The organism is Paenibacillus sp. OAE614 (genome assembly GCF_040546645.1).
GTDB lineage: Bacteria > Bacillota > Bacilli > Paenibacillales > Paenibacillaceae > Paenibacillus_AQ > Paenibacillus_AQ favisporus.
In genome coordinates this window covers 6,268,065-6,324,312 of sequence record NZ_JBEPOD010000001.1, presented here as the reverse complement: position 1 = coordinate 6,324,312, position 56,248 = coordinate 6,268,065, and the positions used below count along the sequence as shown (strand labels likewise).

The 56,248-nt window shown below is 56.1% G+C and carries 58 protein-coding genes and 1 pseudogene (2 of these 59 only partly in view); 42 read left to right on the top strand and 17 right to left on the bottom strand.

The window, feature by feature from the left end:
• Window positions 1–649, top strand: the 3' portion of a protein-coding gene (locus ABIE48_RS29080) for a GntR family transcriptional regulator (RefSeq protein ID WP_145026926.1). It extends 17 nt beyond the left edge of the window; the window shows 649 of its 666 coding nt (coding positions 18–666); its start codon lies beyond the left edge, outside the window; its stop codon occupies window positions 647–649.
• Window positions 650–791: 142 nt separating this feature from the next.
• Here the strand turns inward: ABIE48_RS29080 and ABIE48_RS29075 are convergent, their stop codons facing one another.
• Window positions 792–998: a hypothetical protein gene (locus tag ABIE48_RS29075; protein WP_222125804.1), complete on the bottom strand. Its 207-nt coding sequence runs from the start codon at window positions 996–998 to the stop codon at window positions 792–794.
• 278 nt (window positions 999–1,276) lie between these two features.
• Between ABIE48_RS29075 and ABIE48_RS29070 the strand changes: the two genes are divergently transcribed.
• From ABIE48_RS29070 to ABIE48_RS29035, 8 genes and pseudogenes are all read left to right on the top strand, one after another.
• Window positions 1,277–2,134 (top strand): MurR/RpiR family transcriptional regulator, encoded by an 858-nt coding sequence (locus ABIE48_RS29070; RefSeq protein ID WP_116232856.1) that lies wholly within the window; start codon window positions 1,277–1,279, stop codon window positions 2,132–2,134.
• 471 nt (window positions 2,135–2,605) lie between these two features.
• Window positions 2,606–2,821 (top strand): hypothetical protein, encoded by a 216-nt coding sequence (locus tag ABIE48_RS29065; protein WP_105445736.1) that lies wholly within the window; start codon window positions 2,606–2,608, stop codon window positions 2,819–2,821.
• 29 nt (window positions 2,822–2,850) lie between these two features.
• Complete coding sequence (locus tag ABIE48_RS29060; RefSeq protein ID WP_105445735.1) at window positions 2,851–3,546, top strand: hypothetical protein; 696 nt, start codon at window positions 2,851–2,853, stop codon at window positions 3,544–3,546.
• A complete protein-coding gene (locus tag ABIE48_RS29055; protein WP_145138573.1) occupies window positions 3,543–4,736 on the top strand; it encodes a glutathionylspermidine synthase family protein in 1,194 nt (397 codons plus the stop codon). Before ABIE48_RS29060 ends, ABIE48_RS29055 begins: the two co-directional genes overlap by 4 nt.
• Window positions 4,737–5,366, top strand: coding sequence for a hypothetical protein (locus ABIE48_RS29050; RefSeq protein WP_192716003.1), 630 nt, complete (start codon window positions 4,737–4,739; stop codon window positions 5,364–5,366). It begins immediately after the preceding gene.
• Window positions 5,366–5,755: a DUF350 domain-containing protein gene (locus ABIE48_RS29045; protein ID WP_076172775.1), complete on the top strand. Its 390-nt coding sequence runs from the start codon at window positions 5,366–5,368 to the stop codon at window positions 5,753–5,755. Before ABIE48_RS29050 ends, ABIE48_RS29045 begins: the two co-directional genes overlap by 1 nt.
• Window positions 5,756–5,836: 81 nt before the next feature.
• Window positions 5,837–6,814, top strand: a complete 978-nt coding sequence (locus tag ABIE48_RS29040; protein ID WP_354520169.1) for a potassium channel family protein — start codon at window positions 5,837–5,839, stop codon at window positions 6,812–6,814.
• Between the two features lie 87 nt (window positions 6,815–6,901).
• Window positions 6,902–7,147 (top strand): annotated as a pseudogene (locus ABIE48_RS29035) (GNAT family N-acetyltransferase); the annotation flags it as partial.
• On the opposite strand, the gene ABIE48_RS29030 reads toward ABIE48_RS29035, so the two are convergent.
• Window positions 7,144–7,638: a hypothetical protein gene (locus ABIE48_RS29030; RefSeq protein ID WP_192716002.1), complete on the bottom strand. Its 495-nt coding sequence runs from the start codon at window positions 7,636–7,638 to the stop codon at window positions 7,144–7,146. The pseudogene ABIE48_RS29035 and the gene ABIE48_RS29030 sit on opposite strands and share 4 nt — an antisense overlap.
• A 144-nt stretch (window positions 7,639–7,782) precedes the next feature.
• Here ABIE48_RS29030 and ABIE48_RS29025 point away from each other — a divergent pair, with 144 nt between their 5' ends.
• Window positions 7,783–8,304 carry an NUDIX domain-containing protein gene (locus tag ABIE48_RS29025; protein WP_260869454.1) on the top strand — a complete coding sequence of 174 codons (522 nt, stop codon included), beginning with the start codon at window positions 7,783–7,785 and terminating at the stop codon, window positions 8,302–8,304.
• Window positions 8,305–8,380: 76 nt separating this feature from the next.
• On the opposite strand, the gene ABIE48_RS29020 is transcribed toward ABIE48_RS29025, so the two are convergent.
• Window positions 8,381–8,797 carry a GNAT family N-acetyltransferase gene (locus tag ABIE48_RS29020; RefSeq protein ID WP_145026916.1) on the bottom strand — a complete coding sequence of 139 codons (417 nt, stop codon included), beginning with the start codon at window positions 8,795–8,797 and terminating at the stop codon, window positions 8,381–8,383.
• Between the two features lie 65 nt (window positions 8,798–8,862).
• Between ABIE48_RS29020 and ABIE48_RS29015 the strand changes: the two genes are divergently transcribed.
• On the top strand, window positions 8,863–9,282 hold the full coding sequence (locus ABIE48_RS29015) for a VOC family protein (protein ID WP_192716001.1): 420 nt from the start codon (window positions 8,863–8,865) through the stop codon (window positions 9,280–9,282).
• A 97-nt stretch (window positions 9,283–9,379) separates the two neighbouring features.
• Complete coding sequence (locus ABIE48_RS29010; protein WP_192716000.1) at window positions 9,380–10,867, top strand: amidase family protein; 1,488 nt, start codon at window positions 9,380–9,382, stop codon at window positions 10,865–10,867.
• A gap of 20 nt (window positions 10,868–10,887) precedes the next feature.
• On the opposite strand, the gene ABIE48_RS29005 is transcribed toward ABIE48_RS29010, so the two are convergent.
• A complete protein-coding gene (locus ABIE48_RS29005; RefSeq protein WP_192715999.1) occupies window positions 10,888–11,163 on the bottom strand; it encodes a hypothetical protein in 276 nt (91 codons plus the stop codon).
• A gap of 93 nt (window positions 11,164–11,256) precedes the next feature.
• On the opposite strand from ABIE48_RS29005, the gene ABIE48_RS29000 reads away from it, so the two are divergent.
• The gene (locus ABIE48_RS29000) at window positions 11,257–11,706 is read left to right on the top strand and encodes a hypothetical protein (protein ID WP_192715998.1); all 450 of its coding nucleotides are present in this window, start codon (window positions 11,257–11,259) and stop codon (window positions 11,704–11,706) included.
• 4 nt (window positions 11,707–11,710) lie between these two features.
• Here the strand turns inward: ABIE48_RS29000 and ABIE48_RS28995 are convergent, their stop codons facing one another.
• Both ABIE48_RS28995 and ABIE48_RS28990 read right to left on the bottom strand, forming a co-directional pair.
• A complete protein-coding gene (locus tag ABIE48_RS28995; RefSeq protein WP_192715997.1) occupies window positions 11,711–12,664 on the bottom strand; it encodes an L-lactate dehydrogenase in 954 nt (317 codons plus the stop codon).
• 39 nt (window positions 12,665–12,703) lie between these two features.
• Complete coding sequence (locus tag ABIE48_RS28990) at window positions 12,704–12,982, bottom strand: hypothetical protein (protein ID WP_192715996.1); 279 nt, start codon at window positions 12,980–12,982, stop codon at window positions 12,704–12,706.
• Between the two features lie 375 nt (window positions 12,983–13,357).
• Here ABIE48_RS28990 and ABIE48_RS28985 point away from each other — a divergent pair, with 375 nt between their 5' ends.
• Window positions 13,358–15,232 carry an FUSC family protein gene (locus ABIE48_RS28985; protein WP_192715995.1) on the top strand — a complete coding sequence of 625 codons (1,875 nt, stop codon included), beginning with the start codon at window positions 13,358–13,360 and terminating at the stop codon, window positions 15,230–15,232.
• Between the two features lie 96 nt (window positions 15,233–15,328).
• Here the strand turns inward: ABIE48_RS28985 and ABIE48_RS28980 are convergent, their stop codons facing one another.
• The 5 genes from ABIE48_RS28980 to ABIE48_RS28960 all read right to left on the bottom strand — a co-directional run bounded on the left by ABIE48_RS28980 (window position 15,329) and on the right by ABIE48_RS28960 (window position 19,363).
• A complete protein-coding gene (locus tag ABIE48_RS28980; protein WP_076172787.1) occupies window positions 15,329–16,507 on the bottom strand; it encodes an NAD(P)/FAD-dependent oxidoreductase in 1,179 nt (392 codons plus the stop codon).
• A 39-nt stretch (window positions 16,508–16,546) separates the two neighbouring features.
• Window positions 16,547–16,978: a helical membrane plugin domain-containing protein gene (locus tag ABIE48_RS28975; RefSeq protein WP_076172788.1), complete on the bottom strand. Its 432-nt coding sequence runs from the start codon at window positions 16,976–16,978 to the stop codon at window positions 16,547–16,549.
• A 449-nt stretch (window positions 16,979–17,427) separates the two neighbouring features.
• Window positions 17,428–17,946, bottom strand: a complete 519-nt coding sequence (locus ABIE48_RS28970; RefSeq protein ID WP_076172789.1) for a CcdC family protein — start codon at window positions 17,944–17,946, stop codon at window positions 17,428–17,430.
• Window positions 17,947–18,071: 125 nt separating this feature from the next.
• Entirely contained in the window at window positions 18,072–18,638 is a 567-nt protein-coding gene (locus tag ABIE48_RS28965; protein ID WP_145026902.1) for a TetR/AcrR family transcriptional regulator, read from the bottom strand.
• Window positions 18,638–19,363: an MBL fold metallo-hydrolase gene (locus tag ABIE48_RS28960; protein WP_145026900.1), complete on the bottom strand. Its 726-nt coding sequence runs from the start codon at window positions 19,361–19,363 to the stop codon at window positions 18,638–18,640. The genes ABIE48_RS28965 and ABIE48_RS28960 overlap by 1 nt, the downstream gene beginning before the upstream one ends.
• Window positions 19,364–19,940: 577 nt before the next feature.
• On the opposite strand from ABIE48_RS28960, the gene ABIE48_RS28955 reads away from it, so the two are divergent.
• Window positions 19,941–20,537 carry an RNA polymerase sigma factor gene (locus ABIE48_RS28955; protein ID WP_145026898.1) on the top strand — a complete coding sequence of 199 codons (597 nt, stop codon included), beginning with the start codon at window positions 19,941–19,943 and terminating at the stop codon, window positions 20,535–20,537.
• Window positions 20,494–22,125 (top strand): DUF4179 domain-containing protein, encoded by a 1,632-nt coding sequence (locus tag ABIE48_RS28950; protein ID WP_145026896.1) that lies wholly within the window; start codon window positions 20,494–20,496, stop codon window positions 22,123–22,125. The genes ABIE48_RS28955 and ABIE48_RS28950 overlap by 44 nt, the downstream gene beginning before the upstream one ends.
• A 100-nt stretch (window positions 22,126–22,225) precedes the next feature.
• On the opposite strand, the gene ABIE48_RS28945 is transcribed toward ABIE48_RS28950, so the two are convergent.
• Window positions 22,226–23,194 carry a putative RNA methyltransferase gene (locus tag ABIE48_RS28945; RefSeq protein ID WP_354520162.1) on the bottom strand — a complete coding sequence of 323 codons (969 nt, stop codon included), beginning with the start codon at window positions 23,192–23,194 and terminating at the stop codon, window positions 22,226–22,228.
• A gap of 446 nt (window positions 23,195–23,640) precedes the next feature.
• Here ABIE48_RS28945 and ABIE48_RS28940 point away from each other — a divergent pair, with 446 nt between their 5' ends.
• The 3 genes from ABIE48_RS28940 to ABIE48_RS28930 all read left to right on the top strand — a co-directional run bounded on the left by ABIE48_RS28940 (window position 23,641) and on the right by ABIE48_RS28930 (window position 25,436).
• Window positions 23,641–24,078 (top strand): RrF2 family transcriptional regulator, encoded by a 438-nt coding sequence (locus ABIE48_RS28940; protein WP_076172795.1) that lies wholly within the window; start codon window positions 23,641–23,643, stop codon window positions 24,076–24,078.
• A gap of 165 nt (window positions 24,079–24,243) precedes the next feature.
• Window positions 24,244–25,041 carry an N-acyl homoserine lactonase family protein gene (locus ABIE48_RS28935; RefSeq protein ID WP_192715992.1) on the top strand — a complete coding sequence of 266 codons (798 nt, stop codon included), beginning with the start codon at window positions 24,244–24,246 and terminating at the stop codon, window positions 25,039–25,041.
• A 116-nt stretch (window positions 25,042–25,157) separates the two neighbouring features.
• The gene (locus tag ABIE48_RS28930; protein ID WP_076172796.1) at window positions 25,158–25,436 is read left to right on the top strand and encodes a DUF2277 domain-containing protein; all 279 of its coding nucleotides are present in this window, start codon (window positions 25,158–25,160) and stop codon (window positions 25,434–25,436) included.
• Between the two features lie 272 nt (window positions 25,437–25,708).
• Here ABIE48_RS28930 and ABIE48_RS28925 read toward each other — a convergent pair whose 3' ends face one another.
• Both ABIE48_RS28925 and ABIE48_RS28920 read right to left on the bottom strand, forming a co-directional pair.
• The gene (locus ABIE48_RS28925) at window positions 25,709–26,743 is read right to left on the bottom strand and encodes an anthranilate phosphoribosyltransferase (RefSeq protein ID WP_192715991.1); all 1,035 of its coding nucleotides are present in this window, start codon (window positions 26,741–26,743) and stop codon (window positions 25,709–25,711) included.
• A complete protein-coding gene (locus ABIE48_RS28920; RefSeq protein WP_192715990.1) occupies window positions 26,740–27,363 on the bottom strand; it encodes an ANTAR domain-containing response regulator in 624 nt (207 codons plus the stop codon). The genes ABIE48_RS28925 and ABIE48_RS28920 overlap by 4 nt, the downstream gene beginning before the upstream one ends.
• A gap of 342 nt (window positions 27,364–27,705) precedes the next feature.
• On the opposite strand from ABIE48_RS28920, the gene nirB reads away from it, so the two are divergent.
• The 13 genes from nirB to ABIE48_RS28855 all read left to right on the top strand — a co-directional run bounded on the left by nirB (window position 27,706) and on the right by ABIE48_RS28855 (window position 40,175).
• A complete protein-coding gene (nirB, locus tag ABIE48_RS28915) occupies window positions 27,706–30,141 on the top strand; it encodes a nitrite reductase large subunit NirB (RefSeq protein WP_192715989.1) in 2,436 nt (811 codons plus the stop codon).
• Window positions 30,142–30,153: 12 nt separating this feature from the next.
• On the top strand, window positions 30,154–30,471 hold the full coding sequence (gene nirD / locus ABIE48_RS28910) for a nitrite reductase small subunit NirD (RefSeq protein WP_192715988.1): 318 nt from the start codon (window positions 30,154–30,156) through the stop codon (window positions 30,469–30,471).
• A gap of 23 nt (window positions 30,472–30,494) precedes the next feature.
• Window positions 30,495–31,364: a formate/nitrite transporter family protein gene (locus ABIE48_RS28905; protein ID WP_076172801.1), complete on the top strand. Its 870-nt coding sequence runs from the start codon at window positions 30,495–30,497 to the stop codon at window positions 31,362–31,364.
• Window positions 31,361–32,128, top strand: a complete 768-nt coding sequence (gene cobA / locus ABIE48_RS28900) for a uroporphyrinogen-III C-methyltransferase (RefSeq protein ID WP_192715987.1) — start codon at window positions 31,361–31,363, stop codon at window positions 32,126–32,128. The genes ABIE48_RS28905 and cobA overlap by 4 nt, the downstream gene beginning before the upstream one ends.
• Window positions 32,129–32,520: 392 nt before the next feature.
• Entirely contained in the window at window positions 32,521–33,045 is a 525-nt protein-coding gene (locus tag ABIE48_RS28895; RefSeq protein WP_145026879.1) for a sigma-70 family RNA polymerase sigma factor, read from the top strand.
• Window positions 33,038–34,426, top strand: coding sequence for a DUF4179 domain-containing protein (locus ABIE48_RS28890; protein WP_145026877.1), 1,389 nt, complete (start codon window positions 33,038–33,040; stop codon window positions 34,424–34,426). The genes ABIE48_RS28895 and ABIE48_RS28890 overlap by 8 nt, the downstream gene beginning before the upstream one ends.
• Window positions 34,427–34,611: 185 nt before the next feature.
• Entirely contained in the window at window positions 34,612–35,022 is a 411-nt protein-coding gene (locus ABIE48_RS28885; protein ID WP_145026875.1) for a DUF4395 domain-containing protein, read from the top strand.
• Between the two features lie 219 nt (window positions 35,023–35,241).
• Complete coding sequence (locus tag ABIE48_RS28880; RefSeq protein WP_354520156.1) at window positions 35,242–36,300, top strand: lactonase family protein; 1,059 nt, start codon at window positions 35,242–35,244, stop codon at window positions 36,298–36,300.
• A gap of 129 nt (window positions 36,301–36,429) precedes the next feature.
• Window positions 36,430–36,618, top strand: a complete 189-nt coding sequence (locus tag ABIE48_RS28875) for a hypothetical protein (RefSeq protein ID WP_145026871.1) — start codon at window positions 36,430–36,432, stop codon at window positions 36,616–36,618.
• Window positions 36,619–36,896: 278 nt separating this feature from the next.
• Window positions 36,897–38,021, top strand: a complete 1,125-nt coding sequence (locus tag ABIE48_RS28870; RefSeq protein WP_105445706.1) for a sulfate ABC transporter substrate-binding protein — start codon at window positions 36,897–36,899, stop codon at window positions 38,019–38,021.
• A gap of 41 nt (window positions 38,022–38,062) precedes the next feature.
• The gene (cysT, locus tag ABIE48_RS28865; RefSeq protein ID WP_192715986.1) at window positions 38,063–38,896 is read left to right on the top strand and encodes a sulfate ABC transporter permease subunit CysT; all 834 of its coding nucleotides are present in this window, start codon (window positions 38,063–38,065) and stop codon (window positions 38,894–38,896) included.
• 74 nt (window positions 38,897–38,970) lie between these two features.
• The gene (cysW, locus tag ABIE48_RS28860) at window positions 38,971–39,831 is read left to right on the top strand and encodes a sulfate ABC transporter permease subunit CysW (protein ID WP_192715985.1); all 861 of its coding nucleotides are present in this window, start codon (window positions 38,971–38,973) and stop codon (window positions 39,829–39,831) included.
• 125 nt (window positions 39,832–39,956) lie between these two features.
• A complete protein-coding gene (locus ABIE48_RS28855) occupies window positions 39,957–40,175 on the top strand; it encodes a YezD family protein (protein WP_076172809.1) in 219 nt (72 codons plus the stop codon).
• 632 nt (window positions 40,176–40,807) lie between these two features.
• Here the strand turns inward: ABIE48_RS28855 and ABIE48_RS28850 are convergent.
• Window positions 40,808–41,671: a hypothetical protein gene (locus tag ABIE48_RS28850; RefSeq protein ID WP_192715984.1), complete on the bottom strand. Its 864-nt coding sequence runs from the start codon at window positions 41,669–41,671 to the stop codon at window positions 40,808–40,810.
• Between the two features lie 302 nt (window positions 41,672–41,973).
• On the bottom strand, window positions 41,974–42,624 hold the full coding sequence (locus ABIE48_RS28845) for an MgtC/SapB family protein (RefSeq protein WP_145026867.1): 651 nt from the start codon (window positions 42,622–42,624) through the stop codon (window positions 41,974–41,976).
• Window positions 42,625–42,798: 174 nt separating this feature from the next.
• Here ABIE48_RS28845 and ABIE48_RS28840 point away from each other — a divergent pair, with 174 nt between their 5' ends.
• The 3 genes from ABIE48_RS28840 to ABIE48_RS28830 all read left to right on the top strand — a co-directional run bounded on the left by ABIE48_RS28840 (window position 42,799) and on the right by ABIE48_RS28830 (window position 46,021).
• Window positions 42,799–43,521 carry a DUF421 domain-containing protein gene (locus tag ABIE48_RS28840; protein WP_192715983.1) on the top strand — a complete coding sequence of 241 codons (723 nt, stop codon included), beginning with the start codon at window positions 42,799–42,801 and terminating at the stop codon, window positions 43,519–43,521.
• A 79-nt stretch (window positions 43,522–43,600) separates the two neighbouring features.
• Window positions 43,601–44,233, top strand: a complete 633-nt coding sequence (locus tag ABIE48_RS28835; protein ID WP_145027431.1) for an NAD(P)-dependent oxidoreductase — start codon at window positions 43,601–43,603, stop codon at window positions 44,231–44,233.
• A gap of 159 nt (window positions 44,234–44,392) precedes the next feature.
• Window positions 44,393–46,021, top strand: a complete 1,629-nt coding sequence (locus ABIE48_RS28830) for an NAD(P)H-hydrate dehydratase (RefSeq protein WP_192715982.1) — start codon at window positions 44,393–44,395, stop codon at window positions 46,019–46,021.
• A gap of 25 nt (window positions 46,022–46,046) precedes the next feature.
• Here ABIE48_RS28830 and ABIE48_RS28825 read toward each other — a convergent pair whose 3' ends face one another.
• On the bottom strand, window positions 46,047–46,517 hold the full coding sequence (locus ABIE48_RS28825; RefSeq protein ID WP_192715981.1) for a hypothetical protein: 471 nt from the start codon (window positions 46,515–46,517) through the stop codon (window positions 46,047–46,049).
• A 360-nt stretch (window positions 46,518–46,877) separates the two neighbouring features.
• Here ABIE48_RS28825 and ABIE48_RS28820 point away from each other — a divergent pair, with 360 nt between their 5' ends.
• The 7 genes from ABIE48_RS28820 to ABIE48_RS28790 all read left to right on the top strand — a co-directional run.
• On the top strand, window positions 46,878–47,813 hold the full coding sequence (locus ABIE48_RS28820) for a carbohydrate ABC transporter permease (RefSeq protein ID WP_145027429.1): 936 nt from the start codon (window positions 46,878–46,880) through the stop codon (window positions 47,811–47,813).
• A gap of 21 nt (window positions 47,814–47,834) precedes the next feature.
• Entirely contained in the window at window positions 47,835–48,674 is an 840-nt protein-coding gene (locus tag ABIE48_RS28815) for a carbohydrate ABC transporter permease (RefSeq protein ID WP_192715980.1), read from the top strand.
• A 260-nt stretch (window positions 48,675–48,934) separates the two neighbouring features.
• Window positions 48,935–50,326 (top strand): ABC transporter substrate-binding protein, encoded by a 1,392-nt coding sequence (locus tag ABIE48_RS28810; RefSeq protein ID WP_192715979.1) that lies wholly within the window; start codon window positions 48,935–48,937, stop codon window positions 50,324–50,326.
• Between the two features lie 71 nt (window positions 50,327–50,397).
• Window positions 50,398–52,203 carry a sensor histidine kinase gene (locus ABIE48_RS28805; protein WP_192715978.1) on the top strand — a complete coding sequence of 602 codons (1,806 nt, stop codon included), beginning with the start codon at window positions 50,398–50,400 and terminating at the stop codon, window positions 52,201–52,203.
• The gene (locus ABIE48_RS28800) at window positions 52,196–53,839 is read left to right on the top strand and encodes a response regulator transcription factor (protein WP_192715977.1); all 1,644 of its coding nucleotides are present in this window, start codon (window positions 52,196–52,198) and stop codon (window positions 53,837–53,839) included. The genes ABIE48_RS28805 and ABIE48_RS28800 overlap by 8 nt, the downstream gene beginning before the upstream one ends.
• Window positions 53,840–53,872: 33 nt before the next feature.
• Complete coding sequence (locus tag ABIE48_RS28795) at window positions 53,873–55,732, top strand: heparinase II/III family protein (RefSeq protein ID WP_354520147.1); 1,860 nt, start codon at window positions 53,873–53,875, stop codon at window positions 55,730–55,732.
• Between the two features lie 2 nt (window positions 55,733–55,734).
• Window positions 55,735–56,248: the beginning of a glycoside hydrolase family 88 protein gene (locus tag ABIE48_RS28790; RefSeq protein WP_192716183.1), read on the top strand. It continues 626 nt past the right edge of the window; the window shows 514 of its 1,140 coding nt (coding positions 1–514); the start codon lies at window positions 55,735–55,737; its stop codon lies beyond the right edge, outside the window.

Below are 56,248 nucleotides of genomic sequence, written 5' to 3'. Positions count from 1 at the left end.
TTCGTCCACTTTAAGTGAAAATGTTACAAAAAAACTGAGGTATGATATTTTGGACGGACAATATGAACCGGGCGCTCCATTAACCGTTTCGGAATTAGCCAAAGGTTTCGAAGTCTCGGTTGCCGTCGTTCGGGAAGCGCTAACCCGTTTAGCGACCCAAGGCCTCGTCATACAGAACCCGAATCATGGATTTTCCGTGAAGACGGCGTCGGAAGAAGAACTGAAAAGCATCATAGAAGCGCGGTCGATCAATGAATCCGCAGCCCTACGCCTGTCCATCGCTCACGGCGATCTCACATGGGAATCCAATGTCATCGCTGTTCACCATAAATTATCGCAAACACCCGAGTACGAGGATGGTCATCCAAAGCTCGTCGTTCGCGAAGAGTGGTCCGACATTCACCGTCAATTTCATTACGAACTTATCGCTGCATGTCCCAATCCGGTGCTTCTGGATATTTGCAGACGCCTGTGGGATTTAAGCGAATTTTATCGGCATTATTCACCCCCGCAGCAGTCCGTTCGTGATGGCCGCGCCGAACATAAGGCATTAGCGGATGCCGTAGTAAGCCGTGACGGCGATCGTGCCGTCGAGATTTTTAAGGCGCACATCCAACTCACTGCGGATATCCTGTTTGACCATCGATAAGCGGATACCCTTCAAACCGCCACGTATCCTTTCTGAAATCAAAAAAGGAGCTGTCTGCGCTATGGCAAACGGCTCCTTTTATAATGAAATCTCATGACTCAAAATTCCCAACGGCTTTAGGGTCCTGCTTAAGCGGCCGGAATTACCGGTTCTCCAACCCTTTTTCCATATAAACTAAACTCAATTGTCCGTTAATGACGGCGGTACGAATCATGCGGTATCCGATGCTTTCGAGGGGCTCAATCGCGTAGTTGCCGTACAGCTCAGCCTCACGGGTATAGGCTAGCTTCTGCAGCTGCAGGATTTCCTCCGCGTCCGCCTCATGGGCACGTAAAATGTCTACACTCATCTCAGCTCATCTCACCTTTCTCTTGGCTCAGCTCGTTCCAAACCATACTGGTAAAATCAGGTGTATTCTACCATCAGACTCATCGGGCGACAACCAGGCCGGATCACGGAGATGGAGGATCCTCGAATGCATGCGGATATCTTTAAAAAATCACTTTATCTCGGGAGTATGATTCCTTTAAAATAGAGGGATAAGGTCTGTGAACATTTTCCAGTTTTGTGAAGGTCAGCGGATCATAACGGATCCATATTTTCGAGCCAGCGAAAGTGAGGAATGACATGAACGGAGGAATTGTCCGACTGCGGGAAATTCTGGATGACATTACGCCATCGGAGCGCAAGGTGGCCGATTTTATTCTGCAGCACCCGGGCGAGATGATCGGGCTTTCGATCGCCGAGTTGTCCCGCCGGAGCGGGGGGAGCCAGGCCGCCGTCGTCAGACTGTGCAAATCGGCCGGATTTAAGAGCTACCAGGAGCTGATGCTCAAGGTGGCGGGCGATCTGCAGGAAGGCCAGGAGGAGCCCGGAGGGTATCAGGAGATCCGCCCGCATGACTCGGTGGATGCCATTATTCATAATGTGACGAATAACAATATTCAGTCGATTCGTAACACGGTTAAGGTGCTGGACAAGCATATGGTTGAACGGGCGATCGAGGCGCTCGGCCGGGCGGAGCGGATTTTTTTCTTCGGGATCGGCGCTTCGAACCTCATCGCCCAGGACGCGCAGCACAAGTTTCTGCGGATCAACAAGCCAAGCTTTTCGTTTGCCGACCCGCATTTGCAGCTGACCTCTTCGGTGCTGCTCACGGAGCGGGATGCCGCCGTCGGTATTTCGTATTCCGGCAAAACGGACTATGTCATCTCCGGCATGAAAGCCGCCAAGGAGGCGGGGGCGGTGACGATCTGCATTACGAAATACGGAAACTCGCCGCTGAGCGAGATTGCCGACATCCAGCTGTACACATCATCGACCGAAAACGATATCCGCAGCGGGGCGACCGCCTCCCGGATTACCCAGCTGAACATCATCGACATGCTGTACCTGGGTGTCGCCAGCCGCAGCTATGACCAGTCGGTGGACTACCTGGAGAAGAGCCGGGCGATGATCAACAAGACGAAGCAAAAGGGAGGCTGAGCTCAGGGGAGTTCGGATCCGGTTGGAGTGCTCCATTCCGCGCTTGACCGCGTCCGCACCCGCGAGGACAGGCCCAATACGTATAAGAGTAACCCTGCGGCAAAAGGCTGCTCCGTTTAATCCGGGGCAGCCTTTTATCACGGGCAAAAAGACTCGCTAACGACTTTTATTCCATCACGAGTGCTGTGTTCGATGCCCTGAATCATTTGACCGTACTGCGATCTCTCTAATCGATTCGGCAGGTAAGATTCGGAAAACAGGAAAAACCCCAAACTTTTGGTTTCCCTCCAGCAGCAGACAATTTATACTTAAATTTGACAAAATGCCATCAAGGCTTGAATGGAGAGCGTTTTGGGAGGATATGTACATCCTTTCATAGTCGGAAGTGAAAATCATTTGGAACCCGCTGGAAGATCCGACGTAAAAAAATGCTGTAAAGTACAAAGCAATGAAATAAGGGGTGTAACGAAAATGGGAAATGAGATGGATGTCATTTTGGTCGAGAAGATGTCAAACGGCAGCCTGCGGACGATGGAAGAGCGCAGATGGGGCATGAATATGGTGGCTGCGCTGGAGCATGTCAACTATATCGTCGTCGACGGCAAGGAATACGAAACGATTGAGGGAAGGCTGAATGTCGATACCGGCAAGCTTGAGCTTTTGCTGGTGCAGATAAGAAACGAGTAACAGGGAACTCGGCGAAAGGAGATGCGATCATGGCAAACGAAGAAAAGGCGAAGCGGAGCGACGAATCCGGATCAAGACGGTTTCCGGTTGAAGGGAAGGCAGCCCGGGTATTGTCCACGTCCCTGGGCGTAGCGCTGCTGGCCAATGCCTTTCTGATCCCGGGAGCGACAGCGGCCGGAGCGTCGGCCAATACATCAGGTGACCAGACCGCGGCGGATGAACCGATCCTGGTCTCCTGGTCGACAGAGGAAGTAAAACAGTATTTTGATAAAAACGCGGACTGGAACATTCCGCTTAAGGAGCAGCCGGAGGAAGACAAGGAGGGGCAATCGGCGTCGACAGGCTCCGGATCGTCGGGCGGCGGAACGACCGTCATTAACAATTACGGCTCGGCTCATTCGGGATTCGGCTGGGATGACCTGCTGCTGTACCACATGCTGTTCAACAGCGGATCCAGCTATTCTACCACCAACTATTACAACGGCCGGCCGACGTACTACACCGGCACCAGCCAAACGTATAAGCCGCGGTCCTATACCAGCGGCACGTTCCAGAACAAGCCGGTCGTCGGCTCGACGGTGCGCCCGAAGACGTCGACTTCGACCGGGTCGATCACCCGGAGAGGAACGTCGTCTTCGTCCGGCAGCATCGGCGGCAAGTCAAGCGGATTCAGCTCCTCTTCGAGCTCCCACTCCAGCTCCAGAAGCGGCGGGTTTGGCGGATGAGCAGCGTATTTGAGGTGCTTGCCCCAGGAACCGGCGAACGCGCGGAGCGGGTGGAGCAGCTGCGGCAGCTGGGTTTTGCCTGGGCCGATCTGGAGGACGAGGAGTACTGGCTGGACCAGATCGTCGTCATGAACGGGGAGACGTACCGCGAACTCGAGGAGGCTTCCTCGAGGCTGTGGGGCGTGCTCGACAAGACGGTCCGCTATGTGCACAAGCGCCGCGACCTGTATGAGCTGATCGGCATTCCGCAGATTTTGTGGGATATGCTGGACGACTGTCCGATTCCAGGGCAAGGTCTGATCAGCCGCTATGCCCGGTTCGATTACGCGGTCGGCCATGACGGAAGCATCAAGCTGTATGAGCTGAACGCCGATACGCCGACCGGGTATGTGGAAGCGTCGATCGCGACCCCCTGGCTGTGCGGCGAAGCGGGAATTCCGACGCCGAACGGGCGGATGAAGGAGCTCGTGAAGGCTGCCTGGGCCGTGGAGCGTCCGGATACCGCCGCCTGCGTCGCCTACGGCAGCCACCTCGAGGACTCGGGAACGATCGAGGCGCTGGTGAAGCACAGCGGCCTCCCCGTAACCTGCGTCGACTGCCTCGATCTGTGGATCGACGAGGGGATCGTCAAGGACGCGACGGGCCGGGAAATCAAGCGGATGTTCGCGCTGTACCCGAAGGAGTGGATGGCCGTCGACGACGGCGGGGACGCGCTCGCCTATGCGATCGAGACCGGCAAGCTTGCGCTTTTTAACGGACCACACAGCATCCTGCTGCAGTCCAAAGGACTGCTGGCGGCGGCCTGGGGCCTGTATGAGCTGGGCCTCCTGTTTGACGAACGGGAGCAGGAGACGGTAGAGAAATATATTTTGCCAACCTACAATAAGCCCGTGTTCTCGGGAAGCTATGTGTCCAAATCGATGTTCGGCCGCGAGGGCGGGTCGGTGCGGATGTTCAATGAACAAGGAGAGATGGATATCCAGGACGAGGCCGGATTCGACACGAGCGTCCTGTTCCCATCCGTCTATCAGCTGCGGGCGGAGCTCCCGCGGATTGAGACTGCCGCAGGGCCGCGGCACCTGCTGACCGGCATGTTCGTGATCAACGGACAGCCGTGCGGGCTGCTCGGAAGAGCGGGCGGATTGATTACGGGGAATACGAGCCATTTTATCGCGATGGGAGTGAAATAAATGAAGACCTACCACAAGTTCTTCCGGACGGGTCTGGGACTGTTCCTGCTGGCGGCGCTCCTGCTGAGCGCATGCTCCTCGAATGAACCCTCCGTATTCGATACAACCACGTCGGAGGATACGAACGTATCCCGGGTTCCTTGGGATTACCGGATTGTCGAAGGAACGGTCGGCGATCTCATCGGCAGCGACATGACGGTCCTTCCGGACAACGAGCTGATGCCTAACGACGGCAACTATGCTACGGGGGACAAAATTTGGTCTTTGCAGTACATGGACGCCGAGATGACGACCGGTGCCAACCAGAAGACCGACGTCCGCCTGTCCTCCTGGGACACGATCAAGACGTTCAAGACGCAGGAGGAGGCCAAGAAGGACTTGGCCAATCTAAAAGTTAACGTGACGACCGAAGTCGACCTGGTCGGCGTATACCAAACAAAATTCAAGGATCAGACGCGGGACTTTGCGGTCGTGGAGCTGCCTTCCGGCAACCGGATCAAGCAGCCGATCGACGATGCGCGTTACAAGGAACTGGAGAAGAAGAAGAAAGTTTCCGTCAAACTCGAGGAAGTTCATGATTTCGCCGATTACGATTCGGCATACGCCAAATTCAGGGGGTGGGCCAGTTAATGGTCGTCGTTAATATTGTTGTCAGTGTCATCGTCATCATCATCCTGCAGCTGCTCGGAATGGTGATCTTCAGCTGGATGACGCCGTTCAAGGACATGGAAGAGCTGAAGAAAGGCAATACGGCCGTCGGCATCGCGCTTGGAGGCAAATTTTTGGGGACGGCCATCATTCTCGGCGTGGCGGCTTATACGAACACGTCCATTTGGTTTTTGGCCATGTGGTTTGCCGTCGGGTACGTGTGCCTGATCGCCGTGTACTGGATTTTCGAGCTGGTGACCCCGGGCTTTAAAATTTCCGAGCAGCTGAAAAAGGGAAATACGGCTGTTGCCGTCCTCTTGTCCATGGTGTTCGTCGGCATGGCTTTTGCCATCAGCAGCCTGATTGTATAAAGCTGTAGATCAAGCTGCCATGCTGAAGAGAGGGTGAGACCGCTGCATTTTTTCCTCCGGCTATCCGCCCGGATGATGCGGATGCGCAAAACGACGATTGGCCTGATTATTGTTATTTTTGTAACGGTGAGCGCAACGATCGCCTATCTGCTCGAGCCGTCTACCTTTCACAGCTGGTTTAATGCCCTGTACTGGGTCATGACGACGATGGCCACGGTCGGGTACGGCGACTTCTTTGCAGCTACGGTGGCCGGTAAAATATTTACGCTGTTTTTATACATCTTCGGTATCGGGCTGCTCAGCTTGGTCATCGGTAAAATCATCGATTCCATCGCGGGCATTCAGCGGCAGAGGGAGGCGGGAACGTTGAATTTTCACGGAGGCAATCATGTCATCTTAATCAATTGGAGCCGAAAGGTGAGGTCCGCCATCGACGAGATTCTCACGTACGACCCGAAGGCGCAGATCGTCATCGTCGATGAGACGGACCGCCATCCGGCGCTGCAGATGCACCAGGTGCATTTTGTCAGCGGAGATCCTTCGTCCGCGGAGACGCTGATCAAGGCCGGGATTGAGCGGGCGCGGGCGGCTATTATTTTCGCCGACACCCGGATCGAGGAAACATCGCTGACCGATGGCAAGTCGCTGCTGATCGCCTCCAGTATCGAACGGATCGCGCCCGAGGTGCACACGACGGTGGAAATCATGCACGAGAAGCACATTCAGAACTTCCGGTTTGTACAGGTCAACGAATTCGTGCTGTCCCACGATGCGATCTCCAGCCTGGCGGTGCGGGCTGCGCTGCAGGAGGGGAATTCGGCGGTGATCAGCCAGCTGATCAGCCGCGAGCACGGGGACGATATCTACGAAGTTCCGTGCAATCCGGCCTGGAAAACCTACGGCGAGGCGTTTCAGGCTCTGCTTGGGCAGGGAGCCACCCTTCTGGCCGACCGGAACGACATGTCGATCAACCGGCGGTTAAGCGAGCCGATCCCGGCCGATGCGAGGCTGTATGTGGTTGCCGATGAGGCGACGTACCGGCGGATTGCCGGAAAATAAAGCCAAAGCACTGGTCGATAGAGATCATTTCCCGAAAGAACCGATGGCCTGCAAGAGCGGGCTGTCGGTTTTTTTAGATATAAGGGTTTTCTGGATCGGGCCGAAAATGGGAAGGGCTATATGACCGAAGCCGTGCGGCTAATGGTTGACTATGCGTTTACCGAACTTAAGCTCCACCGGATCGAAGCCGGCGTTATGCCCCGCAACCTGGGATCCATCCGCGTACTCGAAAAAGCGGGCTTTCACCGTGAAGGCATCGCCCGCAGCAATGTGCTGATCAACGGCAAGTGGGAGGATCATCAGGTGCTGGCCATCATCAATCCGGAAGACTAGCGGGAAGGGGCCGGCTCGCTTGGATCAGCGGTTTCGGCCGTCTTCAGCGAATCGGGGGGATCCTTCAGCGTAGACTCGATCAGCACATCGATCCCATTCCCGGTCTGGACGGCAATAGCCTGATCAGGAGCCGTTCCCTGGATGGAAAATATGCCGGTTCCCACCTCGTATTTATTGGAATAGGTTCCGTGGTATTCGAGGCCTTCGACATCGGCGTAGGTTTCCACAGTGCCGAGGCGGGTGCCGAGTTCGACGGAGTACAGCTCGGTCAGCCGATACAGACGGCTATCCCAGCGGATAAACGGAAAAGCCCAGGAATGCGAGATGCCGGTTCGCACCGTCTCGTGTACACCAGTGTTCCCTGATTCTCGGCTGCCGCATCCCGGCAGTGTCGTGAGCAGCAGAACAATGGCCAGGAGTGCGGAGGGCAGGATCAGAGCGCGGCGGCGGAGAAATAACTTTAATAGTAGTTTACGAGGAATAGTAGTCACCTCCCAAGTGTTAATTCCCATATTAAGGTACTTTGAGTGGTGTGGAAAGAGAATCAAATGCCCGCCGCCCTCATCTTTTTGAATTGAGGAAATGGGCGGAGGCTGACGGCAAGAATCTTGCACTTCAATGAAGGAGGTATATCTGTGAGTCAAACGATACGCGTAGAATGGGGTGGCCAGCCGGTCAAGCTGACCTGGATCCCAACGAAGGACATGCCGGATCCGGCCAAAGTGACAAGCGTTCACGGCATCTGTATGCTGCGGGGCAACGTGCTGGCCGTCCATGTGGACGGGCGCGGTTTTGATATCCCCGGCGGGCATGTCGAGCCGGGCGAGACGCCGGAGGAGGCGTTTCACCGCGAGGTGCTGGAGGAAGGCAGCGTCCGCGGCCGTGCCGTGTACATCGGGATGATGGAAGTGAGCCACGAGGAGAACGAGCATTTTGACCCGAACAGCAAATATCCGCTGGTCGGCTACCAGCTGTTTTACCGGATGGACATTGAGGAATGCCTGCCGTTTAACCGGGAAAACGAGTGCCTGGCCCGAATTTGGGTGGAGCCTGAAGAGTTTCGTTATGTCATTGATCATGCCTTATTGGGACTGGTGCTGGAGGAGGCGCTGAAGCACCTGCCGGCGAATCGGGAGGGGAACGATGAGGGCGTGTAAACGCGCCTGTATCAGGATGAAGCCGTCTATGGGGAACACCCTCCTCGAGTTCGGAAGACCCGGAGACCGCCTATTCCTATTGCTCGGCCCCTGATTGATGCTCGTAGTTCCTCATCAGCATGCCGGTCGCTTTTTTCATACCCAAACGGGCGTAAAACTCCTGCACATCCGGATCGCACAGCAGATCCACCATATACAGCCCCTTCAGCCTCTCCAGCATCCGTGCCGTCAGTTCCTTGCCGATCCCCTGGCCCTGATAATCCGGAATCACTTCAAGTAAAGGAATATAGGCCGTTAATACTTTGTCTGATAAACAATTAATAAAGCCAATCATTCGCTTGGTATCGGCATCGATAGCCAGTATGATAAAGGTAGAGTTCGCAAGGAGCCGAATCAGCACAGCGGGCGAGGGCGGGTTGGGCCAGCCGTCGAAAAAGCCGGGGGCAACCGATGACTCCGTGATTCCCTGCAGATGGTCCTGGTAAATAATCATTGAGTGTACCTTCTTTCCTGAAAATGAAATGAGTTGGTATGACTTTACTATATAGGAGGTCAATCATGGACAACAACCCTGTCTGGTCGGAGCAGATGCCGGCCGTTCAGTTCCGTGTGGCGCGACCAACGCACCAAATCGAGAAAATCAAACAGTTCTACCATGAAGGGCTCGGACTGCCGGTCATCGGCTCATTTCAGCAGCATCAAGGCTATGACGGCGTGATGTTCGGCTTGCCGGATTCCGCCTATCATCTTGAATTTACGCAGCATGAACACGGGGTTCCCGTGCCGCCGCCTTCAGAGGACAATCTGCTGGTGTTTTACATACCGGATGCCGACAAGCGAAATGCCATCGCGCAGCGTCTTCAGGCGATGGGTTACCCGGCTGTCAAGGCCGAGAACCCGTACTGGGACGTTAACGGCATCACCATCTGTGACCCGGACGGCTGGCGCATCGTGCTGCAAAATACTAGCGGCATATAGAATACAAAAGGAAAAAGCGGTTATACAGATCAAGTGTTACGAAAAATGGTAAGCAGACACATGCTGACGAAGGCAGCTTACCCAGGGGGCGATTATAATGAGCAGCAATCCAATAAACCCGGCTGAGTGGATCGTGGAGGCCGATATCGCCGGCATGCAGGAAGCGATGAATACCGGCACCATCACTTCGGAAGAGCTGGTCCAGCTGTATTTGGAACGAATCCAACAGTTTGACGGAAAACTGAAATCGATCATCGAAGTGAATCCCGAGGCGCTGGATATCGCGCGGGCGCTCGACGAAGAGCGATACGAAATCGGCACCCGCGGGCCGCTGCACGGCATCCCGATTCTGTTGAAGGATAACATTGCTACGTGGGATGCGATGCATACCAGCGCAGGGGCGCTGGCGCTGGCGGATTCGATAGCCGTGAAGGACTCCTTCGTGGCGGAAAAATTGCGGGCCGCCGGGGCGGTATTGCTCGGAAAAGCCAATATGACCGAGTGGGCCAACTTTATGTCCAGCACGATGTGGTCGGGGTACAGCAGCCGGGCCGGGTTATGTCAGAACCCTTATGGACCAGGCGAACTGTTCGTCGGCGGCTCAAGCTCCGGCTCGGCCAGCGCAGTGGCGGCGAATCTGGCCGCGGCCGCCATCGGTACGGAGACCTCCGGGTCGATCATCAGTCCGGCCAGCCAGAACAATATCGTCGGGATCAAACCGACGATCGGGTTAGTAAGTCGAGCCGGCATTATTCCGATATCGCATACCCAGGATACGGCAGGCCCCATGGCCCGAACGGTGGCCGACGCAGCGGTGCTGCTTGGCGCTTTGACCGGCGTAGACCCGGAGGACGAGGTGACACACGGCAGCAGTGGTCAATTTTATACAGACTATACGCCGTTTCTGGATGCTGACTTTCTCCCGCAGGCGAGAATCGGGATTCCGAGGTTTTACTATCAGGATCTGGATGAGGATCGGCTGAATATTATCGAAGCCGCGATCAGGGTGCTGAAGGAGAAGGGAGCCGAGATCATCGATCCCGTCGAGTTATCCTGCGAGCAGGCGGAGTGGGATGGGCATGTGCTGACCTATGAATTTAAAAAAGGGGTCAATGACTACTTGTCCCGCTTGCCGGAAACCGTGCCGGTGCATTCTCTCGAAGAGGTGATCCGGTTCAATGAGGAGCATGCGGATACCTGCCTCCGCTACGGGCAGGATGTTCTGATTCATTCGGAGGCTACCAGCGGCACACTGACCGAAAAGGAGTATATCGACAGCCTGAAGCGCAGCGTCAGTCAGGCAAGACAGGGGCTGAACGGGGCTTTCGATGAGCATAAGCTGGATGCTCTCTTGTTTCTGGGGAATGAGGGGGGCGATGACCTGGCGGCACGGGCCGGTTTCCCAGTCATTACCGTGCCGGGCGGATTCGCCGAGCGCGGGGTCATTGCACCCGGGGGTTATACCACCAAAGGGCCTCAGGGGATTACTTTTATCGGCCGGGCTTTCAGCGAGCCGACGCTGATCAAGATCGCTTACGGCTATGAACAAGCCACCAGGCACCGGGTGCCTCCTGTCCTGGAGTAGGCAAGGGGGATGGTGAAAACTTAAAGCTGGTTTTTCAAGTAACGCCGCCGCGATGGCCCGATCAGAAGGATGGAAACGAAAAGCATAATGAGGCTTACGGGCAGGGGCTGGCCGTAAATCCAGCATTGGACCATCCGGGCGACGGCAGCCAGTCCAAGAACGAGTGACAACAGGATAAAAGGGTCCAGCCTGCGTTTTAGTCCTTTGCTGAACAGGAGCATGATACCCCCGATCACTAGAGCGGACCAAAACAACACCATCAAGACAGCTGCCAAACCGATCAAGGCGAAATTCACGCGGGCTTCCCCCTTTCCAGAAAAGTGATGTATGATAGCAGTATAGCTCGCGTCCCATAATATGTAAAATGACACACGGAAAGGGGGCAGCTCATGCGTTCCCAGCTTGCTATTAAATATCCGCTGCGGGCAAAGTTTTTGATCAGCATGGTCATTTTGCTGGTGATTACCGTTCCTCAGATGTTCAACTCACCAGACGATTCCTTTAAGAGAGGCATCTTCGTCTTTCGAATATTATTGCTTTTATTTATCGTAGGGGCCATTACGGTTGCACTCTTCCGCTCGGCAGGGAAACCCAAGTCACTGCTGCTCGAACCGGGAAAGCTTGTTCTGGAAGGCAAGGAAGTATCCGCTGCGGACATTCAGGGTGTGTGGATCAACGAGCGCTGGTATGGAATCAAGCTGAAGCAGCGGCGGATCGTGCCGATGAAGCTGTGCTTTGTCCTGCAGCCCCGTCAGCCCGCCGGAGAGCCGGAGCTTCTGCAATGGGCGGAGGAGCATGGGATCCCCGTGGAACAGAGATTTTTTATCCGGTGGATGTAGCCGGCTAGACCAGATTCAGCTTATCCAAATTGCTGCGAATGACGTCGCAGGACGCGGCAAACAGCCCGCGCTCATCTTCATTCAGATTCAGCTCGATAATTTCTTGGATCCCGTCGCTGTGAATAATCGCCGGGACGCCGGTACACACGCCGTGTTCTCCGTATTCTCCCTCGAGGATAGCAGACACGGCGATTATTTTATGCTCATCGTTCAGCACCGAGCGGGTGATGTGGGCAATGGCACTACCGATGCCAAAATGCGTAGATCCTTTGCGGGTGTAGATCTCCCAGCCGGCGTCCTTCGTTTTTCGGGCGATGTCCGTCAGGTCCACGTGCTTAAAGCGCTCCTTGTGTTGTGAGAGAATGTCCAGAACCGGTTTGCCGCCAATCGTGACATGCGACCAGGCGACGAACTGGGACTCGCCGTGTTCACCCAGAGCATACCCGTGAACGCTGCGGGGGTCGATCGAAAAAATGTCCGACAGCAGCGTTTTGAGGCGCGAAGAGTCGATGGACGTTCCGGTGCCGATGACCCTGTGCCGTGGAAAGCCCGACAACTGCCGGATCAGATAGGTGACGATATCGACCGGATTGGCCGCGGTGATGAATATGCCCTCAAAGCTGCTCTTCAAAATCGGCGTAACGATCTGTCTGGTGATAAGTACCGCCTCTTCAAGCACGTCCAGCCGGGTCTGGCCCGGCTTCGGATTAGCTCCTGCCGTCAATATTACGACGTCCATATCTGAACAGTCCGCGTATGTTCCAGCGTAAACCGAAGTGCGCGTATGCGTAAAATCAATGCAGTGCGACAAGTCGAGCGCTTGTGCCAGCGCGCGGTCATAAGTGCGGTCGACCATCATGATCTCATCGCAGATCGATTGGTTGATCATGGAATAGGCTGCAGTTGCACCGACCATGCCCGAGCCGACGATGGCGACCCTGCGCTTTCTTCTTTTCATTTCCGCCACCTCCTTCTCCGTGAGCTAGAATTCCTCAAATTACCCTAAGGGCGATTTCGGCCAGGGAACAATATGAAGCTCCCTTCCGCGCCTCCACCAGGCCAGCGCATCCAGGCGAACCCACCTTTTGCACACGGTCGTGCTCACCGAACTGCCCAGTATGGCGATCAGCTCATGCCCGTTGGCCCGCTTGAGGCCGGCATACACCGCAGAGCTGAGAATCATTTCGTAGACCACAAACGTAAACACATCGGATCGGGATACGACCCAAACCGTAAACTCGGAACGCCGCCTGGGGCGCCCTAGGTCCTTCTTCATTCCTTTCCTCCTGCCCTGTGCCCTGGGGTAAACTTGAAGCGGCACTTTAAATCGTGAATCATATTATTTTATGGAAAATCGGGCTTGGGCTATTCGCTGCTCACGCGGTGTGGAAGGTTTCGGACGCATGGCGTCCTTTTTTTACGTATCCTTTATCAATGGGAGAGGACATCAAAAGTGTTGCGGTGATACAGGCCGACCTCAGCATATTGCGGATTACGGATGGCAATAAATATAGTACATGGTAATACGGGAGCGGTCTTACAGGTGTGGGGCTGCTCTTTTGGCATGATCAGGTGCGGAAGGGGGATCCAAGTTGGGATAACGAAAAAGCATCGCCCGTTTTTATCGCATACCATCAAACAAGCCTTTGAGATGAAGAAGGTTGCGCTCCCGTGGAACCGGGCTTTATGCGCCGGCTTGTGCATTGGCCTGCCATCCCTGATCGGATTTTGGCTTGGCCAATTTTCGTACGGGATGCTGGCAGGAACAGGCGGATTCGCCTATCTGTACGTGGCGAGCGAGCCGTATGCGTTAAGGGCTAAAAAAATTCTGTTTGCCGCCCTGGGCCTGACGTTCTCTGTGGCAGCTGGAACGCTGCTGGCTCCTTACCCGCTCCTTGCCGCCTTTGTTCTGGGCTGCATCGGGGCAGCGGCGTCCTACCTGTTCGGCGTACTGAAGTTTAAAGGTCCGGGGGCGTTATTCTTCGTGCTCAGCTTCACGCTGGCCACGGGGATGCCGCCCGATCCTTCCCAGGCATTCCTCCGCGGCGGCTTGGTGTTTCTAGGCGGAATGCTGGCCTGGTGCTTTGCCATGGCCGGCTGGCTGCTTCGGCCGCACGGTCCCGAAATCGGCGCCGTCCGCCAGCTGTATCTCGACCTGGGCTCCCTATTGGATGGTGCGGGCACCCGGGAATACAGCCGGGCCCGGCATCAAACGCTGCTGTCCATGTACAGCGTGGAAACCACGCTCGCGACAGGCGGGTTCGATCGGCGAAGCGACGCAACACCGCGTCGGTTGTCGCGGATGTACTCGCTTGCGCACCACATTTATCTGATTACGGACAAAATTCCGTTGGCCGTGGGGAAGAAGCTGCCGCCCGAGCTCAGCGCCGCAGTCAGAAGGGCAGGGGAAGCGTGCGGGCAGCCGGATGCATGGGTTCGAACGCCGCTGCCGGACGATCCGGATCCCCGCATCCGGGATCTGAGAGACCTTGTTGGGCAGCTGGATGCTATTTTTAGCGATGCGGAACCCGAGGGGGAGCAGAACCGCCGCAAGCTGACCCGCACTCCGGTGCGGAGCATCCTGGAGGGCAATTTGGATAAGGACTCGATCGTATTTCTGCAGGCGATCCGGTTTGGTGTCATTTTGATGGTGGCTGCCGCTGCCGCGTATGCGTTTCAGCTGAACCGGTCCTACTGGGTGCCGCTCTCCTGTGCTTCGGTGATGCTCGGCGCCACCGTCATCGCCACCTTTCACCGGGCGATTCAGCGTTCCCTAGGGACGATACTCGGCATCCTCATCGCGAGCGCGATATTGTGGACCCACCCGGAGGGATTTGTCGTATCCATAGCGATCATGCTGTTTACCTTTTTTACGGAACTGCTCATCGTGCGAAACTACGCCCTGGCTATGCTGTTCATCACGCCTAATGCGCTGCTGATGGCGGAGACCAATACCCGGATACATAACTTCGGCTATTTTGCCGGCGCCAGGCTGACCGACGTGCTCGTCGGCAGCGTCATCGGCTTGATCGGCGTGCTGCTGGTCGGCAGCCGCTCGGCTTCCAGCCGGATTCCGTACCTTCTCGGCCGGACGATCCGCAGCCAGGCGCAGTTTCTGGCGCTGCTGTTCATTCGGCAGCCTGCGAGTGCCGCGGCGAGGTTGAGCCTCATCCTCCAGCAGCGCTCCATGCGGCGGCACCTGTCCAATCTGAGGACGGTGTACCAGACCGCACTCGGCGAGATTCCGCGCAGCGAGGAGGAGCTGGAGAAACTGCTGCCCGTCATCTGGTCGCTGGATCAGTTCGGGTACGTGCTGAACTCCTACGCGCTGAGCGCCCTCCGGCCCGTCCTGCCCGACCCGGAGCTGGGAGCGGTGCTGCTCCATCTCGAGAAAATGGCCCAGTCCGCAGAGCAGCGGCGGGAGACGGAAGAGGGGCCAGAGGGAACCGACGGGCTGGAGCTGCCGCTGGTGCCGGATATCGGGCAGGAGCTCGCCGATCTCCGGCATGCGCTGAACGGCAGGTGAGCGGGCACCAATCCCAACAAAAAACAGCCCTCTTCCATGGCAAATGCCTTGGAAAGAGGGCTGTTTGGTTTAATGCGTCAAACGATGGTTTACAGATTAGTAAGCCAAAGTGTAGAGAGCTTTGATGTGGGACAGGTAACGGATGTTACTTGCTTCCTTCATCAGGGACGCAGGCAGACCTTTGAGGGACGTGTTGCTTTCGCCGATGGTAGCAACGGCATCTTTACGGCCCAGGCTTGCAAGCGTACCGGAGTTCACCGGAGCAAATGTTTCGAACGCATGGTTTTCGAGCAGGGCATACAGGTTGTAGCCGATCAGCTCGCCCATTTGCCAAGCGATTTGCGCGGTTGGCGGTTGTGGACGTCCGCTTGGATCAAATACAACAGCGCTGTCCCCAGCCACAAACACGTCCGGATGGGAAGTGGATTGCAGGAATTCGTTGACGGTAGCGCGTCCGCGGTTTACTTCGAGGCCGGATTCGCCTACGAGCGGGTTGCCTTGCACGCCGCCTGTCCATACGAAGGTGTTGGTTACGATCTTTTGACCGTCTTTCAGGTCAACCACGTTGCCTTCCACGTTTGTTACAGGCAATCCTGTCAGGAAGGTTACGCCGCGTTTTTCCAGACTGCTTTGCGCGCGCTCGATGAGGTGATCAGGCAGTACAGGCAGGATTTTAGGGCCGGCTTCAACCAGAAGCAGCTTCACTTCGGCTGGATTTACGCCGTATTTTTTAGCCAGACCAGGCATGATATCAGCGATTTCGCCGACAAGCTCAACGCCAGTCAAGCCGCCGCCGCCGATGAGGATCGTTGCGTCAGCTTCGTTTTTGGTTTTGGAGTATTCGCGAATGCGGTCTTCGATGTGCTTATGAATGTTCAGCGCGTCTTCAGCAGACTTCAGCACGAAGCTGTACTGCTCGAGCCCTGGAATGCCGAAGTAAGCCGTTTTACTTCCGAGTGCGACAACCAAAGCGTCGTAAGACAGGCTGGAACCGTCGGAAAGTTTGATTTCTTTGCTGTCTACGGAGAAAGAGTTGACCGTTGCGATCTTCAGGTCGACTTCTTTGCCCTTGAACAGTTTTTCGAGCGGCATAGCGATCGCTTTCTCAGCAATGCTGCCTGCAGCCAGACGGTGCAGCTCGGTAATGATTTGGTGCGTAGGGTATTGGTTCACGACCGTAACCCGTGCTTGATCTTTGTTCATATATTTGCGTACGGTCAGAGCGGCAAGCAAGCCGCCGTAACCGGCACCCAAAATGACAATATGTTTTGACATGGTTTTTCCTCCGTCCTTACTGGTTAGATGTATAAAAGATTATTGTTGTTTTGCTTTTTCCGCAGAGATTTGAAGGTAAGCGTTCAGGAACCGGAAGATTTTTTGAGCTTGCGGATCCTTCAGCATTTTAAGCAGACCAAAAAGACCGATCACTTCGTTGCTGTCTTCAGCGCGGTCTTTCGCTTCGATGACAGTAGCGGCGATGTTCTTCACCGAATGCTTCACAGGCTCCACAATTTCGGTGATCGCGCCGACGGTGTCGCTCTTCAGCACTTTGTCGGTAGCGACGGTTTGAGCGAAGTCATAAGACTTTGTCAATAGATTCACAAGCTCAGTCAGCTTTGGAAGCTGGTCGACCAGAATCGTAAGGGATTCCTGCACCTCAGGTTTGAGCAGCTGGTCCAGCACGTCGTTTTGTTCCTTGCCGACAGACACGTTTTGTGTCTCTTGTTCAGAAATTGCTTCTGACATGTCCATTTCTCCTTTGCGTAAGCAGTTGTGCTTAAGTATTTTTATAATGAAAAGGAGCTCATAGACTCCCTTCGAAGGAGTATCTACAAGCCACAAGACCTTTTCCGTCCGAAAAGGCCTAGTCACTATCGTCCTCCTAATGTTAACATAAATGATCGTAAAAAGGACCACTTTACGAAAGAAATGTGAAAAAATATACATGGTATCGCCGCCATCGATTGGAAAAGAGCTTGCAGGCCGGGCGTCCAGCGCAGCGGACCCGCTTATTTCATTCGTTTTAAGCATTTTCCAAACGGCCTTGCGCTATGCATTGGCGGCTTTATTTTTGGAGGAAATCTTCTGATATCAAAAAAGCCAATCTCCTTATCTTAAGGAAATTGGCTTATCGTTCGCCCTGGGCAGGAAACCCTGTGTGGAAGACGTTATTTGGCTTAGTATCGATCATGGGATCATTCCGCCGGATTTAAGGGATCGGATACCGAATCTACGGCAGCGGGCGCATACTTCCGGTACTGTCTCAGCATGAAAATCCGCCAGCGGAGGATCATGCCAAAGGCCAGAATGAAGAACAGGGCGCCGGTCTGCGGAATCGATACATATTCCTCAATCACCTGGTGCAGCAGCATGCGGACGGCCAGCAGGGCGAAGAGAATAATGATAAAGCTCTTGGAGCGCTGCGCAAAGACCTGTCCTCCGCTTACTTCAAATTTGGTGCTGCGTATCAGCGGATAGGAGAACAGGAACCAGCCGACTAAAAAGGCGATGAGCGCCCACCACAGCGGGATTCTCACAGCCGGGGCGACGAACATCAAAAAACCGGTCGCCATGCCCATCGGCGGAATTAATATTTTCTTTATCGTAACGGGTCTGTGGCTCGCCTTGAGACGGATGAATATGGTCATCAGGGCCAAAACCAACGTCCCCACGGTCGTTCCAATTTGCAAATACAAGGGACTGATATGAGGCACGTTCAAGGACTCCCCTCTTGTCAATATAATTTATCACATCTAATAGTATATCACACAAATAGAGAAGTAAACTTGAACGTCATATGACATCTTTACCGGGCCTTGAGGGCAAGCCTGTCGGGTGGTTATGCGCCGGATTCCAGTCCTTTCAGAAAGGCTCCCATGACAAAATGCAGGCTCTCGTCTAAATCCAGCTTCATCTGAAAGCCATTGTTCTGTTCCAGGGAGGCGAAGCCGTGCAGGAGGCTCCGCAGACCGCGGATCGTATGCAATGTGTTCTGTTCCCCGAGACCGTAGGGTTCGAGAACCCGGATAAAGATGCTCAACAGCTGCTCACCCAACTTTGCGGTCTCCGGGGAATCCGACGCTTCGATTTTGTAAAAGGCCTCATAGAGGCCGGGGCGCTGGCGGGCAAATGTCAAATAGCTTGTGCTCAAGCTCAGGATCGCTTCCTCTCCCGATTTGCCGATGACCGCATCGCGCATCAAATCGACGAGATGCTGCATGCAGTAGGCGGCAAGCGCGCTGCGCAGGTCCGGCAGTCCGTTCACATGGTTATACAGGGAAGGGGAGCGGACCCCAAGCTTCTGGGCCAGTGCGGACAGCGTCAGGTTATCCAATCCGGACTCATCGGCCAACTCGGCCGCAGCGACCAGCAGGGTTTCGCGGTCAAGCCCCATGCGGCGCACCATTAGACCGCCCCCTTCTTCAAGGCTTCCTCGGCCCGGGAAATGGCGACAGCCATCTTATCGGTCGGCTGCCGAATCATTTTGCCGTGGCCGACCGCCAGCCAGGTCGGATTCAAACCGGCGAGTCGTTTGGCGCTGGCGATGGAGGTCGCCTTGCTCCAGGTGGCCATCGCCGGGAAAGGGAACAGCGGCTGCATATGGCCCGATACGGCCAGGGCCGCGCGGGTCTGGAAGGCGTCGCCCGCGATGAGGACGCCGCTGCGCGTGTCGTAGAACGCCATATGTCCCGGCGTGTGTCCGGGGGAGGCGACGGCCAGCAGCGACCCGATGCGGTCTCCGTCTTCCAGCAGCACGTCTGGCTTCGTGGTGACCTTGCCCGGGGCGGGGATGTCTCCGCGGATCGGCTCCTGCGGCTCGCCGGGCTCGAGCTCCTTGCTCCCCGCAAGGAGGCGGCTGTCGCGGCGGGAAATATAAGTCGTCACTTGAGGAAGAGCCGCCTTCAGCAGGTCGAATGCCCCGATATGGTCGCCATGCGCATGCGTCAGGACCATCCGCACGATCGGTTTGCCTAGGCGGGCGGCGGCTTGCTGGATGCCTTTAATGCTAAAAGGCATGCCCGCATCGATTAGGGTCAGCCCGTCTTCTTCTTCAATCAGATACACATTAACGGGAAACAAGCGGGGCATAAAAGCAACCTGGGTTACTTGCTGAACGGTAATCATTTTCATGGATAACTCCTCCTCAAGACTAATCATATTAGTATAATAACTAATGATATTAGTTTTGGCAATACCCAATTTAAAAATAATTGGCGTAGATGTGGAAAAGGCTTGGTAAACATGTGGTGAACATCATGTAATGAGAAACATATGAAATCTAGGACATGGGGATACGAGGACATGAAGGTAATATGAGACATGAGGTACAAGAGATATACGATACACAGTACGCATGAGATAAAATGAAATTAAAGGATAAAAAAGCGTTTTCAATCAGGAAGATTTATACTATAATACCTATTGTAAACCCTTTCATATGTCTAATCTGATTTGGAGCTCCTTCGCTGAAGGGCTCATTTTTTTGTGTTTATGGGGATTTTGACTCTGACAATCCCTCTCGAGTTCGCCGCTGTGATGTTCAGTGTGGCGGACTTTTTTGCGCCTGATCGGGTAGTCGGGGAGAGTTGGGACAATCCACTTTGGCATCTGTTCGACCGATTGGCAGATGTTTTTCCAGAAAGTGAGAGCATTCGTCCTCATATGCCGTCTATAGATGCAGATGGCTATTAAAGCAGGGAGGATCGTCATGATAGACCCGAAACGGGAAAGCATGCTGATCGAGCAGGTGTTGGCGGGGCGCAAGGAAGTCTTTGCCGAGCTGGTCGATGCGCATAAAAACAAAATATACGGTCTGCTCCGGAGTATGGGGGCGGGTCATCAGGATGCCCAGGATTATACGCAGGAGGCTTTTGTCAAAGCGTACCGCAAGCTGGCCAGTTACCGCCTGGAATCGAGCTTTGCGTCCTGGCTGTATACGATCGCGGTGAATGTGCTGCGGGATGCGGGAAGGCGGAAGTCGTTTCCGCAGGCCCCGGAGGAAGAAGCCTACCAGGCGGTACGGGATGAGAACACGCCCGAGAGGGCTCTCCTTCGCAAGGAAACTCGGCAGGAGGCTTTGCAGTTAGTTCGGGAGCTGCCGGAACAATACCGTCTGGTGTTTCTGCTGCGGTACACAAATGAGCTGAGCTATGATGAAATCGGCAGCGTCACGGGCCTGACGGTGGATCAGGTTCGCAACCGGTTGCACCGGGCTAGAAAGCAGCTGCAAAAAAAGCTGAAGGGAAAGGAGGGGATCAGCCGTGAAATGCTTGAATCGTGCTCAGATGGAAGAGTTCATTCTTGAAGAAGCGCCTTCTGGGGTTGGGTTAAATATTCATGTGCAGAACTGCCCTCGCTGTCAGGCATTGATGGCAGAAGTCCGACAGGAGCAGGAGGCCTGGAGCCAAGCGCTGTACCCGGAGCAGTTGACGGATGATTTCACCCGGCAGGTGATGGCTTCCCTGGCTGATGTCCCGATTGAGCCTGCAGTTGAGGAGAACGAGCCGGACACGATTTTGTTGAGAAAAAAGAGACGTTCTCCGTTCATTCGCCGCGCCGCTCTGGCCGCAGTCTGCTTACTGATCGTCGCCGCCGCACTGACGGTTTACGCCCAGCCTTCGATAGCGGATTGGGTGAGGTCGATATTTGCGAGGGATAATACGGATATTGGGCTGTTGGATTCTCAAACACTCGGACTTGTCCAAAATCCGCATATCAAAGTAAAGGACAAAGGATATACATTAGAAATTAATGAAGTTGTTGTGGATGCGGCCCGGATTATGATGGGAGTCAAAATTACCGACCCGAATGGGAAGCCAGTGGTAAACAAGGTAGACTGGAGCCAAGTTACAGTTAAGGATACCGAGGGCAAAGAAGTGGCAAAGCTTTATTCTTTAGGGGGATCCGCCGTAATTGAAAATGTTTCGTCACTTTTCCCGGACGGAGTTAAATCCGATACGCTCACCGTGGAAGGGAAGATCACCCAAATTGGGCGGAAGCTCTTTTCCCACAAGGTCGTTAAGGGGAATTGGAACTTCAAATTTTCCCTGGATATGAAAAAAGCGAATGAACTGACCAAAGTAACGCTATTGGATCAGCAGTATACTACACCAGATGGATTACACGTTAAGATGGAACGGCTGGTTCGAACGCCAAGTGCTGTACGGCTGGAGCTATCTACTTCATTAGATGGGAAGCTGGCTAAGCTGGTCCCGGAATCAGGTTTGGAGAATATGCTGCTCATGTACCATTTTGAGGATAAGAATGGAAATGACTTTTCAAGCGTCAATAACCATAGAAGTCCGCATATGGAAACGTTGATTGCCCAACAGCCTCAGTTGGATGGAGATACGCTTCACTGGTACTACACGTTTAAGTATCTTCCCTATGACCGTGAGAAGGTAAGGTTTGTTCTGGACGGGTATTCCATTCCTGTGATAAGTGACGATTCGGTGCAATTTCATCCTCTTGAATTGTCTTTGAAGCCTGTGGAGTTTAAAGGGCAAGGGGATTCATTAACGATCAGCAGCATGAAGATTGGCCAAGATCCGAGTTCGCTCGAGAAAGAAATGGTTGGTTTGCTTCAGGTGGAAGGAAAATTCAGAAATATGTTTTCACATGACGAATGGGTGATGAGAGACGAAAAATCAGGTAGGGAATTTCCCGCAAGCTTTAGGGGTTCATATGGAGGCTTGAACGAGTTCCAGGACGTTAATGGCGACCCAGGCTTCATCGTCGAAGGCTTAACAACCCTTCCTGAAAAAGCGACCCTCATCCGCAAGGTCACCGACAAGTGGTACACCAACGTCAACTGGTCCTTTGACCTGCCGAAAGGCGAGCCCATCAAGGGACTGGAAAACGTGAATCCGGAGGATTATTGGGAGGCACCATGATGACTGCCTGGTCCACCTCGATAACAGAATCGTTGCATAAAAAAGCCCCTACCGGCCGCTGATGGCCGATAGGGGCTTTGATGTCGATATGACCGATCACTTATTCGTTCATTCCGCCGCATAACATTACATAATCAAAGGTGACACGCAGGGGGCCTTGCCCGGCAGCCTTCCGAATTGCTTCTTCCGGTACGCCCCAAGAGAGTGGGGTCATGCGCAAAAGATGCTCCAAAGCTTCCCCGGCGACGAGCATGCCGTATTCCACATGCTGAACATCAACACTGGCAAAATTCCTGCCGAACAATTCGGCGGTACGTCCGGTAGCAGGAACGAGCCGTCGGGTAGTGCTGTCGGCAGCAGGAGATGGGCGGTCGATAGTGTGTCCGCCGGTAAGTCCTTCGGCAGGAGATGGCTGGTTTGCAGCCTCACCTTGGAACAAGGCGCGGATTTCCTGCAGATATCGGCTTCCTGGGATGACTTTGATCAACATGCCATCAACCCGGAGTAGGCGCTGGAACTCCTGGTAGTTCGCCGGAGACAAGATGTTCAGGATGACGTTGAACTGCCGGTCGGCAAACGGGCTGCCGGCCAGGTCGGCCGCACACCAGATCGCCGGTGCGCCCGTTTTGGCGGCCAGGCGAATCCCTTCTTTGGCGATATCCACGCCCACGCCCAGGATGTCTGGAGCATCCGGCTTCTGCAGGGCAGACAGAATCGCCGCCAAATGGGAGCCCTCGCCGCACCCCGCATCCAAAATGCGTAGTTCCCCCGATCGAGAAGGGGCCATATCCTCAATTTTGTTGCGAATCGCATCGATCAGCGGGTCAAACAAGCCATGGCGGCTGGTTTCCCGCCGTGAAGTAAACAGTTCTTTGTTGTATTTGGACCGCACGGCGTGCGGAATCAAGTTGATGTAACCGTCCTTGGACAAGTCAAAACAATGTCGGCTGCCGCAAATCATGCTGCGAGATCCGTCCATTTTCAATGGGCGGGAGCAGATTGGGCAGCGAAACAGGTGCTCATGCCGGGATATCAGTCCGGTGAGCACGGTTAATTTAGTGTTATGCACCATAAACACCCCATTCATTCGTTTTCCGTTTGAATGAAAAAGGCACAGACAAATAAACCCTCGTCAGTATTTTGAAAAAAACGGGGCTTTTGTTATCTGTACCTTACATTAACGGTAACGAATAAACTGAATGATCATGGTTTACACAACCTCTTTCACGCAGGATTTAGGGAGCCTGCAGCCTTAGATCTAAAGGACAGGATCCCGCTCTAGTATAACAAACTTTTCAGAGCCGGGAAAACGATCGCTGGATCTGTCAGGAGAGGAGGTTTAATCCAAGGGGATTTAAGTCAAACTAAGCATACTGGTCCGGAGGAAAAACAGCCCCGGCAGTCTCGTTAATGTCCTTTATTTATTTTTCAAACGGAAAACGTTCCAAACCCTGGCAATCCGGTTGACACAAGCAACTGTAAACCATATAATTACAGTAATAAGGGGGAGCGAAAATGAATAGTGAGTTCAACATTGCCGTCCATTGTTTAACCCTTCTTAGCTTGAAAGAAGAACGAATGGCTAACAGTGAAGAGATTGCCAAGAGTGTCTGCACGCATCCGGCACGGATTCGGAAAGTGCTTGGACTGCTGCGCAAACAGGGGTATGTAACGACCAAGGAAGGTGTCGGCGGGGGCTATTTGCTGAATCCGGGCACCGAGAAGGTCACATTGGGTGATTTGTACCGTCTGCTTGCAAGAGGATCCTTGAAGCCGAGCTGGTGTTCAGGCGGAGAGGAGCTGCCTTGCGAAGTGGCTTCCAATATCGAGGGCATTATGGATCAGATATACAGCGGTGGTGAAGCCGCGCTGGAGCGGTATCTGGATGGCATTACGCTGACGGATGTCATTAAGCAGATCGAGGAAGCGGGTAGCGCGGCAAACCCCACGTGATGAACAGAATGGAACGACATGAAGTCCGGCGTAAGCCGGGCTTTTTTGTGCTGTTCCTGAGTACAGCACGAACTTTCGGGTTCGTATATCACTAAAAAGTGCCGTCTTCACGAAATGAAGGGAACGCTGCATAATGCTGTTAACCGATCTAGGAGGCGAATGATGATGAACGATTTTGTAAAGGTAGAGGTGCTGCATACAGGCCGATTGAAATATGACCGCTCGCTCGCATTTAAGGAACTGGACAGCATCCCTCCGGTGAATCAGCGGGGCGAATCCTTCCAGTCCGAAGTTCCGCTGTCCAGCTATTTGATTGAGCACCCCAATGGACGGCGCGTTGTCGTCGATGCCGGATGGCATGAGGATATACGAACCCGGCCGGAGCAGCACCTGGGCAGCGATTTATGGCAGTTCATCGAATACGATTTGCCTGCCGGCAGCTCTGTCAGGGAACAGCTGCAGGCGCGCGGGCTTACCCCGAAAGATATTGACCTTGTTGTCATCAGCCATCTGGATGTCGATCATATCAGCGGCCTTGGGCTGCTGAAGGGTGCGGGTCGTTTTCTCGTCAGCCAGCCGGAATGGGAGTTTGCGGCCGTGAGCCAGGAGGCATGGCACCGGGAAGTGCCCGTAACGCCGTTTGCTCTCGAGCGGATTCCCTACGGCCCGTATCAATCGGGTCTGGATGTATTCGGCGACGGCTTGCTGTATCTGGTTCATACCCCGGGACATACGCCAGGACATTTGTCTATTTTGGCCAAAGTAGAGAAAGGCTGGCTGCTCCTGGCTTCCGATGCTGGGTATGCGGAGAGATCCTGGCAGGAGATGATTTTGCCGGGGATTACATCGGATCCAGATCAGGCGATGAAATCGCTGCAGTGGGTGAGGGATTTCGCCGGGAGAGAGGACTGCGTTGCGGCGCTGGCCCATCATGAGGCGAAGCCGATTCCTATGCGGTTTTAAATGTCCGGGAAACAGACTTGATGCAGGAGAGCGTATCCCTTTTCTTGGAAAACGGCGGCGGGTGCGTTATATTGAACATAAAACGCATTCGAAAAACATTCCAAAGGAGAAGGGCTATGTGCAGAAATATCAAAACGCTGTTTAATTTTGATCCGCCGGCTACCGATGAAGAGATTCAAGCTGCATCCCTGCAGTATGTGCGCAAGTTGTCAGGCTTCCAGAGCCCGTCGAAGGCGAATGAGGAAGCTTTTAATCTGGCGATAGCGGAGGTCGCCGCGGCATCCAGGAAGCTCCTGGACTCGCTCGTTACGAACTCCAGTCCCCGTGACCGCGAGATCGAGGCTCAGAAGGCGAAAGAGCGGTCGGCGAAGCGGTTCGGAACGGCAGAGGCGTAAGTGGCGGAGTTAGGCAGTGCGAGGCTTAGGCGGCAGTAGTCAGCTAATGGGCGCATCCTTGGACCAGGCTGGAATGAAGAAGCCATAGGTTACGCCAAAGCTCATGGTCTGGGGCAAGACCGGTCCTGGCTAAAGCATAGTGAGCCCGCCATGTAGACCGATACCGCACCGAAGACAAACCAAAGACAAGCTGTAGACAAACCGAAGAACGCCCCGGAATTTTCCAGGACGTTCTTTATTCTGCCTCTACCGACAGCAGGAAGACAGGGGATTCAGACCGTTAACGGCTGGTTTTTGAGCACCGCCTGCCACTTTTCGTACAGCTCCCGCGGCTTGCCGGATTCCAGCAGCGCCTTGCCCGTATACAGGCCTTCCTCAACAGACTGCACCCGATCCGCCAGATGCAGGCGCACTGCCGCATTCAGCAGCACCTGATACATAAAAGCCATATTGCCCTTGCCCTGCAGCACATGGCCGGTGACCGCCGCCTGCTCGGCTGGCGTCCAGTCGACCTCCGGCAGCGGCGTATCCAGGCCAAAGCTCTCCGGATCGATGATCTGGAGCGAAGCCTCCCCGTGTTCGATCCGGTAGGTTCGGGTCGGGCGGTGGATATACAGCTCATCCGAGCCTTCGCTTCCCTGGATAATCATGGCCCGCTCATAGCCGAGGTTCATGATGAGCCGGCCGAGCCGGTCAAAGACTGTATTATGGTACACCCCGAACGTTAAGAAAGGGGAGTGCCCGTAATCCGCAAATTTTTCGGCCGTATTGAGGATGGTCCGCATGCCGAGCTCCTCACGAATGGGGCGAAGCTTCGCTAGCGGAGGACACCAAGTCTCGGCATGGGCGTACAGTACGCCCGTCTGGCGCGCTGCTTCCAGGCACAGCTCCCTGGACAGCGACGGATCGGAAATACCCATTGCGGCAAAAACATCGGCCAGCGTCATCCCCCACTTCGGCGGAAGGGACGCCGACCCGTGCAGGGTGACAGGCAGCCCAGCGGCAGCAAGCACAAACGAGGTGGCGATCGTGGACATAAAGGACGACTTCCGCCCGTCGTACGGGCCGGCGCAGTCGATGCCCTGCGGAAGGTCCGAACGGGCGGCGTGTTTGCGCAGGACCGACACGAAGGCTTCCAGCTCTTCCACGCTTTCCATTTTGATGCGTTCGGCGATAAAAAACGCCCCGATCTGGGCGGGCGTAGCTGTTAAACCGAGGATCGCTTCAGCCGCCTGGAGGGCTTCCTCATAGGTCAGGTCACGGGCGCCCCGCTTGCCCCGGCCGACTTCTTTTAATAAATGGATCATGATTTCTTGGCACCTCCCGAACCGGATTCCTGAAGCAGCTGATACAGCTTGACGATGGAAGTAGCGACGTCCACCATCCGTTTCCGTTCATTCATCGCCTGCTTGCGCAGGACGTCATAGGCTTCGGATTCCGATATATTTTTGAGTTCGCACAGAATTCCCTTGGCCATATCGATCCACTTTCGTTCCTCAATGCGGGCGAGAAGCTGCTTGCGCTCGTTCTTCCACTGCTGCCGCTCATAAAAGTGGGCGGAACTGAAATGCAGCGACCAATGCAGCTCGTGCGCTTTCATGGTCGGGAATAAAAGCCCGTCAATGATGACATCATCCTCACATGCCTCGAGGGACATGGAAGCGGCCGTATCGCTGCACCACCAAAGAACCGGCGTTTGTTTGTGTTTCTCGAGCTTGCCGCACCAAGCCTTGATCTCGGAGACCGGAAGGTGAAGCACCGCACCGTCCGCATCTCCGATTCCGGCGATCGCCTGCTCCTCATTGCGCGCTAGATGGACTTGGTACCCGTAGGAACGAAGGATGTACTCCGGCAGAAGCGTCCTGCTATCTGAATCACTTCGCTCTGAAGGAGGGGCCTGGCGGTGGATAACCAGCAATGAACGCATGCATAGACGCTCCCTTCATAATTCAGTCCAGTCAGAGTTTAAGATGAGTGTAACAGATTGTATGTTAATTTATATAACATAAAACAAGGTGACATGTCGATAACCAAATGAAAATGTGTTTTCATGTTAAATATGTTGACAAACATTCCGGGGATAGTGTATATTTCCCTCAAGAACTTGATAACAGCCGGATACAACGGTGTATCCTTTATAGCGGCAATGAAGCCTGCTTTCGACCCCTGAACCAGAGTGCGTCCACTCTGCCAGGGGCCCGAAGGCGGGCTTTTCTGGTTTTTGGTACAAGATTCAGAAGATTGGACTATTGAGGGGAGCGGAAGAGACATGGCGACGAAAAAGCTGGTCATGGTCGGTAACGGGATGGCAGGGGTAAGGGCGCTGGAGCATCTGCTGAAGCTGGCGCCGGATGCGTACGAAATCACGATTTTCGGGGCGGAGCCTTATCCCAACTACAATCGGATCATGCTGTCATCGGTCCTTGCGGGCGGTGCGGATATTCAGGAAATTGTGATCAACGACTGGGACTGGTACAAAGAGAACCGGATTCAACTATATGCCGGGCACATGGTGACCCGAATTGATACGAAAAACCGCGTCGTCTACTCCGATCAAGGTGCAGAGGCGAAATATGACGTGCTGATTATGGCGACGGGCTCCAATCCGTTCATGCTCCCGCTTCCGGGCGCGGATAAGGAAGGAGTGATCGCCTTCCGGGATATTAAGGACTGCGAAATGATGATGGAGACGTCTAAAAAGCACAAGAAAGCTGTGGTCATTGGCGGCGGACTGCTGGGACTCGAAGCGGCGAGAGGGCTGCTGCACCTCGGCATGGACGTCTCGGTCGTCCATATCCATCCTTATTTAATGGAGCGTCAGCTGGACGAAACCGCATCGCGGATGCTGCAGCGGGAGTTGGAAGCCCAAGGGATGACGTTTCTGCTGAGCAAGCATTCCGAGTCCATTATGGGACGCAAGCGGGTCAAGGAGCTTCGCTTCACCGACGGCACCCGGGTCGACGCCGATTTGATCGTCATGGCGGTCGGCATCCGGCCGAATGTGGCCTTGGCGAAGTCCGCCGGAATTGAGGTCAACCGGGGCATCGTCGTCAACGATTATATGGAAACGAACATTCCCGGCATCTATGCTGTCGGCGAGTGCGCGGAGCACCGGGGCATCGCCTACGGACTGGTCGCTCCTCTGTATGAACAAGGGGCTGTGCTCGCCAAACGGCTTGCGGGCGTGGAAACCGCCGGTTATGCCGGCTCCGTGACTTCCACCAAATTGAAGGTGTCGGGCGTAGATGTATTCTCCGCGGGGCATTTTGCCGAACCGGAGGGCACCAGGGCGTTGCGCTACCAAGATGAAGTGGAGGGTGTGTATAAAAAGATCGTCATCCACGACGACCGACTCGTCGGCGCCGTTTTGTTCGGGGACACGGGCGACGGCTCCAAGCTGTTCTCGCTGATGAAAAGCCGGGAATCGGTCAAGGGCCGGGAAAAGGAGCTGCTGCTCGGCTTCTCCGTCGGTGCCGGATCTTCCGTATCGCCGGAAGAACGGCTGGCCAGTCTGCCGGATGACGAGATCATCTGCGGCTGCAACGGCGTCACCAAAGAGACGATCAAGGACGCGATCCTGAACAAAAATTGCACGACCGTGTCGTCGGTTAAGGCCTGCACCAAAGCGTCCGGATCCTGCGGCGGCTGCAAGCCGCTCGTAGAGGGACTGGTTCAGCTCTATGCGGGTGATGCGGCAGGAGAGCCGGTCAAAGAGGGCATATGCGGCTGCACGACACTGAACCGGGACGAAATCGTCGCGGAAATCTCCCGGATGGGACTGAAGTCTATCAAAGAAGTGATGAACGTGCTGGGCTGGAACAATCCCGAAGGCTGCTCCAAATGCCGTCCGTCGCTGAACTACTATTTGGGCATGCTGTTCCCCGAGTCTTATAAGGATGAAAAAGAATCCCGGTTCACCAACGAGAGATACCATGGGAACATTCAGAAGGACGGAACCTATTCCGTGGTGCCGCGGATATATGGTGGCGTCACTTCTCCGTCCGAGCTGAAGAAAATTGCCGAGGTCGCCGAAAAATTCGACGTGCCGATGGTCAAGATCACCGGCGGGCAGCGGATCGACCTGCTTGGCGTCAAAAAGGAGGATCTCCCGAAAATGTGGGAGGAGCTCGACATGCCTTCAGGCTATGCATACGGCAAAGCGCTCCGCACGGTGAAAACCTGCGTCGGTTCCACCTTTTGCCGGTTCGGTACCCAGGACTCCATCGGCATGGGTATCCGGCTCGAAAAGGAGCTGGAGCGCTTGAGTACACCGGCCAAGGTGAAGCTGGCCGTATCGGGGTGCCCGCGGAACTGCGCGGAAGCGACGATTAAGGATTTCGGCGTGGTCGCCATCGATGGCGGCTGGGAGCTTCATGTCGGCGGCAACGGCGGCGTGCATGTGCGGGCAACCGAGCTGCTCTGCGTCGTGAAGACGGAGGATGAAGTGGTCGAATGGGCGAGTGCCTTTATTCAATATTACCGCGAGCATGCGCAGTGGAACGAACGGACTTCGGTCTGGATTGAGCGGGTCGGGTTGGACAGCGTGAAGAAGGCGCTGGAGAAGAAGGAAGACCGCGAGGCTCTCCATGCGCGGCTGAAGCTGGCGCTCAGCACGCAGAAGGATCCGTGGAAGGAGATTTTGTCCGACAAGGAACTCCGCAAAAACTTTGAACCTCTGCCGAATGCAGAGCCTGTGAAGAACTAAGGGGGAAACGGGATGGTTAAGCATCTGATCGGAAACATATCGGAAATCGATCCGAAAGGATCGCGAACGGTGGTGCTGGAGGGGACGGAGATTGCCTTGTTCCGCTTAAGCGACGGGAATATTTTGGCGGTGGAGAACAAGTGCCCGCACAAAGGAGGAAAGCTCTCCGAAGGCATGGTGTGCGGCAAGGATGTGCATTGCCCGCTGCACGACTGGAAAATCGACCTGCGCAGCGGTTGCGTGCAGGAGCCGGATACCGGCAAGGTCAGCACCTATGAGGTTGAGGTGGATCCGGTAAGCGGGGCGATTTATTGCCTGACGGAATCTTAAGCGAGAGGGAGGAGGAGCAGTCGATGGATTACGTAAAACCAGGCGAGGTTCTAAATGACATGATTGAGGGAGGTGCGAACAAAGCAAAGCTGAGTCCGGGGCAAATGCTGGTGCGCAGCATGCTCGCGGGGGCGATTCTGGCCTGTGCCACGACGCTGGCCTTTACCGCTTCATCCCAAACGAATATTCCGATGGCCGGTGCGCTTATTTTTCCTGTAGGCTTTGTGATTATCGTGCTGCTCGGGCTGGAGCTGGTGACGGGGAGCTTTGCGCTCATTCCGCTGGCGGTGCTGCAGAAAAAGGCCTCGGTCCGCTCCATGCTTGGCAATTATGGCTGGGTCATCCTCGGCCATGTGATCGGCTGCCTGGTCTATGCGGTGCTATACGGCCTGACCATTACCAAAATGGGGCACGACATGAGCAGCCCGCTTGTCCAGACGATCATCAAGACGAGCGAAGCAAAGACGCTGGCCTATAAGGAGCTCGGCGGCGAAGGCCTGCTGCTGGTCGTGATCAAGGCGATGCTGTGCAACTGGATGGTGACGCTGGGCGTGGTCATGGCGTTCACGTCCAAGTCCACCGCTGGCAAAATCGCAGCGATGTGGCTGCCGATCCTCATCTTCTTCGGCCAAGGATTCGAGCATGCCGTCGTCAATATGTTCGTCATTCCGGCCGGGATGATGCTGGGCGCCAACGTCAGCTTTGCCGATTGGTGGCTGTGGAACCAGATCCCCGTGCTGATCGGCAACTTCATTGGCGGCGCTTTGTTTACGGGCGTAGCGTATTACGTGTCCATTCGCGGGTTTGGCAGAAGTAAATCCGGAGCGATCGGATCGGCCGGAGCCCGCGGCTCCATGGAGGCGGCGGCTGTGTCTGCCGAACGCGGCCGATGAAGCCGGGCATGGTGTCTATCGTCGGCGCCGGTCCCGGTGATCCGGAGCTCATTACGGTAAAGGCGCTCCGACGGATCCAGGAGGCGGATGTCATCTTGTATGACCGCCTGGTGAACAAGGAACTGCTTGGGTATGCGAAGAAAGGCGCGGCGCTCGTCTACGTCGGCAAGGCGCCAGGACAGCATGCGGTGCCGCAGGCGGAAATCCATGAGCAGCTCGCCGCGTTCGCCATGAAGGGCAAGCAGGTCGTGCGGCTTAAGGGAGGCGACCCGCTGATCTTCGGCCGCGGCGGCGAAGAGGCGCAGGAGATGGCGCTACGCGGCATCCCGTTCGAATTTGTGCCGGGCGTGACCTCGGCGATCGGTGCCGCCTCGTCGGCGGGTATCCCGCTGACCCACCGAGGGCGGAGCGCCTCGGTCGCTTTCGTCAGCGGCTCGAGCTGCGCCGGCCGGGAGCAGGGTCCCCGCTGGGACCTGCTTGCCCAGGGCGTCGATACCCTGGTCGTGTACATGGGTGTCGCCGGCATGGCCGATATCTGCCGCGAGCTGATCGCTCACGGCCGGCCGCATTCGGCCCCGGCTGCGATCGTCGAGCAGGGGACGAGCGAGCAGGAGCGGGTCATTACCGGCACGGTGGGCAGCATCCACAAGCTGGCTACCCTCATGCACGTCAAAAACCCGGCCTTGCTCATTTTCGGCGAGGTGGTGCATGTGCGGGGGCAGCTGCTCCGTCTGGCCGAGGAGGCTGAGGAGCGGATCGGGTAACTTTCGGAAAGCCGTGAGAAGGGACAACCGAAGGGGGTTCCGGTCTAAACCAGCGGCTGACTGAAACAGGGAAGGACCGTCGTTAAGCAGGCAAGGACTGCCTAACGGCGGTCCTTTTTTTGTTTATTTGGCCTCATGGGGATAGGCGTTCCTGAGAGCCAGGATATCTTTTTTTTAAAAAAAGTGAACTTCATTTAAAACCGTTCCATGCTTTCCGCAGTCTTTTTAGAGTATAGAATTTTAAATATTCAGCGGAGCTGAAGGTCTATACTCGCAAGACAAACTTCCTCAAATCGCGGTCTGTCTTCTTTGAAAGTACGACGATAGATGTTTGTCTTGTATATACAGACGCTGGCAGGGCCGGCGAAGGGGAGAGGGAAAGGGGTCTGACGATGGAACAAACCGAGCTGGCCGCCGCAGCATGCCGTGGAGACGAGCAGGCTTTTCACATCCTGGTGTCCGGGCAGCAGAGGCGCTTGTACGGCATTGCCTACAGCTACCTGCATCATGAGCAGGATGCGCTTGAAGCGGTGCAGGAAGCGGTATGCCGGGCCTGGATCAAGTGCGGAAAGCTGAAGGATCCGGGAGCGTTTATCCCGTGGCTGATCCGGATCCTGATCAACTGCTGCGTGGATGAGCAGAAGCGAAAGAAGCGGGTGCAGCCGCTTCCGGACAATGCGGACATCCGGTCGAACGAAATGATCAGCGACAGCAAAATCGATCTGGAGCGTGCCCTGGACCGTATGAAACCGAAGTACAGGCACGTGTTGATGCTGAAATATTATGAGGACATGACCTTAACCGAAATAGCCCGGGTGCTGGACCGGCCGGAGGGCACAGTGAAAACATGGCTGCATCAAGGTCTCAAGCAGCTGCGGGGAAAAATGGAGACAGGAGGCGAGTTGTTTCATGGGTGAGGAAAAGGAGCGTCTGTTGGAGCAGTACTTTCAGTCCGCGGCCATTGCGAGCCAGCGGATCCCTGAGCCGCTGCTGGAGGAAGCAGTCGCGGCCGGCCTGAACCGCGGCAAGCGGATCAGGCGCAGCCGGGCGATCATGCGCCGGTCCGCGTTTTTCATTGGGACGGTGGTGGTAGCGGTGATACTTGGGATCGGGATCGCATTTCCGCAGACCTACAACCCTTCCGGGGTGAGCGGCTTGGCGGCCAAGCTATTGGGCAGGGAAGAGGTCCCCGATTATGTCGAGCAGCTGGCCGGGGACCGGGGGATTTTGCGGGAAGCGCTGGACGACGGCAAATACCAGGCGGTCGCGCGGACGGCTTCCTATGGCGGGTACCAGGTTACTGTGGACGGCATGCTGACGGACCTGAACCATGTTGTCCTGTTCTATACGTCCAGTGGTGCCGGGGAGCGGATTACGCCGGATTCGCCAAGCCTGTTCACCCTGGAATATGATCCATTGAACGCCATCCAGTTCATGGCAGGCTCTCAGCAGTTTAAAGGCGTTACGGAAGAGGGCGGGATCTATCACGACATGATCATTTTTGATCTTCCCTCAGGCGAAAAGCTGCCGTCCGAGTTTTATTTGGCCGGTCGCTGGCGGAACGAAGGGAGTCCGGTTCCCAATGACGAATGGCTGGAAGTAAAGATCCCGGTCAAGGTCAATCGGCTGGCTGTTCTGGAGCGGGACATTGATGTCAACCGGACACTGGACTTCGACGGACAGAAAATCAAGGTGGCGACCGTGAAGCAGGTTGTGCAGCAGCTGGATGTATTTTTCCAATCTGACCCATCAAACACCAAGCGTGCTGAGGACATTTACGAACTGGGGATGTATCGTAAGGGGAGTTATGCGGCATATAAAGCTTTCGCCATGGCATCTAACAGTGTGGACTGGAAAATCAGCTACCTGGCGCCGGACTACGAGGCAGGGGATTCGCTTGTATTAACCGGAAAGGGGCTTAGTACGGCATTTGAAGGAGAAAAGAAGATGGTGATTAACACCACGACGAAAACGCTTGTTCAAGCTCCGGACAGCCGCCTGCAGCTTAAGAGCATCGAACGGTCAGGCAGCTTTATCCGGATCCGGACCGCGATCAAAACTCCATTGCAAGGTATGGCTTATGTGGCACGGCCGAAAAACGACTTTAAGGATGCGAAGGGGGATGTCTATTCCCTTCCGCAGGATGGTGAAATCCATGAAGGGTGGCACAGCAGCGGGGAGTGGAGCGAATATTATTTTGATATTCCGGATCGCCAGTACGCCCAGCCGCTCACTTTTGACCTGAGTGATTATCCCGGCGAATTAATCCTGCAGGATTTTAAAATCGAGATCAAGTAAGCTTCACGATGAGAAGGGCTCTGCGAGGCGCAGGGCCTTTTTCATTGGAGTCGGTAAACGTTTTAGATCATAAAAGATTTATTGCGTGAACCACATCACATTTTATTCCTATTGTACTCATCGGATTAATATTCTATAGTAAGGTCAAAGACCCCTATCTCTTCTTTAAAGGACGGTGAACCCCGATGAAGGAAATTCCGGAACCCTATGTCAAAGCGAATCAGACCGGCATCGTGCTGTTTGTGATCCTGACCGCCGTGTTCAACCAGCCGTACATTTTGCTGGTGCTATGGATCATTCAGGTGCTTGGATTGCTGACAGGGAAAAATGCGTTCGTGCTCCTGGCCAAACCGTTTCTGCGTGTCCAAGGCAAGCCGACTCAGGCGCTGGAACTGCAGCGGTTCAACAATGTGCTGGCCGTGCTGTTCCTGACGCTGTCGCTGCTCTTTTTTGCGCTGCAGCTGCCGGTGCTCGGCTATATTTTTGCGGCGATGCTGTTTCTGGCGGCATTCGTGGCGCTGTGCGGTTACTGCATCGGCTGTACGGTGTATTTTCAATACAAGCAGTTTAAGGCGAGAAGACGGATTCATTCATAAACGGGTTTAATATACAGGGCAAGTGACCGCCCACCGGTCCGTTCGTTTCCATACCGTCGAGGTGCTCGCAGGAGCGCCTTTTTGCTGCGTCTACGTCTCTTAATCTGCCGCAGGCAGTCGCCAAGAATAAAATAGGGTAATATATAGAATGAACTACAGAAATGAATCTATAATTAATTCAGATGAGGATCCTATTTTTGAATGGACAAGGAGTGGTGAATGGTGAACCCGGAAAATAAAAGCTTCTTCTATACAGGTACATACGCCCCCGAGGCGGAAAAGGGGATTTTCCTCTGTTCCCTCGACACGGAAACCGGGGAAATGGTCGTCGTGAACGGCCTGCCCGGCATTGCCAATCCCTCGTATCTGACGCTGAACGCGGCGGGGGACCGGCTGTATGCGGTGAGCGAAACGGGAAGCGGCGAAATCTTCGCTTATTCGATCGACAACGAAACCGGCGAGCTGCATCTGCTGGACCGGATGCCGACGGAAGGGGCGGACCCCTGCTATGTCTCCTTGACCAGGGACGGGCAGTTTGCGATGGTGTCCAATTATTCCAGCGGGCATATCAATGTGTTCCGGATCGGCGAAACCGGCGGGCTGGCGGAGATGACCTCCATCGTCAAGCACAGCGGCCGCAGCATCAGGGACGACCGGCAGGAAGGGCCGCATCCGCACTCGATTTTTCAGGATCCGGAAGGCCGGTTTGTGCTGGTCTGCGACCTGGGGCTGGATGAAATCGTGCTCTACCGCCTGGAAGACGGCAAGCTGGTGACCCGCGGGGAAGTAAAAACGACGCCGGGGGCGGGACCACGCCACTTTGATTTTCATCCGTCCGGCAAGTGGGCGTACGGCATTAACGAGCTCGACAATACGGTAACGGTGTTTGCCTATAACGGGCAGGCCGGGGAATTGAAAGTGCTGCAGAACGTATCTACGCTGCCTGAGGATTTTACCGGGGAAAGCTTCTGCGCCGACATCCATATTTCCCCTTGCGGGCGTTTCCTGTACGGATCTAACCGGGGAGATGACAGCATCGTCCTGTTCCATATCAATGAGTCGACCGGTGAACTGACCCCGGTGGATTGGGTGTCTACGGGCGGCGAGTTTCCGCGCAATTTCGCGATCATTTCGGGATACCTGATAGCGGCAAACCAGAACACAGGCAATATGCTGTCGTACAAAATCGATTCGGATTCCGGGCGATTGACCCCGACCGGCTTTGCGCTGGAGCTGCCGAAGCCGGTATGCATTCAGCAGTGGGTGAAGGGCGAATAGCAGGCTAATTTCTTAACAACCAAAATCAGGGTTCCATTTTATGGTTTCCCTGGTTTTTTTGTTGTGATACATTGGGGTTAGGCTCCATTGCAAATTTCCGATATGCCGGAGCGACGAGAGGGGGATAGGATGAGGAAGTTCCGATGGCTCGATTACGCGATTGTGTTTGTCCTCGTTTTTGGTCTGGGGATCATCAATATCGTCCCGCCGGCCAATTATGCTGCCATTGTGGCTAGTCTCGCCGTATCCGCCATCCTGGTCAGTCTGGTGGTCGGCACCGTCACAAACCTTCTGTTCAGGTCCAGAAAGAGAAATTGATTTTTGTGAAAAAAAGGTTTGACAGGTACGTTTCGGCTCACTACAATATAGCCATATAACATACTAATCAGGTAGGAATAATTACAAATTGCAGTTCTCACCGTACGGACGGAGGAACTTCTGGAACAGGAGCAGACAGGTCAATTCATGACCGGTTTGTCTGCAGGTTGTGCCGGATTTTCCTCTGTCCTTTTTTGCTTGGCGAACACCGGCCAAACCGAGAATTTCACGATAAATCATGGTCAGGCCGTACATTTTATCACTGGGGAGTGGGTCATATGGTACACGTATGGAGAAGAAAACAAATCGTAAGGCGGGGAGTGAGCGCAGGGCTGGCACTGCTGCTGACTGCTGCGTTAGCGGCCTGCGGAAATGGAAGCGGAAGCGGCAGCGGAAGTACGGACAAAGAGGCGGGGGGCACCACCGAAGGGAAAAGCACGGAGGCGCAGGCTGACAGCTCGGCCAAACCGGTTGAACTGCTGAACGTCTCCTACGACCCGACACGGGAGCTGTACGAGAACTACAACAAGGCGTTTGCGGCCTATTGGGAAAAAGAAAAGGGCCAGAAGGTCACAATTAAGCAGTCGCATGGCGGCTCGGGGGCGCAAAGCCGTTCCGTTATCGACGGACTCGAAGCGGATGTGGTCACGTTGGCACTCGGCTATGACATCGATGCAATACAGAAGAAAGGCCTGATCAATGAAGGCTGGGAAAGCAAATTCGAGCACAACAGCACGCCGTACAGCTCGACGATCGTGTTTCTGGTGAAAAAGGGCAACCCGAAGAACATTAAGGATTGGGGCGATCTGATCAAAGGCGACGTGGAGGTCATCACGCCGAATCCGAAGACATCGGGCGGCGCCCGCTGGAATTACCTGGCGGCGTGGGGCTATGCCTTGAAGCAAAACAATAACGACGAGGCCAAAGCTCAGGAATTCGTCAAGGAACTGTTCAAGCACGTACCTGTGCTCGACACCGGTGCCCGCGGAGCGACGACAACCTTCGTAGAGCGCGGCATCGGCGACGTGCTGCTTGCCTGGGAGAACGAGGCCATGCTGTCGGTCAAGGAGCTTGGTCCGGACAAATTCGACATCGTCTATCCGTCGGTCAGCATCCTTGCCGAACCGCCGGTCGCCGTCGTTGACAAAGTCGTGGATAAGCGCGGAACCCGCGAGGTAGCCGAAGCTTACCTGAAGTACCTGTACTCGGAGGAAGGCCAAACGATCGCCGCGGAAAACTTCTACCGGCCGACACTGGATAGCGTCAAGGAGAAGTTCAAGGATAAATTCCACGACATCAATCTGTTCACGCTGCAGGATGTATTCGGAACATGGGATGAGACGCAGAAGAAGCATTTTAGCGACGGAGGCATTTTCGATCAAATTTATACGCCTGGCAGCTGATCGGCGCACACAAGGCCGAAGGCAGGAAAGGATGAACGGTCATGAGTCAAGTGAATGCGGCCCGGCGGAGGGTGCTGCCGGGTTTTGGGCTGACGCTGGGATACAGCGTGCTGTATTTGAGCCTGGTGGTGCTGATCCCGCTGTCGGCGCTCCTCCTAAATTCCACAGGGCTGAGCTGGGACAAATTTTGGCATGTGGCTACCGACCCGCGGGTGCTGGCCTCTTACAAGATCAGCTTTTTGACCTCGGCGGCGGCCGCCTTGATCGACTCGATCCTGGGGCTGCTGATCGCTTGGGTGCTGGTGCGTTACGAGTTTCCCGGTAAAAGGCTGTTTGACGCACTGATCGACCTGCCCTTTGCGCTTCCGACCGCGGTAGCGGGGGTAGCCCTGACGGCGCTCTACTCGCAAAACGGCTGGATCGGCTCGCTGCTGGAGCCGCTGGGCATCAAGGTGGCCTTTACGCAGCTGGGCATTACGATTGCGCTGATGTTTATCGGCATTCCGTTCGTTGTGCGGACCGTGCAGCCTGTGCTGCAGGACGCGGAGCGGGACGCTGAGGAGGCGGCCGCCACGCTCGGGGCGAAGCGATTCCGGACGTTTCGGACCATCATTTTGCCGGAGCTGATTCCGCCGCTCTTGACAGGTTTTGCCCTGGCGTTCGCACGCGGCATCGGGGAATACGGCTCGGTCGTATTCATTTCCGGCAATATGCCGATGAAGACGGAGATCGCCCCGCTGCTCATCATGTCAAAGCTGGAGCAGTTCGATTATGCCGGCGCCGCTGCCGTAGCGATCCTGCTGCTGCTGATCTCGTTTCTGCTGCTGCTCGTCATCAATTCGCTGCAGCGGTGGACACGGCGCTCGGTGCGTTAATACCCCGCCCGGGTTTAACCCGGCCCGGACTATACCCTATGCTCAAGTGTCACTAAGAAAAGGAGGGCTTCCCTATGGCAGGTACCGTGCCCATGACTTCCGTTCAAACGAGTGCCCAGGCTTCGCCGGCCACGACGGAAGCGGCCTGGGTGAAATGGCTGCTGATTGCGGCGGCTGGGCTGGCGCTGCTCTGGCTGATCGTGCTGCCGCTGCTTATCGTCCTCACCGAGGCGCTCAAGAAGGGATGGGATGTGTACGTCGCGGCTCTCGCCGATCCAGATGCGCTGTCCGCCCTGAAACTGACGCTCATCGTTGCGCTGGTGACCGTTCCGCTGAACACGGTGTTCGGCATTGCCGCGGCATGGGCCATTACTAAATTCAGGTTTCGCGGCAAAGGGGCGCTGATCACGCTGATCGACCTGCCCTTTGCGGTGTCGCCCGTCATCGGAGGGCTGATCTTCGTGCTCGTGTTTGGGGCGAACGGCTGGTTCGGCCCCTGGCTGAGCGACCACGATATCAAAATCATCTATGCCGTGCCGGGCATCATCCTGGCGACGCTCTTCGTGACCTTTCCCTTCGTGGCGAGGGAATTAATCCCGCTGATGGAGGACCAGGGCACCCAAGAGGAAGAGGCCGCAGTAACGCTGGGCGCGCGCGGCTGGCATGTATTCACCCGGGTAACCCTGCCGAATATCAAATGGGGCCTTCTGTACGGGATGATTCTGTGCAACGCCCGTGCTATGGGGGAATTCGGGGCGGTGTCGGTCGTCTCCGGGCACATCCGCGGACAGACGAATACGCTGCCGCTGCACGTTGAAATTTTGTACAACGAATACCAGTTCTCGGCGTCGTTTGCGGTGGCGTCGCTGCTCCTGCTGCTGGCGCTGGTCACTCTTCTTTTTAAAAGTTGGCTGTCGTGGAAAAATGCTCATTGACAGCGATTTTACCCGCGTGATAATGTTAAACCATACTAATTTGGTTGGAAAAGAAGGATTATTATTACATTCATCCCCAATGGCTCATATTCCTTAAAATCCAGGAACTAAAGGAGGCGTCAATTGTGGCAAAACCTCTTATCGTTGATGAAGTATGGAAGGAACGTATTGCGAGTCAGCTGAACGATATGGAATTCGGTTCGCTTCACATCGTTGTGCATGAGGGACAGATCGTGCAGATGGAGCGGACGGAACGCAAACGGTTCGAGAACACGCCGGGCAGCTCCGTGAAGGCGGCAGCAAGAGCCGAGCGGAGGACCGGAAGAGAGTCCGGGCTGCGCTAGCCCCGGACTCTCCCGTCAGCATGACGAACGGACAATAAATAACCCCGCTGAATGCCTTACCTTCCATCGTGGAAGGGGGCAGGACAGCGGGGTTATTTTTTAAGAGATCAGAAAGTATAAGTTTCGGAGCTTCTGCTTCCTGATCTCGCAAGAAAAACTTCCTCTAGACGCGGTCTGTCTTCTTTGAAGGTACGTCGATAGACGTTTTTCTTAAGAGAGCAGAAAGTATAGGATTCGGAGCCTCCGCTTCCGGATCTCGCAAGAAAAACTTCAGCTAAACGCGGTCTGTCTTCTTTGAAGGTACGTCGATAGACGTTTTTCTTAAGAGATCAGAAAAGTATAAGTTTCGGAGCTTCTGCTTCCTGATCTCGCAAGAAAAACTTCAGCTAAACGCGGTCTGTCTTCTTTGAAGGTACGTCGATAGACGTTTTTTAAGAGATCAGAAAAGTATAAGTTTCGGAGATTCTGCTTCCTGATCTCGCAAGAAAAACTTCAGCTAAACGCGGTCTGTCTTCTTTGAAGGTACGTCGATAGACGTTTTTCTTATGGCCTGGTCACCTACGGAAGCAGCGCCGACCCTATTCCACAAGTGGAACGAGGGGGAAGATCCGCTGGACGCAGGCTCTGGAGACTCAGCGATCCTTCGGATCCTCCTCGTTGCCTTGGGTTACTTCGCGGTGGCCGGCATAGGGCCGGTTCCGGCGGCTGGGCTTGGGGTTCAGGTTAAAGCCGAACAGGAATAGCACCACCTGGACGGCCAGTATGTAAGGTGCCGCGGTCAAACCGAGCAGGTGCAGAAGCGCCACCGCGGCGATGATCAGGGCGAGCAGCCGGTACAGAATGCCCGGCGTATCCCTTCGGGTATCCATGATGACCCAGTACAGAAAGAGCGTAGCCGCGAGGCATGAAATGAGCCGCGTCCACAACTCAAGGCTTGTCCACGACAAGGCGGCGGCGCCGCTGTCCTGAAAGCCGTTATACAGCTGGAGGAACCAATACAGGGTGAGGACCAGAGCGGCGAAAGGAACCGCCGGACGGATCATTCTCCAGAAGCTGGTGCCCCAGCCGGGATTGTCTATTTTGCGGATCAGCACCGATTGTTCATGAATCCGCCGGTGGATTTCCCGGTCCAGCATTTTCTGCAGCATCAGGAGCCGGGAGAAATCCCGTTCGCGTATGTAAGCATCGATCATGTCCAGCAGCTCCGGAGTCATCAGCGGGGCCGCCTTGCATTCCTGAAGCAGCTGGACAAGCTGGTCCGGCTCCTGGGCGCCGACATGGGCGGCTTCCACTTCTTCGCCAAGGACGCCCTGCGCCCGGCTGTACAGGGCGAGGGTGCGCTGCAGCAGCTCCAGCCGTGCGGCGGCCTCGGCCCTCAAGGAACGGGATGTGCGGATGTACAGCCAGAGGAAGACGATGACCGCGAGCCCAGCTACGATCAAATTCGACTCCGTTCCGGTCAGCCGGTCAAGGCCGGCCTGTAGAGCAAGGGACAACAGCGCCACCTCCCTTCATTCATTATTATTTTATCAAGATCAGGAATTTCAAAGGTGAAGCTGAATCGTTCAATGATCGCAAGAAAAACTTCCGCTAAACGTGGTCTGTCTCCTGTGAAAATACATCAATAGCCGTTATTCTTTTAGATCATTGAATTTCCAGTTTTCAGCGAAGCTGAATGATTCAATGATCGCAAGAAAAACATCCGCTAAATGTAGTCTGTCTCCTGTGAATTTGCATCAACAGCTGTTTTTCTTAACTATTGCATAACCTTTCCGGGATTTCAACAGGTTAACCTGCGCTACTCGAGGTTTGCGGATAATATATGGGGCAGTTCATCCAGCTCCCGCAGCAGGTCCTGCAGCGTCCCGTTATGCTTGGCCCTGGCCTTGATGTTCAGGTGATACAGGCTGCTGTCGCCCGGGTCCTGTTCGAGCTGGTAGGAGGTCACTGCGATTTTCCGCGCCGACAGGCGTTCGAGAATCGGCTTCACGGACTCCTTGTCGTCCAGCTCAAATGAAAGGCTGAGCGCTTTGCCGGTTTTGAATATGCTCAGCAGTTCCAGGCCGATCATGACGAGAATCGTGGCGCTGATCCCGGCGGCATACATGCCCGAGCCGATAGTCAGGCCGATGCCGGATGTAGCCCACACGCCGGCCGCGGTCGTCAGGCCGCGTACGCTTTTCCGCTCGATAATGATCATGCCCGCACCTAAAAAGCCGATGCCGCTGACAGCTTGGGCGGCGACCCGGCTCGGGTCGAGCGCCACGTGGTCGTGGTCCATAATGTCAAAGAAACCGTACTTGGATACCAGCATAATTAATGCGCTTCCAACCGCAACGAGAAAGTGGGTGCGCAGCCCCGCCTCCTTGGCTCTCAGCTCCCGCTCAAGACCGATTACGGCTCCAAGCAGGCCGGCCACGGCCAGCCGGACGATAAATTCACCAATCATGTGACAACAGCTCCTCTCCATGCTACAAATGTTTTTGCAACCATCCTCCGTCCCTAAAGTACTGCTCCCCAGGTAACATTACCCATTCCGCCCGCCGATGCCAATCGGGATTTTCACCCCCGTCCTGAATTGGGTAAATATTGAGCAAACGATGAGACACTGGAGGCGGAGGCTATGGATTATGGCATGATCACCATAAAATTAATTACGGGATTCATCGGCTTGTGGCTGATGACCCGGGTTCTCGGGAAAAGGGAAATTTCCCAGCTGACCCCCTTCGACTTCGTCTCCTCGCTTATGCTGAGCGAGCTGGTGGGGAATACGGTATACCAGAAGGACGTCCACTATGGCCAGCTCCTGTTCGGACTGGCGGTTTGGTTCATCCTATCGTATTTATTTGAAAAAGTCACCCAGTATGCGCGCCGAACCAGGGGGCCTTTGGAGGGTAAGCCTTCCATATTAATACACAACGGGAAAGTGGATATGCGGGAAATGAAAAAGAACCGGCTGGATTTTGAGCAGCTGCGCATGATGCTGCGGCAAAAGGATATTTTTTCCCTGCGCGAGGTTGCTTATGCCATCTTTGAAACGAACGGCTCGCTCAGCGTTCTGAAGAACGCGGATTTTGAAGCGGTTCAAAAACAGGATCTGGATCTGGATTCGGATCCATCCGGCCTGACCTATAATCTGCTGGAGGATGGGGATTATAACGACGATAAATTGCAGCAGATCGGCAGAGACCAGAAATGGCTGGCGGCCATGCTGAAGGAAAAAGGCTTCAGCGATCCCGGCAAGCTGGCCTATGTCGAATGGGAGGAAGGGAAAGGATTATATATTTTGCAGCATAACCGGGAAGGGCAGACGGGGAGCGGACGGCTGCAAAAAGCGGAAGGATAGCATGCGGAAGACAGGTCATGTAGAATAATAACAGGCATAACAGCGAAGGAGACAATAACCTATGGAAACGATCAATGCAATGCATATTACGATATTTGGAGCCAGTGGACAGGTCGGAAAAGCCATCGTTCGTGAGGCGCTGAAGCGCGGGCACGGAGTCACGGCCGTCGTGCGGGATCCCGCCAAGCTGACCGAGGAGCATGAACGGCTGAAGGTGGTGACCGGAAACATTCTGGACCCTGCATCAGTGGCCAGCGTATGCGAGGGGCAGGACGCGGTCATCAGCGCGTACGGTCCGACGTTTGGCGAGGAGCAGGAGCTGCTGGAAGCCGCGCGTTCGCTCATCGAGGGCGTGCAGCGTGCCGGCGTGAAGCGGCTGCTCATCGTCGGCGGGGCGGGCAGCCTGAAGACCGGACCGGACACGCTGCTGATGGATACGCCGGAATTTCCGCAGGAGCTGGTGCCGCTGGCCAGGGCGCATGCGGATGCGTACGACATTTACAGACTGTCCGATCTGGATTACAGCTACCTCAGCCCGGCGGCGGTGCTGGAAACCGGACGGCGCACCGGCAACTTCCGGATCGGCATGGACATGCTCATCACCGATGAGCTGGGCAGCAGCCGGATCTCGGTCGAAGATCTGGCCGCGGCCCTGATCGACGAAATGGAGGATCCGTATTTCGTCCGCACCCGGTTTACGGTAGCATACTAGGTTAGCGACGGGTCTCCGCGGACAGGCTGCTTCTATATTAAGCATCCGGGCGGAGGCGGCATTGGAATTGAACAAACGAGGGTCCCTTTAAAACAGCTGGATGACATCGAAGACAACCCCACATCTGTGGGGTTGTTTCATATAAGGAGGAGACGGCAGATGTATATCGTGACATCCGACGAAATGAGAGAGCTGGACCGCCGAACGATTGAGGAGGTCGGCATTCCGGCGGTGGCGCTGATGGAGAACGCCGGCAGAGCCATCGCGGAGGAGGTGATCCGGTGGTGCCGGGAGCGCCGATATGCCGGCAGCGGCAGCCGGCAAGCCGCCGAGTCCAAGCGTGGAAGCCAGGGCGATCTTGTGCCGGCGGTGCAAGGAGACGCCGCGCTCCGGCTGGAGGAACCGGAGCGCGAGCATTGGCTCGTCCTGGCCGGCAAGGGCAACAACGGCGGGGACGGCCTGGTCGCGGCGCGGTACTTGCGTGAAGCGGGCATGCGCGTCACGATCGTGTACGCCGCAGAGCCCGGCAGCCTCACCGGCGAGGCGGCACTGCAGCGGGACGCGGCCCGCGCATTGGGCATCCCGGTGCTCGTCCACGGCCGGGACGACGTGGACTTCACCGCCTGCACGGGCATCGTGGATGCCCTGCTCGGCACCGGCAGCCGCGGTGCGCCGCGCGGCGCCTACGCCGAGCTGATTGCCGCGGCGAACGGCAGCGGCAGGGACATCGTGTCGGCGGACATCCCGAGCGGGCTGGACGCCGACACGGGGGCTGTGCACGATCCCTGTATCCGTGCACGGCGGACCGTATGCCTCGCGTTCCTGAAGCGAGGCCTGGCGCAGTTCCCCGGCGCGGAAGCCGCCGGGGAGATCATGGTGCGCGCCATCGGCATCCCCGCGCTGCTGTGCGCGCAGCAGAACGTCAGCACGTTCCTGCTGACGGAGGAGGTGCTGCGCACGCGGCTTGGGGTCGATACGGCGCGCCGCCGCTCGCCGGACGGCCATAAAGGCACGTACGGCCACGTGCTTGTAGCGGCGGGCAGCCTGCCGATGAGCGGCGCGGGCCTGCTCTGCTCGCGGGCGGCCCTGCGCGCTGGGAGCGGCCTCGTTACCTGGGCGCTGCCCGGTCCGCTGCTGCCGCATATGGCGGGCGCCGCGCCGGAGGTCATGCTCGCCTCGGCGACCGCCGCCGACTGGCACGAGGCCTCCGCCGCCCGCGTGCTCGAGCTGCTGGCCGGGCGCGACGTGCTCGCCGTCGGCCCCGGGCTGGGGCGCTTCGAGGGCGACGGACGCTGGCTGCGCACGCTCTGGGAGGAGGCGGCATGCCCGATGGTCGTCGATGCCGACGCGCTCAACATGCTGGCCGCAAGCGACGACCTGGACGCGTGGAAGCCGCGCCGGTCGGACACGGTGCTGACGCCGCATCCCGGCGAAATGGCGCGGCTGGCCGGCTTGTCCACCGCCGAGGTGCAGCGCGACCGGATCCGCCTGGCGTCCGAATACGCCAAGGCGCACCGGGTGACGCTGGTGCTCAAGGGCGCGCGGACGGTCATCGCCACGCCGGACGGCGATGCTTACGTGAACGCGACAGGCAGCCCGGGCATGGCGACCGGCGGCGCCGGCGATGTGCTGACCGGCATCATCGCCGGGCTGCTGGCCCAGGGCGCAAGCGGTCCGCAGGCGGCCGCGTTCGGCGTGTACCTGCACGGTCTGGCCGGCGAAGTCGCAGCGCGGCGCCGTTCCAATCCGGCATCCCTCGTGGCGGGCGATATTATCGAAGCGCTGTAGCATGCCGGAGCCGCAAAAGCAGCGGCTACAGAAAGCCCCAGCAGAGCAGGGGAACCAGCAGGGCGAAAATCAGCGTGATGAGCGAATCGCGCACAAACAGCTTTTTCCCGACGTAAAACAGCAGCACCGTACACATGCCCGCCACCGTGGAGGCGATATGGTCCGTTCCTGCGGCGTCATGTACATACAGCGCATAGAAGCACAAAAAACCGGCCGTCGCGTAGATCGAGATTTGTTTGTCCCTGGATAGGGGAGGCAGCACGTACAGCACAAAATCCGCCAGAATGGAGGCGGTCATCGCATAACCGTAGACCCAGTAGGACAAGGGAATGGGCAGATCGGTGTCCGATGCCAGAGGAAGCTGATCCTGAAGGGGCAGCATACTGGAGATCAGCACCAGTAGGAGCAGCGTCAAGCCGGCCGATGCGAGCTTGTTCAGGGCGTACAGCCCCGATTTGAGCCTGGACGAGATAAAGGGGGAGCGGTCTGAATTCATCAAGTTTCTCTCCTTGTGATTCCATAGTACGTAGTACAGCATAATCGGATGCCGGGGCAAAGGTGACTGGGGATGTCATCTGTAGGCGGCAGAGGTTTTAGCGGTGCAGGTTTGGAGTTCCGCTGCTGAAAAAAGTAAAAATTAGCGTGAATATGATCAAAATACCGTCAAAGCTGCTGACGGTATTTTTTTATAATATCAAGTATAAATTCCAGAGCTATTGCTTCCTGATATTGCAAGAAAAACTTCCTTTAGACGCGGTCTGTCTTCTGTGAAGGTACGTCGATCGACGTTTTTCTTTTAATCAAATCAGGCTTTAAGGAATGCAGAAGAAACGGGGTGTGGAGCTTGGAACAACGAATGGAAACGGCCGCGGCAGCGCCGCCGGGCATAGGGAAACGCACCCGGAAGAGCGGATCCCTCCAGCGGGGCGAAACGCTGTGGGGAATGCTGTTCGTCAGCCCGATGCTGCTCGGGGTATTCATCCTCGTGCTGGTGCCTATCGTCGCAACGATGGTGCTCGGATTTGCCGACTGGAACTTTGTGCAGGGGTGGAACGGCATCCGCTGGGTCGGATTTGAAAATTTTCGTAATTTGCTTCATGATGACATGTTTATTAAATCGGTCCGCAATAATGTCATCTTTCTGCTGACCGTGCCGGTGTACATGCTCATTTCGATGGTGCTCGCCATCCTGATCGACCGGTTCGTGTACATGAAGAGTTACTTCAAGGTCGCTTACTTCATGCCCTATATCTCGAGCGTCGTCGCGGTCGCCGTCGTCTGGCAGGTGCTGTTTCAGCCCTCCTACGGCCCGATCAACGAATTGCTCAAATCGATTGGGGTGGAGCATCCGCCAAAATGGATTGCCGATCCGCATTTTGCGCTGCTGTCGATCATGATGATTTCGGTCTGGATCTCCATCGGCTTCAACATGATCATTTACATCGCCGGGCTGCAGTCGATCCCGCGCGACCTGTACGAGGCGGCTGACATCGACGGCGCAAACGGTTGGACAAAATTCACCCGGATTACGGTGCCGCTGCTGTCGCCGACGTCCTTTTTCCTGATGGTAACGGGCATCATTTCGACGTTCAAAGTGTTCGATATTATCGCGGTGATGACGCAGGGCGGCCCGGTGGGCTCCACGACGATGATGGTCTGGTACCTGTACGACACGGCATTCGTCAATTTGAAGGTGGGCTATGCTTCGGCGATCGCCGCCGTCCTGTTCGCCTTTGTTATGCTGATTACCCTTGGACAGTGGTCCGCCCAGAAGAAATGGGTCAATTACTAAGCGAAAGGAGCTGAGCGGAAAATGACGACACGTACCGGGCCCGACTGGCGCAGGCTGGTCATCACCGTGGTCATGCTGGCGGTCAGCATCCTGTTTCTGATGCCGTTCATCTGGATGCTGATCACTTCCTTCAAAATCGAAAAGGACGTCTTCGTCTACCCGATCCAGTGGATCCCAAGGAAATGGAACGCGGTGGCGAATTATAAAGAAGTATGGTTCGGCGATTACCCTTTTTATCTCTATTACTGGAACTCGATCAAGGTAAGCGTGCTGACGACGCTGATTTCCTGCACGGCGTCGGCCCTGGCCGCCTACGGCTTCTCCAAAATCCAGTTTGCCGCAGGGCGCTGGCTGTTCATGATCGTGCTGGTCACCTACATGATTCCGGGACAGGCCATCCTGATTCCGCAGTTTATTTTATACCGCAACATCGGTTTGTTCGACAGCCATTTCGGCCTGATCATTCTGGGCAGCTTCAGCGTGCTGGGCACGTTCATGCTTCGTCAATTCTTTATGGGCATTCATCAGGAATTTATCGAGTCGGCGAAAATCGATGGCGCGGGCCATCCGCGCATCTTCTCCTCGATCGCGCTGCCGCTCGTAAAGCCGGCGGTGGCGACCTACGCCATTCTGCGTTTTATCTGGACATGGAACGATTACCAGAACCCGCTGATCTTCCTGCGGAGCGACCGGCTGTTTACGATTCCGCTGGCGATGCAGAAGTTTACGTCTTTAAGCGGGGAGTTCTACTCGCTGATCATGGCCGCGGCGGTATCTGCCATTTTCCCGCTGCTGCTGATTTTTATCATTGGGCAAAAAAACGTCATCGCAGGCATCGCCCTCGGGGGAGTCAAGGGGTAGCATCCGTCAAAATAACAGGATCAACGGTCAATTTAACGTCATGAGCCGGGGGAACGGCCCCGGTATAATCAAAGCGTCAGATACGGGAAAACGCAGCCGGCAAGCGGTGGGCATACGGAGGCATGTGGAGGCATACGGAGGCACACGGAGCAGGCGGATAAAGCGGCATACGGCCCGAGGCCGGTGTCCTGTTAGCCGTATGGGAGTTGGCGGTAGAAGCATTTTCACGGCAAGCATAATCCAAGGGAGGTTATTGAGGGATGAAGAGAAAAAGATGGCTTACCGGCGCGGCAGCCGGCATGCTGCTGATCAGTTTGCTGTCAGGCTGCGGGGGAAGCAGCGGCGGCGGGGATAGCGAAGGGGCGGCGTCCGGCTCCGGCGGATCAAGCGGCGGCCAGGACAAGGTCAACCTGAGATTATACACCTATGGAACCGAGGAAGCTTACAATTGGAGCAAGACGCTCAAGGCCTACGAAGACGCCAACCCCGGCGTCACGATCGAGCTGGTGCAGCTCAGCGAAAAAGGCGATACGCAGGAGGCTTCCAAGAAGCTGGATCTGGAGGCGGCGTCCTCCGCACAGATGGACATCCTGATGTTCAGCGATCCGGCCGGATACGCGCAGCGCGTGGCTTTGGGCATGGCGGAACCGCTGGACGACTACATTGCCAAGGACGGTTATAAGGAAGAGACGGATTATAAAGTCGATACCCGCCTGAATGGCAAGGTGTATGCGCTTCCGGGCAAGTTCAACCCGTGGTATGTGCTGTTGAACAAGGACCATATGGATGAAGCAGGCCTGAGCGTGCCAACGGATTGGACGTGGGACCAGTTTGCCGATTATGCGAAAAAGCTCACCAAGGGCGAAGGCGCAAGCAAGCGCTACGGCACGTACTTCCACGGCCCGCAGGGCGGGGGCTGGCTGGAATTCCTGAAGCTGAAAATGGAGAATCAGCCGGAAAATTCCGACTTTCTCAAAGCCGACGGCTCCTCGAATCTGGATGATCCCAATTTCCGGGCGACGCTGGAACTGCGGCTGAAAATGGAAAAAGAGGACCAGTCCTCCGTTCCGTATACCGATATGATCTCGCAGAAGCTCAATTACCGGACGCAGTTTTTTAACCAATCGGCGAGCATGATCGTGATCGGCAGCTGGATGAATACCGAAATCGGCGGGACGGATAAGGTGCCGCTGGAGTTTAACGTCGCCGTGGCGCCGTTCCCGAAAAACAAAGAAGGCGATCCCACGGGCATCACCCCGGTCACGACCGATTATGTTGCCGTCGCCGCCAAGTCCAAGCATAAGGAAGAAGCCTACAAGTTTGTGCGCTGGTATACAACCGAAGGGCAGACGGTCCAAGGTAAAAATATTCCGGCCTGGAGCCAGGTGAAGAGCGACCAGGTGGAGCAGATTATCGATACGATCCTCGCCGGCACGAAAACCCCGGAGAAGGTCGACAAGAAGTCATTGGTCGACACGCTGGTCGCCTCGAAAGCATCAGCGATCGTACCGCCGGCCTCCTACCAGGCCGAAGTGTTCAAAGCGGTCAACGAGGAATACGAGAAGCTGATCCTCGGCAACCAGGATATCGATGCGACGGTGAAAAACTCGCAGGAGCGCGTGAACAAAATCATCGAATCCAACCAAAAATAATTTTGGTATAATATGATCCAAAAACGGGGGACGGCGATTTCGTCCCTTTTTTGTACCCTGGGGGGACCATCATGATCAACCGGCTGCGGCACTTGGCGCTGCGCTCGATCCGCCACAAGCTCATCTTTGCGTCGATTGTCTGCATCGTCGTTCCCGCGGTCATTAGCCTGATCGTGTACAACGGCTTATCGCGGGAGGCGGTGAAGCGGCAGGCCGTATCGAACGCGAGGGATTCGCTGCAGCTGGTGGCCGGATCCGTCACGAACCTGCTGTCCAGCAAGCTGAACATTGCCAACTACATTCAGGTCAATTCCGGTTTGAACACCTACTTCAAGCAGGTCGCCTCAGGCAATGAGGAGAAGGATCCGTACCGCCGGTTCACCGAGGCAAACCGGGTGCTGGAGCAGCTCGACAGCTTGACGGTGGTCGGCGAGCAGACGTATGTGACCGTGCTGCTGACAAACGGGGCGTATTACATGAATTATTCCGTAAGCGATTACAATCCGCCGGACCTGACCCGGCAGCCCTGGTTCAGGCAGATGAAGGAGCTGAGAGGGCTGGAGTCTTATTGGACCGGGCCTGAGCGAACCGTCTACGTGCAGGATCAAGCCGATCACCCCTATCAGCTGTCCATTGCCCGGTCACTGCGGCTGGCCAATTCGGAAATTTACGGCTATGTGGTGGTGTCTTGGGTGGAGGATCAGGTCAGCGGCATCTTTGACCGGCTCTCCAAAGGAAACCGGGTGCTGATGGTAGACGGCTCGGGCACGATCGTATCGGGACCGGCCGGCCAAATCGGCAGGAAGTTTGCTTATGCTGATCTGAACGAGGGAAACAAGCCGTATTCGATTGAACGGATCGATGGGGATAAGTTCCTGATGGTGGAGCAGGAGATTCCGATGAACGGCTGGCATCTCGTGCTGATGCAGCCGTATCGGGACGCAATCGTGGACCTGAATGCCATCTTCAGCAAAGTATTTCTGTTCGAAATGATCTCGTTCTTCGTCTTCCTTCTGCTGCTGATCGTGCTGGTGCGCAGGTTCACGACGCCGCTCGTCCGGCTTGGCAAGGTAACTAACGCGGTGCAGCGCGGCAACCTGGACGTGCGTTCAGGTGTGGCAGGCAACGATGAGATCGGAAGGCTCGGGCTGCTGTTCGACCAGATGCTGGACCGGGTCAAAGAGATGATCGCCGAGGTGTCGGACCACCAGGCCCGCAAGCGAAGGGCCGAGCTTAAAATGCTGCAGGCGCAAATTCACCCCCATTTTTTGTTCAATGTGTTAAATTCCATCCGGATGAAGGTGATGAAGCGTGGCGATCCGGAGAGCGCCAAAATGATCGGCTCGCTGTCGGTCCTGCTCCGCATGACGATCAGCCGCGAGGACGACGAAATTTTGCTGCACGAGGAGATCGACTTGATTTCCCATTACGTCGCTCTGATGAACCTGCGGCAGAAGGAGGAGGCCGTGCTGCAGCTGGATATTGACCCGGAGGCGTTTCTGATCAAAGTGCCGCGCTTCTTCCTGCAGCCCCTGGTCGAAAATGCGATGATTCATGGGCTGAGCCGTCAGGCAGGCACGATATCGATCCGGGCGGTGACGGAGGCGGAACGGATCATTCTGACGGTCGCCGACGACGGCGCGGGAATGGAAGAGGAGCAGAGGCAGGAACTGATGCGGATTCTGAATGGAGCCGCCTTTGAAGCGGAGCCTTCGCCGTCAAACGGCTCCTTTTCAGGCATTGGCCTGCCCAATGTGGCGGAGCGGATGAACATAATGTTCGGCGATGGATTCCAGGCTTGCGTGAACAGCGAGCCGGGGGCCGGAACCGTGATTGAGATGCATATTCCACGGAAGGAGGGGCTGCGGGATGTATAATGTCATGCTGGCTGACGATGATTACCCCGTGATTGAGCTGCTGTCAGAGACGATCCGCTGGGAGGAGCTCGGGCTGAGGCTGATGTCCACCCACGAGAACGGATGGAGCGCCTGGGAGCAGGCCCAGCGCCAGACCCCGGATATTCTCATTACGGATATCGGGATGCCCAAGATGGACGGCTTGGAGCTGTCGGGACGCATCCGGGAGCTGAATCCCGCCGTACGAATCGCCATTTTGTCCTGCCACAGCGAGTTTCAGTATGCGCAGCAGGCCGTCCGTCTGAACGTACAGGACTATCTGCTGAAGGACACTCTTGACCCGGAGGATCTGGTACAGCGGCTCACCCGGTTCAAGCAGGCGATGGATGAGGAGAAGCAGGCCGGCTGGGAGCACAGCCGGATGAAGCGCATGTATGATGAGGCGAAGGAGCTGCGGAAGGAACAGAGTCTGAAAAACCTCATCGATCTGCCCCTGCTGTCCCCGGAGAACTGGAGGAAGGAAGCAGCGGAGTACGGCCTGCTCCGGGAAGGCGAGCACACCCTGCCTGTCGCCGGATTTCTGGAGAACTACCGGCAGGTGAAATACCGCTTCTTCTCGGATCAAACGCTGCGCTTTGCCGTCGGCAACGTCATGAAGGAAGTGCTGGAGAACTTTGCACCATGCGGGGTACACGCGGGCTTCGATGCCAAAACCTGGCTGCTGTTTTTCTCCGGCAAGCCGGGGCTCCATCGGAATTTTTATGAGGAAACGGCGCAGATGCTGAAGGAAATCCAGTCCGCGCTGCGAAAAGTACTTAAGGTTGACATGTCGCTGTGTATCGGCGAGCCCTGCGCTTCGCCGGAGAGCTTGAAACAGACGCTCGGCGGGCTGCTGGCCTCGGGCGGGCTGCGTTTCTATCTGGAGCCCGGGGAGACGGTGAAGCTGCGCGCATCAAGACCGAAGCTGGAGCCGGAGCCGGAAGGAGATGACCTGCCGCCGGGGGATCTGCTCAGCTTCTACGATGAGGCACTTGGCGAGCTGCGCGGGGCCTTGCTGGACCGGGAGCCGCAGGCGATCCGGTCGGCGACGTCCGCCTGGACCGCGAGGATCCGCAAGGAGCGGTATCCGCCGGAGGCGGTGAAGGATTGGGTCCTCAAGCTGCTGCTCGATTTGAAGCTGAAGCTTCAAGCCATCCCTTCCGTTTCGACGGCATCGTCCGCGGATACGCTCCACAAGGAAATCGCGGACATCGATTCGCTTGCTGATCTTCATGCCTGGCTGAACGGGCACTTGGAGTCGTGGGCGGCGACCGATTTTGGCGGACATAAGTCCGGCAGACGGCCCGAGATTACCGAAGCCTGCGTGTACGTCACGCGGCGGCTGCACAGCCGGATTTCGCTGGACGAGGTGGCGGAGCACCTTCACATGAACACCAGCTACTTCTGCCGGCTGTTCAAGAAGGAGACGGGCAGCACCTTTATCGAATACGTGACCCGGCTCAAAATGATGCGGGCCCAGGAGCTGCTGGACCGGACGGGAGCGACCGTCGGGGAGATTTGCGAGCAGCTGGGCTATGACAATCAAAGCTATTTCATTAAGACATTCAAATCTTATTCCGGCGTGACCCCGGTCGAATACCGGAGCCGGCTGCGGTGAGGCTTGGACCGCATAAGAGAGGAGGATTCGCAATTGCTGGAATCATCATCCCGTCATGAGCAAGGAAGTCCGTCCCTGAAGGAAGTGGCTCATGACATGGCTCCCGCCGGGTTGGACCTGTATTATCCGGACGGCGACGCGGCCCGTTTCTGGCAGAAGGTCCGGACCTCGGACCTGTATGAAGCGGACCGGCGCGAAATCCAGGCAGAAGGTCAGCGGCTGCTTGGACTGCCGCTGCCGGTATTAACGTACTCGCTGTATGCCGACTTTGCCCGTACCGGGCGCCGGCTTGGGTATGAGCGGGTGTATTTCGAGCGGCGCCGCCGGCTGAACACCTTCGCGATTCTGACGATGCTTGAGCCGGAGCGGGATGAATACCGCGAGGCTCTGTGCGATACGCTGTGGCTTATTTTGGAGGAGTATACCTGGTGTCTCCCCGCCCACTTAGGGGAAGGGGACACCGGGGGAGAGATCGATTTGTTCAGCGCTGAAACCGGCTTTGCGCTTAGTGAGCTGCTGTACCTGGCGGGCGACGGTCTGCCGCCTCTGATCCGGAGCCGGATTCGGGACGAAGTGCATCGCCGCCTGTTCGAGCCGTACTTGGCCCGGGAGTTTCACTGGGAGTCGGCCGTGCATAACTGGTCCGCCGTGTGCGCCGGCTCGATCGGCGCGGCGGCGCTGCTGCTGCTGGAGGATGCGGACCGTTTGGCGGCCGTTCTGGCGAAGGCGGAGAGAAGCATGAACTGCTACCTGACGGGGTTCGGTGAAGACGGCGCCTGTCAGGAGGGGCTCGGGTACTGGAATTACGGATTCGGTTATTTTACGTACTACGCCGATCTGCTCCGGAAGCGGTCCCGTGGACGGCTGGACTGGTTCGCCAGCGACAAGGTCCGCCGCATTGCGCTGTTTCAGCAAAAATGCTTTCTTGGCGGAAGCGCGGTGGCGAACTTCTCCGACTCCAGGCCAAGCGGCAGCATTCAACTGGGGCTGTCGGATTATTTGGCCGGCCTGTATCCGGAGTTCCAGCGGCCGCCGGCCCGCCTCCGGGCTGCGTTTACGGAGGATCACTGCAGCCGCTGGGCGCCGGCCATCCGGAATCTGCTCTGGCGGAGCGGGGAGCCGGTCCAGAGCGAGTGGGGGCCGTTCTCCGGCTACCTGCCCGACGCACAGTGGCTCATCTGGCGGTATACCGGCCCCGGCTGCGCGTTCGGCTTTGCAGCCAAAGGCGGGCATAACGCCGAGCCCCACAACCATAACGACCTCGGGCAGTTTATGCTGTACGGGGACGGCGAGTTTTTCCTCGCCGACCTCGGCAGCGGGGAATACACGAAGTCGTATTTCGGACCGGAGCGCTACACCTACGACTGCAACGGCTCGCAGGGGCACAGCGTGCCGATCGTCGGCGGCCAGTATCAGGCCGAAGGAGAGGACAGCCGGGCGGTGGTCGAAGAGGCTTATGCCGATGAGGCTGGAGCTGTGTTTGGCGTGGACCTCACGCAAGCCTACCGGTACGCGGGGCTGGAAAGCTTGCGCCGTGCGCTCCGCTGGGAGATGCAGGGCGGGCTGCCGAGTCTGGCGCTTACGGACGAGTACCGGTTTGCGGGAGCGCCAAGCTCGGTGGTGGAGCGGTTTGTCACCCGCGTCCGGCCGCGGCTTGCGGGGGACTGGATCGAGCTGCAAGGATCAGGAGAGCAGGGCTTAAAGCTGATCATGCGTTATGACGGCGGGATGCTCTCGCCGGAGATCACCCGGCGGATGTTTATGGACCATGACGGATGCGAAGCCGAATGGTACACGATCGATTTGACGGTCCGGAAACCGGAGCCCTCCATCCGGGTCGCCGTGACCTTCGAGTTTGAGCCAAATGACAAGGAAAGCGGGGATCGGGAGTGAATATGACGGAACAGGCCGCGCAAGCGGTATGGGTAAATGAAGCTTGGGGCAAGGCGCTGGATAAAGTCCGGCGCACGAGCCAGCGCATCGGGGCGGGATTTCCCCATGCCAGCCCAAACGGCGAGTATGTGCTGGAACCCCCGCACTGGTGGACGGCGGGCTTCTGGCCGGGGATGCTCTGGCTGCTGTATAACGGCAGCGGGGACGAGCGTCTGCGGGGGATCGCCGAGGAATGCGAGGCCCGGCTCGATGAAGTATTGGACGGCTACACCCGTCTCGACCATGACCTCGGATTTATGTGGACGCTGACGAGCCTGGCTTCCTACAAGCTGACGGGAAGCGAGGAGTCGAAGCGGAGGGCGCTCAAGGCGGCCAATTACCTGGCTGCCCGCTTTAATTTGAAAGGCCGGTTCATCCGCGCCTGGAATCCGTGGTCCGCAGGCGAGGACAATGCCGGCGTCGCCATCATCGACTGCGCCATGAACGTGCCGCTGCTGTTCCAGGCGTCCGCCATGA

Coding starts and splice junctions, on each gene's coding strand:
- ABIE48_RS29075 (WP_222125804.1), bottom strand. CDS start 998: ATGAGTGTAGACATTTTACGTGCCCATGAGGCGGACGCGGAGGAAATC.
- ABIE48_RS29070 (WP_116232856.1), top strand. CDS start 1,277: ATGAACGGAGGAATTGTCCGACTGCGGGAAATTCTGGATGACATTACG.
- ABIE48_RS29065 (WP_105445736.1), top strand. CDS start 2,606: ATGGGAAATGAGATGGATGTCATTTTGGTCGAGAAGATGTCAAACGGC.
- ABIE48_RS29060 (WP_105445735.1), top strand. CDS start 2,851: ATGGCAAACGAAGAAAAGGCGAAGCGGAGCGACGAATCCGGATCAAGA.
- ABIE48_RS29055 (WP_145138573.1), top strand. CDS start 3,543: ATGAGCAGCGTATTTGAGGTGCTTGCCCCAGGAACCGGCGAACGCGCG.
- ABIE48_RS29050 (WP_192716003.1), top strand. CDS start 4,737: ATGAAGACCTACCACAAGTTCTTCCGGACGGGTCTGGGACTGTTCCTG.
- ABIE48_RS29045 (WP_076172775.1), top strand. CDS start 5,366: ATGGTCGTCGTTAATATTGTTGTCAGTGTCATCGTCATCATCATCCTG.
- ABIE48_RS29040 (WP_354520169.1), top strand. CDS start 5,837: ATGCGCAAAACGACGATTGGCCTGATTATTGTTATTTTTGTAACGGTG.
- ABIE48_RS29020 (WP_145026916.1), bottom strand. CDS start 8,797: ATGATTATTTACCAGGACCATCTGCAGGGAATCACGGAGTCATCGGTT.
- ABIE48_RS29015 (WP_192716001.1), top strand. CDS start 8,863: ATGGACAACAACCCTGTCTGGTCGGAGCAGATGCCGGCCGTTCAGTTC.
- ABIE48_RS29010 (WP_192716000.1), top strand. CDS start 9,380: ATGAGCAGCAATCCAATAAACCCGGCTGAGTGGATCGTGGAGGCCGAT.
- ABIE48_RS29000 (WP_192715998.1), top strand. CDS start 11,257: ATGCGTTCCCAGCTTGCTATTAAATATCCGCTGCGGGCAAAGTTTTTG.
- ABIE48_RS28995 (WP_192715997.1), bottom strand. CDS start 12,664: ATGAAAAGAAGAAAGCGCAGGGTCGCCATCGTCGGCTCGGGCATGGTC.
- ABIE48_RS28990 (WP_192715996.1), bottom strand. CDS start 12,982: ATGAAGAAGGACCTAGGGCGCCCCAGGCGGCGTTCCGAGTTTACGGTT.
- ABIE48_RS28985 (WP_192715995.1), top strand. CDS start 13,358: ATGAAGAAGGTTGCGCTCCCGTGGAACCGGGCTTTATGCGCCGGCTTG.
- ABIE48_RS28980 (WP_076172787.1), bottom strand. CDS start 16,507: ATGTCAAAACATATTGTCATTTTGGGTGCCGGTTACGGCGGCTTGCTT.
- ABIE48_RS28975 (WP_076172788.1), bottom strand. CDS start 16,978: ATGTCAGAAGCAATTTCTGAACAAGAGACACAAAACGTGTCTGTCGGC.
- ABIE48_RS28965 (WP_145026902.1), bottom strand. CDS start 18,638: ATGGTGCGCCGCATGGGGCTTGACCGCGAAACCCTGCTGGTCGCTGCG.
- ABIE48_RS28960 (WP_145026900.1), bottom strand. CDS start 19,363: ATGAAAATGATTACCGTTCAGCAAGTAACCCAGGTTGCTTTTATGCCC.
- ABIE48_RS28955 (WP_145026898.1), top strand. CDS start 19,941: ATGATAGACCCGAAACGGGAAAGCATGCTGATCGAGCAGGTGTTGGCG.
- ABIE48_RS28940 (WP_076172795.1), top strand. CDS start 23,641: ATGAATAGTGAGTTCAACATTGCCGTCCATTGTTTAACCCTTCTTAGC.
- ABIE48_RS28935 (WP_192715992.1), top strand. CDS start 24,244: ATGAACGATTTTGTAAAGGTAGAGGTGCTGCATACAGGCCGATTGAAA.
- ABIE48_RS28930 (WP_076172796.1), top strand. CDS start 25,158: ATGTGCAGAAATATCAAAACGCTGTTTAATTTTGATCCGCCGGCTACC.
- ABIE48_RS28925 (WP_192715991.1), bottom strand. CDS start 26,743: ATGATCCATTTATTAAAAGAAGTCGGCCGGGGCAAGCGGGGCGCCCGT.
- ABIE48_RS28920 (WP_192715990.1), bottom strand. CDS start 27,363: ATGCGTTCATTGCTGGTTATCCACCGCCAGGCCCCTCCTTCAGAGCGA.
- nirB (WP_192715989.1), top strand. CDS start 27,706: ATGGCGACGAAAAAGCTGGTCATGGTCGGTAACGGGATGGCAGGGGTA.
- nirD (WP_192715988.1), top strand. CDS start 30,154: ATGGTTAAGCATCTGATCGGAAACATATCGGAAATCGATCCGAAAGGA.
- ABIE48_RS28905 (WP_076172801.1), top strand. CDS start 30,495: ATGGATTACGTAAAACCAGGCGAGGTTCTAAATGACATGATTGAGGGA.
- cobA (WP_192715987.1), top strand. CDS start 31,361: ATGAAGCCGGGCATGGTGTCTATCGTCGGCGCCGGTCCCGGTGATCCG.
- ABIE48_RS28895 (WP_145026879.1), top strand. CDS start 32,521: ATGGAACAAACCGAGCTGGCCGCCGCAGCATGCCGTGGAGACGAGCAG.
- ABIE48_RS28890 (WP_145026877.1), top strand. CDS start 33,038: ATGGGTGAGGAAAAGGAGCGTCTGTTGGAGCAGTACTTTCAGTCCGCG.
- ABIE48_RS28885 (WP_145026875.1), top strand. CDS start 34,612: ATGAAGGAAATTCCGGAACCCTATGTCAAAGCGAATCAGACCGGCATC.
- ABIE48_RS28880 (WP_354520156.1), top strand. CDS start 35,242: ATGGTGAACCCGGAAAATAAAAGCTTCTTCTATACAGGTACATACGCC.
- ABIE48_RS28875 (WP_145026871.1), top strand. CDS start 36,430: ATGAGGAAGTTCCGATGGCTCGATTACGCGATTGTGTTTGTCCTCGTT.
- ABIE48_RS28870 (WP_105445706.1), top strand. CDS start 36,897: ATGGTACACGTATGGAGAAGAAAACAAATCGTAAGGCGGGGAGTGAGC.
- cysT (WP_192715986.1), top strand. CDS start 38,063: ATGAGTCAAGTGAATGCGGCCCGGCGGAGGGTGCTGCCGGGTTTTGGG.
- cysW (WP_192715985.1), top strand. CDS start 38,971: ATGGCAGGTACCGTGCCCATGACTTCCGTTCAAACGAGTGCCCAGGCT.
- ABIE48_RS28845 (WP_145026867.1), bottom strand. CDS start 42,624: ATGATTGGTGAATTTATCGTCCGGCTGGCCGTGGCCGGCCTGCTTGGA.
- ABIE48_RS28840 (WP_192715983.1), top strand. CDS start 42,799: ATGGATTATGGCATGATCACCATAAAATTAATTACGGGATTCATCGGC.
- ABIE48_RS28835 (WP_145027431.1), top strand. CDS start 43,601: ATGCATATTACGATATTTGGAGCCAGTGGACAGGTCGGAAAAGCCATC.
- ABIE48_RS28830 (WP_192715982.1), top strand. CDS start 44,393: ATGTATATCGTGACATCCGACGAAATGAGAGAGCTGGACCGCCGAACG.
- ABIE48_RS28825 (WP_192715981.1), bottom strand. CDS start 46,517: ATGAATTCAGACCGCTCCCCCTTTATCTCGTCCAGGCTCAAATCGGGG.
- ABIE48_RS28820 (WP_145027429.1), top strand. CDS start 46,878: ATGGAAACGGCCGCGGCAGCGCCGCCGGGCATAGGGAAACGCACCCGG.
- ABIE48_RS28815 (WP_192715980.1), top strand. CDS start 47,835: ATGACGACACGTACCGGGCCCGACTGGCGCAGGCTGGTCATCACCGTG.
- ABIE48_RS28810 (WP_192715979.1), top strand. CDS start 48,935: ATGAAGAGAAAAAGATGGCTTACCGGCGCGGCAGCCGGCATGCTGCTG.
- ABIE48_RS28805 (WP_192715978.1), top strand. CDS start 50,398: ATGATCAACCGGCTGCGGCACTTGGCGCTGCGCTCGATCCGCCACAAG.
- ABIE48_RS28800 (WP_192715977.1), top strand. CDS start 52,196: ATGTATAATGTCATGCTGGCTGACGATGATTACCCCGTGATTGAGCTG.